Source organism: Cytobacillus sp. Bac17 (genome assembly GCF_024519925.1).
In the GTDB taxonomy this organism is placed as follows: domain Bacteria; phylum Bacillota; class Bacilli; order Bacillales; family Cytobacillaceae; genus Cytobacillus; species Cytobacillus pseudoceanisediminis.
In genome coordinates this window covers 1-43,188 of record NZ_JALJRC010000035.1, presented here as the reverse complement: position 1 = coordinate 43,188, position 43,188 = coordinate 1, and the positions used below count along the sequence as shown (strand labels likewise).

General features: G+C 42.8%; 40 protein-coding genes, 1 pseudogene and 1 riboswitch. Of the genes and pseudogenes, 37 read left to right on the top strand and 4 right to left on the bottom strand.

Features of this window, described 5'->3' with window-relative positions; all coding sequences use genetic code 11:
• The first annotated feature begins 214 nt into the window (after positions 1-214).
• From prfB to NR125_RS25115, 21 genes are all read left to right on the top strand, one after another.
• Positions 215-1,328, top strand: a protein-coding gene (gene prfB / locus NR125_RS25215; protein ID WP_099049186.1) for a peptide chain release factor 2 whose coding sequence is annotated in 2 segments (ribosomal slippage) — positions 215-286 and positions 288-1,328 — 1,113 coding nt in all. Because the reading frame shifts where the segments join, the coding sequence is not laid out codon by codon here.
• A gap of 485 nt (positions 1,329-1,813) precedes the next feature.
• On the top strand, positions 1,814-2,863 hold the full coding sequence (locus tag NR125_RS25210) for a TRAP transporter substrate-binding protein (RefSeq protein WP_009331945.1): 1,050 nt from the start codon (positions 1,814-1,816) through the stop codon (positions 2,861-2,863).
• A 66-nt stretch (positions 2,864-2,929) separates the two neighbouring features.
• Positions 2,930-3,463 carry a TRAP transporter small permease gene (locus NR125_RS25205; RefSeq protein ID WP_009331943.1) on the top strand — a complete coding sequence of 178 codons (534 nt, stop codon included), beginning with the start codon at positions 2,930-2,932 and terminating at the stop codon, positions 3,461-3,463.
• Between the two features lie 22 nt (positions 3,464-3,485).
• Positions 3,486-4,751, top strand: coding sequence for a TRAP transporter large permease (locus tag NR125_RS25200; RefSeq protein ID WP_009331941.1), 1,266 nt, complete (start codon positions 3,486-3,488; stop codon positions 4,749-4,751).
• Positions 4,752-4,904: 153 nt separating this feature from the next.
• A complete protein-coding gene (locus NR125_RS25195) occupies positions 4,905-5,933 on the top strand; it encodes a TRAP transporter substrate-binding protein (RefSeq protein WP_256816352.1) in 1,029 nt (342 codons plus the stop codon).
• 70 nt (positions 5,934-6,003) lie between these two features.
• Positions 6,004-6,555, top strand: a complete 552-nt coding sequence (locus tag NR125_RS25190; protein WP_071156362.1) for a TRAP transporter small permease — start codon at positions 6,004-6,006, stop codon at positions 6,553-6,555.
• Positions 6,556-6,585: 30 nt separating this feature from the next.
• On the top strand, positions 6,586-7,860 hold the full coding sequence (locus tag NR125_RS25185; RefSeq protein ID WP_009331935.1) for a TRAP transporter large permease: 1,275 nt from the start codon (positions 6,586-6,588) through the stop codon (positions 7,858-7,860).
• 16 nt (positions 7,861-7,876) lie between these two features.
• Complete coding sequence (locus NR125_RS25180; protein ID WP_009331934.1) at positions 7,877-9,127, top strand: nickel pincer cofactor-dependent isomerase, group 22; 1,251 nt, start codon at positions 7,877-7,879, stop codon at positions 9,125-9,127.
• A 56-nt stretch (positions 9,128-9,183) separates the two neighbouring features.
• Positions 9,184-11,394, top strand: coding sequence for a dihydroxy-acid dehydratase domain-containing protein (locus tag NR125_RS25175; RefSeq protein ID WP_256816350.1), 2,211 nt, complete (start codon positions 9,184-9,186; stop codon positions 11,392-11,394).
• Positions 11,395-11,457: 63 nt separating this feature from the next.
• Entirely contained in the window at positions 11,458-12,225 is a 768-nt protein-coding gene (locus NR125_RS25170; protein ID WP_009331932.1) for an IclR family transcriptional regulator, read from the top strand.
• A gap of 147 nt (positions 12,226-12,372) precedes the next feature.
• The gene (locus tag NR125_RS25165) at positions 12,373-13,269 is read left to right on the top strand and encodes a fumarylacetoacetate hydrolase family protein (protein WP_009331931.1); all 897 of its coding nucleotides are present in this window, start codon (positions 12,373-12,375) and stop codon (positions 13,267-13,269) included.
• Between the two features lie 4 nt (positions 13,270-13,273).
• Positions 13,274-13,573 (top strand): UxaA family hydrolase, encoded by a 300-nt coding sequence (locus tag NR125_RS25160; RefSeq protein ID WP_009331930.1) that lies wholly within the window; start codon positions 13,274-13,276, stop codon positions 13,571-13,573.
• On the top strand, positions 13,563-14,735 hold the full coding sequence (locus NR125_RS25155; RefSeq protein ID WP_009331929.1) for a UxaA family hydrolase: 1,173 nt from the start codon (positions 13,563-13,565) through the stop codon (positions 14,733-14,735). Before NR125_RS25160 ends, NR125_RS25155 begins: the two co-directional genes overlap by 11 nt.
• A 331-nt stretch (positions 14,736-15,066) precedes the next feature.
• Positions 15,067-16,533 (top strand): alpha-ketoglutaric semialdehyde dehydrogenase GucD, encoded by a 1,467-nt coding sequence (gucD, locus tag NR125_RS25150; RefSeq protein ID WP_009331927.1) that lies wholly within the window; start codon positions 15,067-15,069, stop codon positions 16,531-16,533.
• A gap of 89 nt (positions 16,534-16,622) precedes the next feature.
• Positions 16,623-17,771 (top strand): galactonate dehydratase, encoded by a 1,149-nt coding sequence (dgoD, locus tag NR125_RS25145; RefSeq protein ID WP_071156366.1) that lies wholly within the window; start codon positions 16,623-16,625, stop codon positions 17,769-17,771.
• Positions 17,772-17,787: 16 nt separating this feature from the next.
• On the top strand, positions 17,788-18,699 hold the full coding sequence (locus tag NR125_RS25140; RefSeq protein ID WP_009331923.1) for a dihydrodipicolinate synthase family protein: 912 nt from the start codon (positions 17,788-17,790) through the stop codon (positions 18,697-18,699).
• Positions 18,696-19,643 carry a U32 family peptidase gene (locus tag NR125_RS25135; protein WP_071156370.1) on the top strand — a complete coding sequence of 316 codons (948 nt, stop codon included), beginning with the start codon at positions 18,696-18,698 and terminating at the stop codon, positions 19,641-19,643. The genes NR125_RS25140 and NR125_RS25135 overlap by 4 nt, the downstream gene beginning before the upstream one ends.
• 67 nt (positions 19,644-19,710) lie before the next feature.
• Complete coding sequence (locus NR125_RS25130; RefSeq protein WP_034296086.1) at positions 19,711-20,670, top strand: C-terminal binding protein; 960 nt, start codon at positions 19,711-19,713, stop codon at positions 20,668-20,670.
• Between the two features lie 18 nt (positions 20,671-20,688).
• Positions 20,689-21,573: a fumarylacetoacetate hydrolase family protein gene (locus NR125_RS25125; RefSeq protein WP_071156374.1), complete on the top strand. Its 885-nt coding sequence runs from the start codon at positions 20,689-20,691 to the stop codon at positions 21,571-21,573.
• 5 nt (positions 21,574-21,578) lie between these two features.
• Positions 21,579-22,535, top strand: coding sequence for a sugar kinase (locus NR125_RS25120; protein WP_009331915.1), 957 nt, complete (start codon positions 21,579-21,581; stop codon positions 22,533-22,535).
• Between the two features lie 15 nt (positions 22,536-22,550).
• Entirely contained in the window at positions 22,551-23,180 is a 630-nt protein-coding gene (locus NR125_RS25115; protein ID WP_071156376.1) for a bifunctional 4-hydroxy-2-oxoglutarate aldolase/2-dehydro-3-deoxy-phosphogluconate aldolase, read from the top strand.
• A 98-nt stretch (positions 23,181-23,278) separates the two neighbouring features.
• On the opposite strand, the gene larC2 is transcribed toward NR125_RS25115, so the two are convergent.
• Positions 23,279-23,734 carry a nickel pincer cofactor biosynthesis protein LarC2 gene (larC2, locus tag NR125_RS25110; RefSeq protein ID WP_256816348.1) on the bottom strand — a complete coding sequence of 152 codons (456 nt, stop codon included), beginning with the start codon at positions 23,732-23,734 and terminating at the stop codon, positions 23,279-23,281.
• 61 nt (positions 23,735-23,795) lie between these two features.
• Between larC2 and larB the strand changes: the two genes are divergently transcribed.
• From larB to NR125_RS25085, 5 genes are all read left to right on the top strand, one after another.
• On the top strand, positions 23,796-24,536 hold the full coding sequence (larB, locus tag NR125_RS25105; protein WP_009331910.1) for a nickel pincer cofactor biosynthesis protein LarB: 741 nt from the start codon (positions 23,796-23,798) through the stop codon (positions 24,534-24,536).
• A 27-nt stretch (positions 24,537-24,563) separates the two neighbouring features.
• Positions 24,564-25,286 carry a nickel pincer cofactor biosynthesis protein LarC gene (gene larC / locus NR125_RS25100; protein ID WP_009331908.1) on the top strand — a complete coding sequence of 241 codons (723 nt, stop codon included), beginning with the start codon at positions 24,564-24,566 and terminating at the stop codon, positions 25,284-25,286.
• A gap of 19 nt (positions 25,287-25,305) precedes the next feature.
• Positions 25,306-26,130 (top strand): ATP-dependent sacrificial sulfur transferase LarE, encoded by an 825-nt coding sequence (larE, locus tag NR125_RS25095; RefSeq protein WP_009331907.1) that lies wholly within the window; start codon positions 25,306-25,308, stop codon positions 26,128-26,130.
• A gap of 91 nt (positions 26,131-26,221) precedes the next feature.
• Positions 26,222-26,815 carry an urease accessory protein UreH gene (locus tag NR125_RS25090; protein ID WP_256816347.1) on the top strand — a complete coding sequence of 198 codons (594 nt, stop codon included), beginning with the start codon at positions 26,222-26,224 and terminating at the stop codon, positions 26,813-26,815.
• A gap of 30 nt (positions 26,816-26,845) precedes the next feature.
• On the top strand, positions 26,846-26,992 hold the full coding sequence (locus NR125_RS25085) for a hypothetical protein (protein ID WP_226618535.1): 147 nt from the start codon (positions 26,846-26,848) through the stop codon (positions 26,990-26,992).
• Positions 26,993-27,111: 119 nt separating this feature from the next.
• Here the strand turns inward: NR125_RS25085 and NR125_RS25080 are convergent, their stop codons facing one another.
• Positions 27,112-27,393, bottom strand: coding sequence for a hypothetical protein (locus tag NR125_RS25080; protein WP_071156380.1), 282 nt, complete (start codon positions 27,391-27,393; stop codon positions 27,112-27,114).
• A gap of 292 nt (positions 27,394-27,685) precedes the next feature.
• Here NR125_RS25080 and NR125_RS25075 point away from each other — a divergent pair, with 292 nt between their 5' ends.
• The 5 genes from NR125_RS25075 to NR125_RS25055 all read left to right on the top strand — a co-directional run bounded on the left by NR125_RS25075 (position 27,686) and on the right by NR125_RS25055 (position 32,603).
• The gene (locus tag NR125_RS25075; RefSeq protein WP_009331901.1) at positions 27,686-28,552 is read left to right on the top strand and encodes a YitT family protein; all 867 of its coding nucleotides are present in this window, start codon (positions 27,686-27,688) and stop codon (positions 28,550-28,552) included.
• A gap of 52 nt (positions 28,553-28,604) precedes the next feature.
• Positions 28,605-28,958 (top strand): cytochrome c551, encoded by a 354-nt coding sequence (gene cccB, locus NR125_RS25070; protein ID WP_019383351.1) that lies wholly within the window; start codon positions 28,605-28,607, stop codon positions 28,956-28,958.
• Positions 28,959-29,544: 586 nt separating this feature from the next.
• Positions 29,545-30,231 carry a cell division ATP-binding protein FtsE gene (ftsE, locus tag NR125_RS25065; protein WP_009331896.1) on the top strand — a complete coding sequence of 229 codons (687 nt, stop codon included), beginning with the start codon at positions 29,545-29,547 and terminating at the stop codon, positions 30,229-30,231.
• A complete protein-coding gene (ftsX, locus tag NR125_RS25060; RefSeq protein WP_009331895.1) occupies positions 30,221-31,114 on the top strand; it encodes a permease-like cell division protein FtsX in 894 nt (297 codons plus the stop codon). The genes ftsE and ftsX overlap by 11 nt, the downstream gene beginning before the upstream one ends.
• Positions 31,115-31,271: 157 nt before the next feature.
• Positions 31,272-32,603 (top strand): murein hydrolase activator EnvC family protein, encoded by a 1,332-nt coding sequence (locus tag NR125_RS25055; protein WP_256816344.1) that lies wholly within the window; start codon positions 31,272-31,274, stop codon positions 32,601-32,603.
• A gap of 83 nt (positions 32,604-32,686) precedes the next feature.
• Here NR125_RS25055 and NR125_RS25050 read toward each other — a convergent pair.
• A pseudogene (locus tag NR125_RS25050) lies at positions 32,687-33,491 on the bottom strand (manganese catalase).
• A 200-nt stretch (positions 33,492-33,691) separates the two neighbouring features.
• On the opposite strand from NR125_RS25050, the gene NR125_RS25045 reads away from it, so the two are divergent.
• From NR125_RS25045 to mgtE, 4 genes are all read left to right on the top strand, one after another.
• Positions 33,692-35,143 carry a S41 family peptidase gene (locus NR125_RS25045; RefSeq protein ID WP_217034581.1) on the top strand — a complete coding sequence of 484 codons (1,452 nt, stop codon included), beginning with the start codon at positions 33,692-33,694 and terminating at the stop codon, positions 35,141-35,143.
• 176 nt (positions 35,144-35,319) lie between these two features.
• Positions 35,320-36,513: a PDZ domain-containing protein gene (locus NR125_RS25040; RefSeq protein ID WP_009331888.1), complete on the top strand. Its 1,194-nt coding sequence runs from the start codon at positions 35,320-35,322 to the stop codon at positions 36,511-36,513.
• Between the two features lie 335 nt (positions 36,514-36,848).
• The gene (locus NR125_RS25035; RefSeq protein WP_256816341.1) at positions 36,849-37,448 is read left to right on the top strand and encodes an undecaprenyl-diphosphatase; all 600 of its coding nucleotides are present in this window, start codon (positions 36,849-36,851) and stop codon (positions 37,446-37,448) included.
• Positions 37,449-37,551: 103 nt separating this feature from the next.
• A riboswitch (M-box (ykoK) riboswitch) is annotated at positions 37,552-37,717 on the top strand.
• A gap of 199 nt (positions 37,718-37,916) precedes the next feature.
• Positions 37,917-39,275 (top strand): magnesium transporter, encoded by a 1,359-nt coding sequence (gene mgtE / locus NR125_RS25030; RefSeq protein ID WP_009331886.1) that lies wholly within the window; start codon positions 37,917-37,919, stop codon positions 39,273-39,275.
• 188 nt (positions 39,276-39,463) lie between these two features.
• Here the strand turns inward: mgtE and NR125_RS25025 are convergent, their stop codons facing one another.
• Complete coding sequence (locus tag NR125_RS25025) at positions 39,464-40,702, bottom strand: MFS transporter (RefSeq protein ID WP_256816340.1); 1,239 nt, start codon at positions 40,700-40,702, stop codon at positions 39,464-39,466.
• A gap of 749 nt (positions 40,703-41,451) precedes the next feature.
• On the opposite strand from NR125_RS25025, the gene NR125_RS25020 reads away from it, so the two are divergent.
• Both NR125_RS25020 and NR125_RS25015 read left to right on the top strand, forming a co-directional pair.
• The gene (locus tag NR125_RS25020) at positions 41,452-42,237 is read left to right on the top strand and encodes an alpha/beta fold hydrolase (RefSeq protein WP_192907887.1); all 786 of its coding nucleotides are present in this window, start codon (positions 41,452-41,454) and stop codon (positions 42,235-42,237) included.
• 101 nt (positions 42,238-42,338) lie between these two features.
• Positions 42,339-42,788: a hypothetical protein gene (locus NR125_RS25015; protein ID WP_192907886.1), complete on the top strand. Its 450-nt coding sequence runs from the start codon at positions 42,339-42,341 to the stop codon at positions 42,786-42,788.
• Positions 42,789-43,188 lie beyond the last annotated feature (400 nt).

Here is a 43,188-nt window from a genome sequence, read left to right as displayed (position 1 = left end):
TGGGAGGATTGGCTTGTGACCTCGAGGGGGTAGGCGCTGGAGCTAGACAATTATCGACGTTAAAAGTTTATTTATCACTTAAAATAAACAATTGAGCCGGCAACAGCTTTGCCGGCTTCTCTCTTGGAGAAAATTGAGATAAACCTAATAGGAAACATGGTTTTACAGATAATCAAGCTATAATATGAAAAAAATAATTTTTGAGGTGACGGAAATGGAATTAGCAGATATTCGCAATGAACTTGAAAAAACAGCTAAGATTTTAGCGGACTTTAGGGGGTCTCTTTGACTTAGAAAACAAAGAGGCGCGCATCGCTGAGCTTGATGATGTCATGCTGCAGCCTGGATTTTGGGATGACCAGCAGGCGGCACAGGTCGTTATCAGCGAATCAAACTCACTGAAAGAACAGGTAGTTGAATTCCACGATTTATACGAAACGTTTGAGAATCTGGAATTAACTTACGAGCTAGTAAAAGAAGAGAGCGACGCAGAATTGCAGGCAGATCTTGAGGAAGAACTCAAGGACTTGGTTAAGCGTCTGAACGATTTCGAGCTTCAGCTTCTTTTAAGCGAGGAATACGACAAGAACAATGCCATTCTTGAACTGCATCCGGGTGCAGGCGGAACCGAGTCACAGGACTGGGGCAGCATGCTGCTTCGTATGTATACACGCTGGGCAGAGAAGAAAGGCTTCAAAGTTGAAACACTTGATTACCTGCCAGGAGATGAAGCGGGCATCAAGAGTGTTACCCTTAGCATTAAGGGCCATAACGCATACGGCTACCTAAAGGCGGAAAAAGGTGTACACCGTCTGGTAAGGATATCGCCATTTGATTCATCAGGACGCCGCCATACTTCATTCGTTTCCTGTGAAGTGATGCCGGAATTCAATGATGAAATTGAAATCGACATCCGTACCGAAGATCTGAAAATCGACACATACCGTGCAAGCGGAGCAGGCGGTCAGCATATCAATACGACTGACTCTGCTGTCCGTATCACTCACTTGCCGACCAATGTCGTGGTAACCTGCCAGACAGAGCGTTCCCAGATCAAAAACCGCGAACGTGCCATGAAAATGCTGCAAGCTAAGCTTTATCAAAAGAAAATCGAAGAGCAGGAAGCAGAATTGGCTGAAATCCGCGGTGAGCAAAAAGACATCGGCTGGGGAAGCCAGATCCGCTCATATGTCTTCCATCCGTATTCCATGGTAAAAGACCACCGCACCAACACGGAAGTCGGCAACGTCCAGGGAGTTATGGACGGTGACCTGGATATGTTTATTAACGCATATTTGCGTTCGAAATTGATTTTGCCTCAGGATTAATACTAAAAGACACGAAGCCAATGCCGGCAGAGAGATCGGCATTGGTTTTTTTTGAGTGCAGAGATAAAATTGTATTTATAAAATCTCATGATTCCCCCGCGATCTCCAGATAAGGATTTAAAAGTGAAGAAAATTTTTACTAAAAATGCTTTGTCAGCATATCATTAAATCCTTTTCCCTTTAATACTTCATAGCATCATATACTCTAATCACTTTATTGAAATAACTTTAATTTCACATTCATTTTAGAATATAAAAAATAGTTTGACAAATAAAATAAGCTGACGTTAAAATACAAATATGTTCACCAATACAGAACTGAGTTTTATAATGTAAAACAAAATGGTTTGAAGGAGTGATAAACTTAAAAATTTTTAATGGTTTTTTGAAAGCGTTTTTATAAATTAAATATGTTTTTTGAACTTCCAATGATAGCGCAAACATAGAGTCACTATCATTTTTAGAAATAATGAGGGGGAAGATTGATGAAGAAGTTGTCTATTTTATTTTTGAGCATTCTTATGTTCAGCACGATGGTATTGGCAGCCTGTGGAGGAAATTCAAACTCGACCGGAGCTTCTGAAAAAGGATCCGATAGTGCCAGCGGAGAAGGGGGCAAGCGGACAATCAAAGTTAGTATCGGGGTCAATGACAAGCATCCGGAATATGAGGCATCCTTGAAATTTAAAGAGCTTGTTGAAGCAGAGTCAGATGATTTAACAGTGGAAGTCTATCATTCCGGCCAGATTGCAGATGACCGTTCAGCAATTGAAATGCTTCAGTTCGGTACGCTAGATGTGACCATTCCATCTACTTCACCGCTTGTAAACTTTATACCGGCGTATGGAGTTTTCGATCTTCCGTTCACGGTTCCAAATGAAGAAGTGGCAGATAAGGTATTGGATGGCCCTTTTGGAGATAAGATGCTTGAAATGGTTGACCAGCAGGGATTAGTTGGTTTGGCCTGGTGGGAAAATGGTTTCCGTAACTTAACAAACGATGTAAAACCAGTTGCAGGTATGGAGGATGTTAAAGGATTGAAAATCCGTACCATGGAAAATGAAATCCACTTAGATGCCTGGAAAGCCCTTGGTGCTAACCCAACTCCAATGGCATTCACTGAATTATTCACAGCTATGCAGCAGGGTACGATCGATGGACAGGAAAACCCATATCCAACAATATTGTTAAGTAAGTATCCTGAAGTTCAAAAGCATATTTCGAATACAAATCATGTGTACACACCTTTTATTTTCTTATTCAGCAAAAAGATTTGGGAAGAGCTTTCTGCAGAACAACAGGATATAATCTCGAAGGCAGCAGTAGAAGCAGGTAAGTTTAACCGTGAGCGTACACGTGAAGTAGCAGACGAATCACTTGAAACATTAAAGAAAGAAATGACTTTTACAGAAATCAAAGAGGGAGAATTTGAAAAGTTCCAGGAAGCTGTGAAGCCGGTTATTGATAAATACAAAGATAAAATCGGCGCTGAAATTGTAGATGAGTTCCTTGCTGAGGTTGATAAGGCAAAATAAATTTGAAACGAGCAGCCGGTTGTCGCCCGATGGCCGGCCGCTTTTTGAAGAAGAGAGGCGATCAGTTTGCTAAAAGTACTAAGATGGCTGGACGAAAACTTTGAAAAATACATACTATTCGTTTTATCGTCGATCATGGTTTCTGTCATTTTTATACAGGTGTTCATGCGCTATGTGATGTCAAATTCTCTGTCATGGTCTGAAGAGCTTGCGCGGTACTGCTTCATCTGGCTTATCTATATCGGTATCAGCTATGCTGTCAAGCATCATCGCCATATCAAAGTGGATGCCGCACTCATTCTTTTTAAAGATAAAACGAAAATTTATTTTTCACTCATCTCTAATATCCTCTTTTTAGTATTCTGCGTATATGTAGTGTTCTATGGCTACGGTATTGCATCCCAGCTCTTGATGTTTGGCCAGACGACACCTGCACTTCAAATTCCGACAGGCGTTGTATATCTTGCTCCACCGGTTGGAATGGGACTTGCGGGCATCCGATTGATTCAAAATATCATAGGCAATATTATATCGATTAAAAACTTTGATAAAACTCATGAACTGCCTAAAGATGCTGAACAAAATATAAATGTGATCTAGACTTTAAGGGGGTAGGTTCTGAATGGCAGGGGTATTATTTGGTTCATTTGCCGCATTTCTATTTTTAACTGTTCCAATAGGAATTGCAATCGGGTTAGCCGTATTATTCACCATTTTATATACCGGCAGTATGCCAGTTGAATTTTTAATGAAAGAATTAACCAACTCAGTTGACTCTTTTCCGCTGCTGGCTGTTCCATACTTTATTATCGCCGGCGAAATCATGGGGAAGGGAGGAATATCCAAGCGCCTGTTCAATGTAGCTGATTCGATGGTCGGCAATAAAACGGGCGGGATTGCAATGGCAACTATCATCACTTGTATGTTTTTTGCAGCTATATCCGGTTCCGGTCCGGCAACCGTTGCAGCGATCGGCGGAATTATGATACCGGCCATGGTTCAAAAAGGGTATGATAAACGTTTTGCGACTGCAGTTGTAGCAGCAGCGGGGTCAATTGGCGTCATTATTCCTCCGAGTATTCCAATGGTTATTTACGGTGTTTCCGGCAGTGTTTCAATAGGAGATATGTTTATTGCCGGAATCATTCCAGGGATATTAGTGGGCATTGGACTAATGGTTTATTCTTATATCCATTCTAAAAAAATGGGCTATACGGGATCAAATCAAGAAACAACCTTAAAAAGCATCCTAACAGCTCTTTGGCAAGCTAAATGGGCCCTCATGATTCCGGTTGTTATTTTAGGGGGCATATATGGCGGTATTTTTACACCAACAGAAGCAGCGGTTGTTGCTGTTGTTTTCGGCTTAATCGTCAGTGTGTTCGTATATAAAGAATTAAAGCTTAAAGATTTGCCGCAGATTTTCGTTGATTCTGCCTTAACGACTGCATCAGTATTGGTTATTGTTGGAGCCGCAACAGCATTTGGCCGGTTATTGACACTTGAACAAATACCAAATCAAATTGCTGAAGCCATGATTTCCATTTCGAGCGAGCCGCTTATCATCATGATGCTTATTACCTTATTGCTCTTAATTGTAGGATGTTTCATGGACACGATTGCAGCAATTATCATTTTAACGCCAATCCTCCTGCCGGTTGCCCTTCAAATTGGGTACGATCCGATTCATTTCGGGATTATTATGATCGTAAACCTGGCAATTGGGTTCATAACACCGCCGCTTGGTGTAAACCTGTTTGTAGGTGCGGGGATTTCAGGGTTGTCACTGGAACAGTTATCAAAGGCAATTGTGCCATTTTTCTTTGCAATGGTATTCACACTGCTGATCATTATTGTCATTCCGCAGATTTCACTTTTGTTCTTATAAACGGCCAAATCAGTGCTCTGCGGATATTAAACAGCATTTTTATAAAGAGAATCGCTGTTTCCTTTTTGTGTATATTACAAAACTCGATTTTATATTATAGAACAATGAACAACTTTAGAGATTTGCAGCAAAACTAACGAAGGGGAGATGAAGATGAAAAATAAGAAGTTATTTGGATTGGCAGCCACCGTACTTGCAAGCTTCTTAATCCTCGCCGGCTGTGGCGGGGAGGAAGCAGGAGGCGGAAATGGAGGGGGAAAGAAAAAGGTAATCAAGGTAGCCCATTACTTTGCTGAAGACCATCCCCAAAACGTGGCATTGAAAGAAAAGTTTAAAACAATAGTAGAAGAAGAAACTAACGGCGAGCTGGAAGTTCAGCTTTACCCGAACAGTACATTGGGTGCCGAGAAAGAATTCTATGATGGAGTCCGCAACGGGACAATCGAAATGGGAATTCCTGGTTTGATCATGCAGGCTGACATTCCGAAAATGGCCGCCCCGGAATGGCCATTCTTATTTAAAGATTTTGACCATGCAAAAAAGGTATTGAATGGGCCGATTGGCGATGAATTGACAGAAGACCTTGAATCTGAACATGGTGTAAAGCCCCTTGCCTGGAGTGCAAATGGATTTAGGATGATTTCCTCAAACAAAACGATTGATAGCTTAGAAGATCTTGATGGACTCCGCCTGAGAATGCCGAATATACCAAACTATATTGAGCTGGGAAAATTACTTGGCGCTAATGTAACTCCTCTTCCAATCTCTGAAGTATTCACAGCGATGGAGCAAAAAGTAGTTGATGGCCAGGATAACCCAATTGCTACAGTTAGGGCATCAGGCTGGTATGAGGTCCAAAGCGATATTTTGGAATCAAAGCATATGTTCAGCCCTAACTTGTATATCATCAACAGTAATTTTTGGAACGGTTTGACGGAAGAACAGCAGAAAATTATCGAAAAGGCTTCAAAAGAAGCTGCAGATTATGAATTTGACCTCCTTGAGAAGAGCTATGAAGAAGATAAGAAATTTCTCGAAGACAATGGCTTAAAATTTACAGCTCCATCAGAGGAGTTTTCAGCTGAAATGGAAGAAGCAGCACAGCCTTTGTATGAAGACATTTACAGTGAATTTGATTGGGCGAAGGATTTAGCTGATCGCATCCGTGCGGAAGCAGAGTAGCAGGAAGAAGAAGCCTGGGGGATATAACTCTGTTATTCCTCCGAGCTTAAATTGCAGGGAGGAGAAAGCTGTGCTTAGCAAAATTAACTCTTTTTCTACCAAACTATTAAACATTGCGATTGCCTTTTCACTGGCAGCCATGTCCCTCTCCGTCTTTGGAAATGTTGTTTTGAGATATGTATTCAATTCAGGTCTTACCTGGTCTGAAGAAATGTCCCGCTACTTTTTTGTCTGGATGGTCTTCCTGGGGGCCATTGCTGCATTGAAGGATAAAATGCACCTTGGCGTGGACACCGTTGTCAATGCCTTGCCAAAGGGACTTCAAAAAGTTGCCTTTCTGATCAGTAATGCAATAGTCCTTTACCTGCTATGGCTGATCTTGGAGGGAAGCTGGAAAATGACTCTTCTCAATATGAACAGTACCGGTCCGGCCACAGGCATGCCCCTTTCCTTTTTATATGGGATAGGTGTTCTGTCCAGCATTTGGATGATGATTATCATAATAGCAAGCCTCTTTAAGGCTATCCGGGGAAAATCTGATAACCTGACGATCGTTCAATCCTCTGACGATGTCTTAGCAGAAGTTAACACTGACCAGGAAGAGAAGATCATTGCAAAATAACGGCGTAGGGAAAGGAGGGGAATATTCGCCATGATTGGAGTATTTTTAGGGTCGCTGTTTGGGTCACTGACATTAGGGGTGCCAATTGCATTTGCCCTGCTTGCCAGCGCGGTTATGCTGATGTTTGCCATGGGGACGTTTGATAGCCAGATCGTTGCCCAGAACCTGATCAATGGAGCTAACAACTTCTCATTAATGGCTATCCCGTTTTTTGTTTTAGCTGGAGAACTGATGAATGCAGGAGGAATCTCCAAGCGAATCGTAGACTTTTCCATGGCGCTGGTAGGGCATATTCGTGGCGGCCTTGGTTTTGTAGCCATTATTGCCAGTATTCTTTTTGCAGGATTATCGGGTTCCGCTGTTGCAGATACTGCAGCACTTGGGGCAATTTTAATTCCCATGATGATTGCCAAAGGTTATAACGTAAACACCTCAACAGGCATCATTTGTGCATCAGGTATTATAGCTCCTGTTATACCGCCAAGCATTCCCATGATTTTATTTGGGGTAACCGCGGGGGTATCCATTACAGATCTATTCATGGGCGGCATTATTCCTGGAGTGATGATGGGAGTCGGGCTCATGATTGGCTGGTTCTTTATGTCGCGGAAGGATACAAGTGAGCTTCCCCCGCGAAAATCAGCCAAAGAAATTTGGAAAGCGATTCAGGATGCCAGTTTTGCTTTGATGCTTCCAGTCATCATTATTGGCGGTCTGCGCGGCGGGGTTTTTACACCAACTGAGGCTGCCGTTGTAGCTGCATTTTATGCCTTGTTTGTTGGTTTATTCATTTACCGTGAGCTGAAGATGGAAGAGCTGTACCATGTTTTAATTGCTTCAGCAAAAACAACGAGTGTTGTGATGTTTGTGGCCGCTGCTGCCATGGTATCAGCCTGGCTTATTACGGTCGCAAATGTTCCTGCAGAGATTGCGGGCTACATGGGATCATTAGTTGAAAGTCCTCTGATCTTAATGATGGTCATAATGATTTTCCTGCTGCTGATTGGCCTTGTGATGGATCTGACACCGGCTATTCTTATTTTCACACCAGTTCTGCTGCCGCTTGTTAAGATGGCCGGAATCGATCCAGTCTACTTCGGAATTGTCATGGTGATCAATCTATGTATCGGATTGATTACACCTCCGGTGGGCACTGTTTTATATGTTGGCTGCGGAATCAGCAAAATCAGCCTGGTAGAGTTGACGAAAGGAATTTGGCCATTCCTGGTTGTTCATGTCATTGTGCTTCTTCTATTGATCCTATTCCCGGAAATTATTACAGTGCCGCTTGCATGGCTGAATTAATGAAGGAGAAAAGGTAATGGACATTATTAAAGAAATCTTAAAGGATATTCCTATTCCCAGAATGGTAAAAGTAAGACAGAATTTCCACGCACCCCAGCTGGAAGATGTGGCGGATGCGGTAAGGAAAACCCTGAATGAAACCAATGTGATGGCAAAAATAAGTGAAGGCGATTCCGTTGCTGTTGCAGTCGGAAGCAGAGGTTTGGCTGATCTGCCTGTTCTTGTGCGTGAAACCGTCAGGGAAATTAAACGCGCAGGAGGACACCCGTTTATTGTACCGGCAATGGGGAGCCATGGAGGTGCTACAGCTGAAGGACAGACCGATGTGCTTCACCAATTGGGCGTTACGGAGGGGGCTGTAGAAGCACCGATTAAATCTTCTATGGAAGTTGTCAAAATTGGCGAACTGCCAAATGGGCTTCCAGTCTACATTGACCGAAATGCCAATGAAGCTGACAAAATTGTTGTCATTAACCGGATTAAGCCACATACAGCATTCCGCGGACCGGTTGAAAGCGGCCTTATGAAAATGATTACCATCGGGCTCGGAAAACAAAAAGGGGCGGAAGCCGCTCATGCCTTCAGTTTTAAATATATGGCAGAGCATGTGCCGGAAATGGCGAAAATTTCTTTGTCAAAGGCGCCAATCATTTTCGGCCTGGCATCACTTGAGAATGCTTATGACAAGATTGCAAAAATTATAGCTGTGCCGGCGGAAGACCTGGAAACAGCCGAGCCGGAGCTGTTAATGGAAGCAAAGTCCCTTATGCCCAAAATCCATTTTGATGAGTTTGATGTGCTTATTGTCGATGAGCTTGGAAAGGATATTTCAGGGGATGGGATGGATCCCAATATTACAGGGAATTTCGCTACACCATATGCAGCAGGCGGACCGGATATAAAAAGAACAGTTGTCCTGGGTCTGACCGAAAAAACGCATGGAAACGCAAATGGCATTGGTATGGCAGATATGACAACCAAAGCGGCAGTGGATGAAATTATATGGGAAAAAGGCTATGCAAATGCTCTGACCAGCACCGTGATCGAAGTCATTAAGCTTCCAATGGTGCTTGAAACAAAAGAGCTTGCTGTCAAAGCTGCTATTAAAACCTGCAATGCCTTTGACTTAAACAAGGTAAAAGCTGTTCGAATCAAGAATACATTAGACATCGGAGAAATCTGGATCTCGGAGAGTTTGATTGAAGAAGCGAAACAAAACAGCAATTTAGAAATTATTTCTGATCTCCAGGAATTAGTGCTCGATTAATCCGAAGATTATCTGTAAAAACTATTCTTGCAGATTGATAGATAAGGAGTGTTCATATGACACATTTATACCCGCTTATAGATAATCCTGTAAATCCATACCGTGACAATGTGCAGGGAAAAGCAAATGAACCGATTACGGTAGCTGGACTGCTGGACCGGGCAAAACAGACACTTGGTTCTTCCTATGAAGGAGGAAAGCCGGATTGGACACTCGAGGAAATTTACAACCGCCTTGAAGTAAATGCTCCGCGTATTGCCATTATCGGAGGTTCATCTGACCATCCCGCTCACATCATGGACTATCAGACCTCTGCACGTGCAGCCATCCGCATCTGGCAGAATGGCGGGGTTCCCTTTTACTTTTCCACCCCGGTTATGTGTGATGGCACTGCCCAAAGCAATCAGGGGATGAGCTATTCACTTCAAAGCAGGAACGCTGTTGCCCAAATGGTTGTCAATCAGCTGGAAGCACATAGTTATCATGGTGCATTCGTCATTCAAGGGTGCGATAAACAGCCGCTTGGCGTTGTCAGTGCGCTTGCACATGTTGATCGGGTAAGACGCAGCCGCGGCGAAGCTCCATTTTTTGCAACATTTGCCCCTGCACATGTTCTCGAAGGCGGATCGATTCCGGACGATGTAATCACAGAGCTTGAAGAGCTGGCGAAAAAAGCTGAATTGAATGGTGCGGCTGATGTGGCGGCTGATCTGCGTGACACAATGGCATATATCCTGCAATGTTCATCAAATACAGCCTTCCAGGGTGTGTTCGAGCGTGCATATGAGCGGGGCATCTTAACAAAGGAACAGCATAAGTATTTTGAAATGAGGCTGGCAGTTGCGACATGTGACGGACAGGGAGGGGTTTGTGCCTTTAATGGAACCGGCAATAGTTCCAGACATCTTGTAGCTGGACTGGGCCTTGTTCATCCCGCGGTGGAGCTGCTGACAGATCCGCCGACACAAAGGCAGATCAATTCGGTTCTTGACAGCTTTGCCACTATGATTAATGAAGAAAGGTATGGCGTTTCCAATATTGTGGCTGCCAATATCAAGAATGCGATCCGCATTCATAGTGCATCTGGCGGTTCTACAAACCTGATGATGCATATTGTTGCGGGCATGCTATATGGAGGATACAATTTTAGTCTATGGGATTTGGACCGCATACATCATGAGCATCCGATTCCGGATTTGTTTGACTATAGCCTGACTGAAGGCCGTGATATTTACTCGCTCGCCATGCAGTGCTGCAGCGGAACGAGCAGGGGAATGGAAACGCTGTTTTACGAATTGCTTGAACATGGTGTACCGATGGATCAGGATGCGCCAACAGTTGCAGCCAGAACCTGGAGAGAGCGTCTCGCCATCACAAGAAGCCTCCAGGCATTAAATGTTAAAGAAAATCCTGTTATATTATCTGCTGAAGCACCGCGCAGGGCATTTAGCGGAGTGGATGTTCTCCAGGGCAATTTCTTTGAAAGCGCAGTGGTAAAAATCAGCGGAATGCCGACACCGCAGCTTGATCAATTCGATGATAAGCTGGCATTTGTTCTTTATTTTGAGAATGAAGATGATGCAAACAGAAGCTTGCTTGACTCGAATCTGCTTAACGATATTAAAAAGGATAAGCTTTTTGACCATAACCTGCTGCTTGAAACACTAAAATATAACAACAGAGTGGAATGGGAACTTTTAAAAGAAGAATCATATGAGAAGCTATTTGACGAGATGGCTGAAAAAGGCATATTGAAAATTTCAGTTGTCATTGCCGGTCAGGGTCCGTTAGCCTTTGGAATGCCGGAAATGTTTACACCAATGCAGCATATTAATGCCAACCGGGTCATGAAAAAGGTCGCAACCATTATCAGTGACGGGCGCTATTCCGGCGTTACATACGGTGCTGCAATTGGACATATGACACCGGAAGGATATGAGGGCGGCGGCATTGGCTTCCTTCAGACAGGTGATGTTGTACATCTTCAGCTTCGGGGACGGCGCATTGATTTTGTAGACAAAACCCAGCTTTTTGCAGGGAAGGTTGTCCATGCCTTTACTGACAGCTTAAAAGCAGATCGCCAATCTCTTGTGGAGGAGAGAAAGCAGAGAATGAAGGCTCGCCAGAAGCTGGTTGCAGCAAGCAATCGCATGTATGGCCATACGGATGCTGCAAACGGAGTGGTTCCGCTGGCTGTAGCCGAGGATGCAGATCTGGATTATGAGACAGATGTTTTGCTTCAAGAAGCAGGCACTGTTGCAAATTAAAGAGGCAAGCTCGTCAAAATTCCTGTAAAATTAGGCTAAATAGAACTAGGAGAGTGAGCGGAAATGCCTATTATCCAATCAGTGGAACGTGCATTAAAAATTATGGATTTATTTGACGAGCGGGAAAGGGAATTATCCATTACAGAAATCAGCAAAAGAATGAATCTGCATAAAAGCACGGTTCATTCTCTGCTGAAGACTTTGCAGGAACAGAGATACATCTCCCAAAATGAGGAAAATGGAAAGTATCGTCTGGGGCTTAAGCTTTTCGAACGGGGCAATATGGTTCTGAGTAATCTTGATTTGCGGAAAGTTGCCAGAAAGCATCTTGAAAGGCTATCCGCCATGACGAACTTAACGGTCCACCTGGTCATTCTCGATGGACAGGAAGGTGTTTATATCGATAAGGTTGAAGGAAGCGGAGTTACGGTTCTTTACTCCCGCATCGGACGCCGGGTTCCCGTTCATACAAGCGCAGTAGGCAAATCGCTCATTTCAACGAAAACAGATGCCGAATTGGATCAGTTTCTTGAAAACTATCAGTACACAAGACAAACACCAAAGTCAATCTCTTCGAAAGAAGAATTACTCTCGGAGATTGCTCATGTCCGAGTGGCAGGCTATTCAGTGGATAATGAAGAAAACGAACCGGGCATTGTCTGTTATGCTGTTCCGATCAAAGACTATTCCGGTGAGGTAATAGCAGGGATAAGCATGTCCATGCCTGCTGCTAAAGTAACGGATGAAGTCCGTGAACACCACGTGGGACTCCTGAAAGAGTGCAGCACCAGCATATCGCAGGACCTCGGATATGAGTACCAAAAAATTTAGGTGGGTAAAGTTTATATTCCATGCCGGCCGGGAGCCTGTTCAGAAGGGTTCCCGATGGTTGGCTTAATGCTGAAGGCATAGCTCTAATGCATGCGAAATTAATTAAAAATTTAAAAAATGGCAAATAGTCATTCAGGAGGAGTTAACATGAGAATTATCCGCTATCTAAAAGGAAATGAAAAACAACTGGCAGCTGTAACGAATGAGAATGAAGCAGCCGACCTTCCATTCAGCGATTTTATGTCACTGATTGCTAAAGCACGTGAAGATAACAAAACAGTGTTTGATATTGTAAAACAAATTGTCGGTGAATCAGAAAAACTGCCGCTGGAAAATCTTCAGTTAACCACTCCAATTGATGCTCCAGAAGTTTGGGCTTCAGGCGTAACCTATAAAAAAAGCAGGGAAGCGCGAAACTATGAAGCCACACAAGGAAAGCTTGACAGAGAAACGTTCTATGACAAAGTCTATGATGCGGTGCGTCCGGAAATCTTTTTCAAGTCAACATCTGCAAGAACGGTAGGTCCCGATGATCCTGTATATCTTCGATCCGATTCCAACTGGCAAATCCCGGAGCCGGAGCTGGGGCTTGTCATTGATAAAGATGGCAAGGTGCTTGGCTATACGGCTGGAAATGATATGAGCTGCCGGGATATAGAAGGGGAAAATCCGCTGTACCTGCCGCAGGCAAAGGTTTGGAAGAATTCCTGCTCCATAGGGCCGGCTATTGTATTGGCCGAGACTGTTTCAGATCCTTATGAATTTCAGATTATTTGCCGCATCTACCGGGATGAAGAGCTTGTATTTTATGGAGATGCCCAAGTCAGCCAGCTGAAGCGCACCCTGGATGAGCTGGTCCAATACCTGGTGCTGGATAACCAAATCTTTGACGGAACGGTCCTTCTGACAGGAACCTGCGTAGTGCCGCCAAACGAATTTACTTTAGCGGAAAATGACCGGATTGAAATTGAAATTCCTGGCATTGGCATCCTTAATAACCCGGTTGTCCAAAGCCAGCAAGTAGGGCAGGCAGCTAAGGGGTGAGCTGATGAGTGAATACAAGACACTTTTTTTAAATGAAAAGGATAGTGTAGCTGTAGCTCTTTCCGATATACCTGCGGGAGCAGAAGTGATTGTTAAAACAGAGGGCATCGAAAAAACAGTTAGAATTCTTGAGCCAATCCGCTTTGGCCATAAATTTGCAGTCCGGGCCATTCCCCAGGGAGACGACATTATTAAGTATGGTGAGGTGATTGGGGCGGCAGTCGCCCCGATCGATGCCGGAGAACATGTACATGTTCATAACCTTGAAGGCAAAAGAGGAAGGGGTGACAAAGTTGTTCAATGAGAAGCTTCAGTTTTGGGGTTACCGCCGTCCTGATGGCCGTGTTGGAGTAAGAAACCATGTGCTGATCCTGCCTACCATTACTTGTGCAACGCAAACGGCACAGCGGGTGACAGAGCTTGTAAATGGAACGGTTACATTCATACACCAGCATGGCTGTGCACAGGTTGGAACCGATTATGACCAGACGGCCAGAACATATGCCGGAATGGGAATGAATCCAAATGTTTACGGTGTGATCGTTCTCGGCTTAGGCTGTGAAACCCATCAGGCACACCGTATTGGCGATGAGATTGCCAAATGCGGCAAGCCGGTCGAGACCGTATCGATACAGGAACATGGCGGCACACTTCAAACCATTGCGGAGGTGGCTAAAATTGCGGTGAAAATGGTTCAGGATGCATCTATGGTGCAGCGTGAGCTATGTGAATTCAGCGAATTGATTGTCGGTACAGAATGCGGGGGCTCGGATGCATGCTCCGGCCTATCGGCAAACCCGGCTGTTGGGCGTACAAGCGACATGCTGGTTGAACAGGGCGGCACCGCCATTTTAGCTGAAACAACCGAATTAATCGGTGCAGAGCATTTGCTGGCCAACCGCGCAGCGAATGATTCGGTCGCAAAAAAAGCGTATGCCGTCATTAAAATGATGGAAAACCGCTCTATCCAGATGGGTGTTGATATCCGTACCGGTAATCCAAGCCCGGGCAACATTGAAGGCGGATTGAGCTCTCTTGAAGAAAAGTCGCTTGGAGCTGCAACAAAGTCAGGCACGACACGTTTGGAAGAAGTGATTGACTATGCAGAAAGGCCAACCAAAAAAGGGCTGGTCTGGATGGATACCCCGGGTCATGATATTGAACAGCTAACGGGTATGGTTGCAGGCGGAGCACAAATCGTTCTTTTCACCAGCGGGCGCGGAACACCAACCGGATCGCCGATTGCCCCTGTTATTAAAATCTCGACAAACACACCAATGTTCGAACGCATGAACGAAAACATGGATCTTGATGCCGGAACGATCGTTGACGGCAAAGAAACTGTCGGAGAAGTCGGCGGACGGATTATGAAGGAAATCCAGGCTGTCGCAAATGGCAAATTGACAAAAGCAGAAATATTGAAGCAGCACGACTTCGGAATTTGGCGTATTGGGCCAACTTTTTAATAAAAGGTTCTGCAGTTACCGGCTGAAATTAGAAAAAATCGGCTAAATGAACGAAATTACAAGCTTTTCTGACTCAAATTAGCGGGCAGGGTAACATTTACCGGCCGAAATTAGAAAAATACCGGCCAAACCACCGGATTTACCGGCCAACGGTATTCTGCAGAAACTCAAATTTGGTTCATCTTTGCAGGGTTATTTCAGCATCCAAAGACCCGCAGACCCAAATGCGCCGAACGTCAGACCGCCAACAGTTGGCAGAGCCCATGAAGCAGATATCAGCAGGCAAGTTTATAGGAGTTAAAAAAGCTTATTAAAAAGGAGAGATTATAGCATGAAAACTACAATCGAAACAAAAACATACAGCAACTTCATTAATAACGAATGGAAAGAATCCGCATCCGGAAATGTAATTGAAAGCATTAACCCTGCTACAAAGGAAGCGGTAGGCTATGTGCAAAAATCGACTGAGGAAGAGCTGGATCAGGCTGTAGAGGCGGCATTCAATGCGAAGAAAGCATGGCGCAAGCTTGGCCAGTCGGCGAGAGGACAGCTATTGTTCCAGACAGCAAACATCCTTGAATCAAGGCTGGATGAAATTGCGGATAGCATGACAAGGGAAATGGGAAAGACTCTTCCTGAAGCAAAAGGAGAGACAGCCCGAGGCATCGCCATCCTCCGTTATTATGCAGGAGAAGGAATGCGCAAAGAGGGGGACGTGATTCCATCAACTGATAAAGATGCCCTTATGTTCACAAAGCGTGCTCCCCTTGGAGTTGTAGGGGTTATCACTCCTTGGAACTTCCCGGTTGCGATTCCAATCTGGAAAATCGCGCCTGCACTTGTGTACGGAAATACAGTGGTATTCAAGCCTGCGAGCGAAGCGGCTGTCACTGCTGCTAAGGTGGTCGAGTGCTTTGCAGAGGCCGGTTTCCCTGAAGGTGTCTTAAATTTTGTAACGGGCTCAGGCTCTGAGATCGGCCAGGGATTGATCGATCATCCTAAATTGAATGCCATTACTTTTACAGGATCAGAAAGTGTCGGACAAAGCGTAGCGAAAGCAGCTGCTGCGCGCGGCATCAAATTCCAGCTTGAAATGGGCGGAAAGAACCCTGTTATTGTTGCGAAAAATGCCAATCTTGACCAGGCTGTTGAAGCAGTCATCAGCGGCGGATTCCGCTCATCTGGACAAAAGTGTACGGCTTCAAGCAGGGTCATTGTAGAATCTGATGTTTATAACGAATTTAAGCGGAAGTTAATCGAAGCCTCTGAAAAAATCACTGTTGGCAATGGACTCAAAGAAGGAATCTGGATGGGACCTTGTGCAAGCGAAAGCCAGTTCAACACATTTAACAAGTACATTGAAATCGGAAAAAATGAAGGTGCCAGACTTGTTCATGGCGGCGAAGTGCTGACAGGCGGTGAATATGATAACGGCTTCTTCGTTAAACCGGCGATTTTTGAAGAAGTAACACCTGACATGACGATTGCACAGGAAGAGATCTTTGGGCCGGTCATTGCGCTTATTAGAGCCGTTGACCTGGAAGAAGCAATCGAGGTGGCAAACAATACAAAATATGGATTGAGTGCATCGATCTTTACTTCAGATATCAGCTCGATTCTGGAATTCATCGATGAAATTGAAGCGGGTCTCGTCCGGATCAATGCGGAAAGCGCCGGTGTAGAACTTCAGGCGCCATTTGGCGGAATGAAGGCTTCAAGCACAGGCTCACGTGAACAAGGTGAAGCTGCAAAAGAATTCTATACGGCCATTAAAACAGTTTTCATAAAGGGCTCCTAAACCGCTTATTGAGGAAAACCATTTAAACCTAAAAAGGAGATTTCCAGAATTGAAATCTCCTTTTTATCAAAAAGTTGCGAGGTGCCCATATGAAAATTACGAAACTTTCATTATATAAAGTTCCGCCGCGCTGGCTGTTTTTAAAGATTGAAACAGATGAAGGCATTTCCGGCTGGGGAGAGCCTGTTGTTGAAGGGCGCGCTGAAACCGTGAAGGCTGCTGTCAATGAATTATCAGATTATATCATTGGCCGCAATCCCAATGACATCGAAGATATATGGCAAACGCTGTACCGTGGCGGTTTTTACCGTGGCGGCCCAATATTGATGAGTGCGATCTCCGGGATCGAGCAGGCGCTCTGGGATATTAAAGGCAAGTATTACAATATACCAGTCTATGAAATGCTCGGGGGCAAAGCGCGCCAGAAGATTAAAGTGTATTCCTGGATCGGGGGGGACCGGCCGGCTGAGGTTGCTGCGGAAGCAAAAATAAAGCAGGAACAGGGCTTTCAAGCGATTAAGATGAACGCCTCTGAAGAAATGAACTACATAGACAGCTTTTCAAAAGTGGAAGCGGTTATTGAGCGTGTGGCTTCTATTCGTGAGGCACTCGGCAAGGACTTCGGCATAGGGGTTGATTTTCATGGCCGCGTTCATAAAACCATGGCCAAAACATTGGTGAAAGAGCTGGAGCCATATCGCCCAATGTTCATTGAAGAACCGGTTCTTCCGGAAAACAATGAGGCTCTGCGTGAGATTGCCCTGCATACAACCTGTCCAATTGCCACTGGAGAAAGGATGTATACACGCTGGGGATTCAAGCAGCTTCTGCAGGATGGATATGTAGATATTATCCAGCCTGACCTTTCGCACACAGGCGGTATTCTGGAAGGAAAGAAAATTGCCGCAATGGCTGAGGCGTATGATGTGTCGATTGCACCTCATTGTCCTCTTGGACCAATGACACTGGCATCTTCGGTTCATCTGGATGCTTCTACTCCAAATTTCATCATCCAGGAACAAAGCCTTGGCATTCACTATAACCAGGGAATGGACATTCTCGATTATATTAATAATCCTGAAGTATTCGCCTATAAAGATGGCTATGTAAAAATTCCGGATCAGCCTGGACTCGGTATAGAGATTAACGAGGAAAAAGTCAAGCAGGCAGCAGAAGCCGGACATGATTGGAAAAATCCTATTTGGCGCCATGAAGATGGCAGCATTGCCGAATGGTAAATGAGGAGGAAATCGAATGAGCTTTCATGGAATTATTCCCCCGGTTGTCACTTTATTTGATGAAGCGGGAAATTTGGATTTGGAGCTGAATAGAAGGTATCTTGATAAGCTGATTTCTCAGAATATTCATGGGATATTGCTGATGGGCAGCTCAGGTGAGTTTTCTTCTCTTTCCATCGAAGAGCGGAAGCTTTATGTCAGGGAAATGATTAAACATATCCATGGGCGCGTAAAAGTTATGGTTGGTGTCGGCCATACAGCCCTTAAGGAAGTCCTTGAACTGACTTCTTATGCAGAGGAACAGGGAGCAGATGGTGTGCTTGTTGTCAGTCCTTACTATTGGAAGCTTTCAGATGATCAGCTTTATCGCTTTTATTCAACTGTTGCCAATCATACAGAGCTCTCCGTGTTTATTTACAATATCCCGCAATTAACCGGCCAAAATTTGCCGGTTGAGCTAATCGTCAAATTGGCCAAAGACTATCCGAACATTTCTGGCATAAAAGAAACTGTCGGTAATTTTGGCCATATTCGGCAGGTAATTACAGAAGTGAAAAAGGTCCGTCCTGATTTCCTTGTTTTCTCAGCCTTTGACGAGCATATGCTCCCGGCTCTGATGATTGGCGCCGCTGGCAGCATCAATGGCAGTGCTGTATTTGCTCCAGAAGTCTCAGTGGATTTATATGAATCTTATCAAAGAGGGGATTTAGCTGAAGCCCGGACTAACCACCAGCAAATCTCCAGGCTGATGGATGTTTATACGTATTGCCCGACCTTTTTTACAACGATGAAAGAAGCTGTTCATCAGCGATGGTTTGAAACAGCAGCAGGGCATCGTGCTCCGTTTGATGTATACCCTGCCGATTTACGTGAAAATGTTCAAAATTTATTACAAACTATTGAAACGAAAGAAGGCGTCCAATTATGAAAGAATCCCGCGAATTGCTTGAACAATTAGGCTACCCATCCAGCGATTTTCAAGAATTGCCAACATCTGCAAAGAGATTTCCTGACGGTGCACAATACCGGGTTGAGATTCCAAGCGTTGAAGGGCCTGAAGCGTTAAAAGCCACGCTTGAAGAAATCGATCGCCTTGGCTTGACGATTCACCGTGTCTCACAGGGAAGCGGAATTATGCTTCAGACAGATGAGGAAATCAAAGAAATGTGCGAACTGACAGCAGAACGAGGAATGGAGCTGAGCTTATTTGTAGGTCCAAGAGGCACTTGGGATATCAGTGCTGCTCCGTTTACATCGGGGGGCAAATCACAGGCGCTTCGCCACGAGGGAGCGGATCAGCTTGTTTATGCCATGGAGGATTTAAAGCGCGGTGCTGAACTGGGCTTGAGAGGTGCACTTGTAGCTGATGAAGGACTTCTTTTATTAACAAAAGAAATGAAGAAAAAGGGCCAGCTCCCAGAAGACTTCGTTGTAAAGGTATCTGTGCAAATGGGCTCGGCAAACCCTGTTTCAGTAAAACTGATGCAGGATATAGGAGCAGATACGTATAATGTACCTTCCGCCTTACCGCTTGCAAAGCTTGCTGCCATCCGCCAGGCCATTGATATTCCGATTGATTTGTACGTGGAGGTTCCGGATAATTTCGGCGGTTTCCTGCGCTACTACGAAATCCCGGAAATCATTCGGGTGCTCGCTCCAGTTTATATTAAATTTGGCCTTCGCAATCACCCGGATGTGTATCCTTCCGGAAAGCAATGGGAAAGCACGAATATCTCACTCGTAAAAGAGCGTGTACGCCGTGCTTCTATTGGCATCCAAATGATTGAACGCTACTATCCGGAAGCCGTTACTTCAAAGCTTGGTGCAGAAGGGCTTGGGGTTCCGAAGGCTGAAAAAACGCTAGCTAAATAATTTTCAATCCCTGAGCGGTTCCAATCCGTTCCAGGGATTTCTTACTATTATTCCAGGGGTGAAAAGAATGGCATTTAAAGTACTATTAACAGACTATGAATTTGAAAATCTCAAATATGAGGAAGACGTATTTAAAGAAAGCGGCCTTGATATTGAATTCGTCAAAGCCCAGTGCAAAACGGAAGATGAGGTGGCCGAGCAGGCCAAACATGCTGACGCCATTTTAAATCAATACGCGCCAATCTCCAGACGTGTAATAGAATCCCTTGAAAATGCCAAGGTGATTTCCCGCTATGGTGTTGGTGTGAACACGATTGATATAGATGCAGCCAATGAAAAAGGCATTACCGTAGCTAACGTTCCTGATTATGGGATGGAAGAGGTATCAAACCACGCACTGGCTCTTCTTTTATCATGGGCCCGTAAAGTGACTCTATTAAATAATGAAGTAAAAAGAGGGAATTGGGATTTCAAAGCTTGTGTCCCTATTCACCGTTTTAACAATCAAACAGTAGGAGTTCTTGGGTTCGGGCGCATTCCAAGAAGATTTATTGAAAAGGTAAAGCCACTTGGCTTTAAATTGGCTGCATATGATCCCTTTGTTTCCGCAGAGGATATGGCATCAGCCGGAGTGAAGAAAATGGAGCTGGATGAAATCATAAGGGAAGCCGACTATTTATCGGTACATGTTCCGTTAATTAAGGATACCTACCATTTATTAAATGCAGACCGATTTAGCCAAATGAAGAAAAATGCTGTCATCATTAACACTGCACGAGGTCCGATCATTGATGAAAAGGCCCTGATAGAAGCGCTTGAAAATGGCATTATAGCAGGTGCCGCTCTCGATGTAGCCGAAGAAGAGCCAATTAGCATCGATAGCCCGCTTCTTCATATGGATAATGTCATTATTACTCCGCACAGCGCCTGGTATTCAGAGGAAGCCATGGTGGAGCTAAGACAAAAGGCCGCGAAAAATATCGTACAGGTTTTAAAAGGTGAAAAAACACCTTATGCCCTTACGTAAGAAAGGATAGTGCCGAATATGAAACTAGCTGCTTTCACGATTAATTCTCAACAGCATATTGGTGTTGTCCAGGGAGAGAAAGCCATCAGCTTAACAATACTTGCCGGAAATCAATTTCCTTCGTGCCTGAAAACCTTTATAGAAAGAAGTGAAGAACTGCTGCCGCTTGCTGAAAAGCTTATTAGCCAGGGTACCAATGAGGAGGCTGTTTTTCCAATATCCGATGTGAAAATCCTTCCGCCGGTGCAGGCTCCGGAAAAAATCATTTGTATTGGCTTGAATTATATTGATCATTGCAGAGAAACCGGAATGGAGCCGCCTGCTTCACCGGTGATCTTTTCAAAATATGCGAATGCCATCGTCGGCCATCATGACGCGGTGGAGATTCCTATCAATTCAAGTGAAGTTGATTTTGAGGCAGAGCTTGCTGTTGTCATGGGAAAGGAAGCTAAGCGGGTAACGGAAGAAGAGGCAAACGATTATGTTTTTGGCTACACGATCATGAATGATATTAGCGCGCGTGATTTGCAATTTAAGGACGGACAGTGGTCCCGGGGCAAAACAGCCGACACCTTTGCGCCAACAGGACCAGTGATTGTGACAAAGGATGAAGCAGGGGATCCGCATAGTCTATCAATCTCACTCGAACTCAATGGGGAAATTATGCAAGATTCTAATACAAGCAACCTGATATTTACCATACCGCAGATTATCTCCTTCTTATCGCAGTCTATGACGCTAAGACCGGGTGACTTAATTGCAACAGGAACGCCTCCTGGAGTTGGAATGGGCCGGGATCCAAAGGTGTGGCTGAAAGAAGGCGACAAAATGAGTATTACCATTGAAAACATCGGAACACTATCCAATTACGTAAAAGGTGATTCACAGAAGAAAGAGGGCTGATAGACATGGATGTTGTAACAATCGGGGAAACGATGGCTCTTTTTACACCGAATGAGGAGGGCATGCTTCGCCATGCCCATTCTTTTTCGATGAAATTTGGCGGGGCAGAGTCCAATGTCGCCATCGGATTGAGCCGTCTCGGACATCGTTCGAGATGGATCAGCCGTCTTGGGGAGGATGAATTTGGTGATGCAATGCTGTCATTCATCCGCAGCGAAGGAGTGGATGTTTCCTATGTGACGCGCGATCAAAATGCCCCGACAGGCGTATTTTTTAAAGAGTTCAGGCGCATGAATGACACGCGTGTCTATTATTATAGAAAAGATTCTGCGGCCAGCAGAATGAATGCCGACTGGCTTTTGGATGAGTCCATTTTAGATGCTGAGTACCTTCATCTTACAGGCATTACACCAGGACTCAGCCCTTCATGCCGGGAAATGCTTGAAAAAGCAATCCGGGTAGCAAAAGGAAATGGAACCAAAATTGTTTTTGATCCAAACCTCCGTTTGAAAATTTGGCGTGATGGGACAGAAGCACGCCAATTTTTGAAAAAATATGCCTCTGAAAGTGATATAGTCCTACCGGGTATTTCCGAAGCAGAGTTTCTGTTCGGCGCATTATCACCTGAGGAATATGTGGAGAACTTTCATGAGCTTGGGATTGAAACAGTCATTATGAAATTGGGAAAAGAAGGATCGCTGATATCATCTTCATCGGGTTTGGTGAAGAAAATTCCAGGCTTTATGGTTGAGCGGGTAATTGACCCGGTTGGTGCGGGTGATGCATTCGCTGCAGGTGTCCTTTCAGGACTGCTGGACGGAAAAACGCTTGAAGAAGCAGCACTGCAGGGCAACGCGATGGGAGCAATGGTAACAATGGTGAATGGCGATGCAGAAGGCTTGCCAACTCGATCTGATCTTGTGTCCTTTATGAATGGCAATCTGGAAGATGTTACGAGATAAAAAGGAGGAAAATCAGTGAGCAAGTTAGAAGAGTTAAAGAAGAGCAAGATTGTTGCTGTTATTCGCGGTGCAAGCCAGGATCAGATTTTGCCCATTGCTCATGCGCTGCTGGCCGGCGGTGTCAGCACATTTGAAATAACAGTCGAAACACCAAAGGTTTGTTCGTTAATAGAAAAAGTAAGAGAAGAGTTTGGAAACCAGGCAATCGTAGGGGCAGGGACCGTGCTGGATCCTGAAACAGCGCGTGCAGTCATTATGTCTGGAGCGGAGTTTATATTTTCGCCAATCGTTAATGCGGAAACCATTAAACTGGCAAAACGTTACGGTGTACTCAGTATCCCGGGTGCCCTCACCCCAACTGAAATCCTGACAGCCTATGAAAATGGCGGAGATCTTATTAAGGTGTTCCCAGCCGATGTCATGGGTGTCTCTTATTTCAAGAGCCTGCAGGGGCCGCTTCCGCATATTCCGCTGATGCCAACCGGGGGTATTGATGTCAAAAATATCCGGGAATATTTAAAATCGGGGGCAGTTGCCGCAGGAGTAGGCAGTTCGTTAGTAAATGCAAAAAATCTAAATTCGGATGAGGATTATTTGAAACTGACTGAAAAGGCAAAGAAATTTTCTGAATTAATAAATTTCTAAATCATTGGCAGTTTCGGAAGCTAATTCAAATCAAAAGGACCTGCCATTTGGATAGGTGGAGGTCCTTTTGCCAGATTGCTGGATTAGTTGATTTGGATTTATTTCAGGTGCTTCCAAACCTCTTGAAAAACCAATTTTAATGGTATTCCGTATTGCTCAGATATAGCTTTGCAATCACTGAATTCCGGGGCTTGCTGAACAATTTCACCTTGCATCAGCCCCTCTTTAACAGAGACGTTCCCCCATCGTGTTTCGACCTTTCGAAATTTCCGGCCAAGCCGATTTACAGAAAGCGGGTAGTATCGCACACCCAATGTGGTGGTTTCTCTAAAAATGATATTCATCATCTCGGATTTTTTCTTACTTTCACACAAAACCTGGAGCATGGTACCCGGCCGATTTTTCTTCATGTAAATCGGTATATAAAAGACATCATTGGCCCCGGATTGAAACAATAAGTCCATAACATGTCCCAGCCATTCTCCAGGAATGTCGTCCAGATTTACTTCAATTTTGATCATGTCATGATCAGTTTGCTCTTGGCCATGCTGCATTTTTTACGAGCCTCCTTAAGCTGGTATAAATTTTAGATGAAGAAAAGAAAGGAAGAAATGAATGCAATCTTATACTACACATATTTTAGCACAATTAAAAAATGGCCATCTTTCAATTGAGGAAGCTGAGGAACAATTGAAGGGCTTTACAGATTACGGATTTGCCAAAGTGGACGATGAGCGTGAATTCAGACAAGGATTTCCTGAGGTTATCTTTGGGGCAGGCAAAAACACAGAACAAATTTTACATATATTTAAGCATTTGGTTTATAAGGGGAATACCGTTTTAGCTACAAGGGTTGACCCAAAATCTGCAGAAGAAGTATGCAGGCAGGTGGATGGAGCTGTATATGATTCATCCGGCAGAACACTTTTGTATAAGCCTGAGGATTATGAACTGAAGACGGAGAAGAAAATTGGGGTTATCTGTGCAGGGACTTCTGACATTCCTATGGCCCGGGAGGCAGAAGTGACGATTGAAGCTATGGGACACCATTACGAAAGTTTTTATGATATTGGAGTAGCGGGGATTCATCGTTTATTTGCGCAAATTGACGAGATTAAAAAGTGTGATGTATTGATTGTTGTAGCGGGAATGGAAGGTGCACTTCCCAGTGTAGTCGGGGGATTGGTTTCCACTCCTGTTATAGCGGTTCCGACCAGCATAGGATATGGTGCACACTTAAATGGCATTACATCTTTGTTAAGCATGCTTAACACATGCGCTTCCGGCGTAACGGTGGTGAATATAGACAATGGATTTGGTGCGGGCTACTCAGCTTCTTTGATGCTAAGAGTCTGAACATAAAAACAAAGCGGGGTAAATGTAATGAACATATTATTTATAGATTGCGGTATTTCTGGCATTGCTGGAGATATGTCTCTGGCAGCCTTCACAGAATTGGGCGTTGATTTATCAATTGTAGAAAGAAAGCTTAAATCTGTAATTAAGGAAGAGTTTTCGCTAGGGACAAAAAAGGTTGTAAAGAAGGGGATCTCCAGTACGGAATTAGTCATTCATACAGAAGAAGAAAAACACTCACACCGCCACTATACACACATAAAAAAAGCAATTGAAGAATCTGACCTTGAAGAGGCAGAAAAAGAAACGGCCCTAAAAATGTTTGAAACGATAGGGTCAGCAGAGGCAAAAATACATGACAGCACTCTCGAAAAGGTGCATTTCCACGAAGTTGGAGGTGTAGATTCGATGATTGATATTATAGGGACCGCAATTGCTTACAATACATTAAAAATTGAAAAGGTAGTCTGTACTCCGGTTGCTGCAGGAAATGGATATATCAAAATTGCTCATGGCCTTTATCCTGTGCCAGCCCCGGCAACATTGGAAATTCTAAAAGATATTCCATTGCGGAAAACTGACATTCAAAGTGAATTGACGACACCTACTGGTGCTGCCATTGTCCGTACCCTGGCTAATGAGTTCGGGAACATGCCTTCCATGAAAGTTCAGAAAATCGGATATGGCGCAGGGTCAAAGGATTTCAAATCCCACCCAAATGTTGTCAGGTTTGTGATCGGAGAACAATAACAGGAGGGGAAGTGTCCAAATGAATATACATAACAGTTTAGTCAAAGAACAAAAGCTGAAGGAAATACTTTCAGAGATGGAACGGATTATTATTGCATTTTCAGGAGGGGTAGATAGTACCTACTTATTAAAGGTGGCTTTAGATACATTAGGAAAAGAAAATGTGCTTGCTATTACAGCTGACTCGGAATCTTTTCCTCCTTCCGAGCTGGAAGAAACTATTCGAATTGCCAATACAATTGATGCCCCGCATCAAATTATTAAGATGTCAGAACTCTCCATTCCCGGATATTCGGAAAATGATTCAAACAGATGCTATTACTGTAAAAAGGGACTGTTTGAAAATTTGTATCCAATTATGATTGAAAAAGGTTATCATAACTTGACTTTTGGTCTCATTAAAGATGATTTAGGAGAACATCGTCCTGGTGTAAAGGCTGCTATTGAAAAAAATGTAAGAGGCCCTCTTGCTGAGGCTGATATTACGAAAGAAGATATCAGGATCCGTTCCAAGGAGCTGGGACTTGATACATGGGACAAACCCTCACTCGCATGTTTATCCTCCAGAATAGCATATGGTGAAAAAATCACAATTGAGAAGTTGAGGAAAGTTGATGAGGCCGAGCAGTTTATTAAGGGATTTGGAATCAAGCAGGTCCGTGTCAGAGTTCACAATGAAATTGCAAGAATCGAAGTTGATCCGTCAGATATGAATGAACTCTTAAAGTATCATAAAGAAATCTCTGAGCAATTAAAATTGATTGGATTTAAATATACAGCTATGGACCTGGCTGGGTATAAAAGCGGAAGTATGAATAAATTGCTGGAAGGAACAGCTATATAATGAATGAACTTAACTGTATTGGAGAGGGAAAAACGGAATCTTGCCGCTGGGGGAATTTAGATGCTTGAGAGCGGATTACTTTCTTATATTATTGCTTGGTTTCACATTAGGAATAAAACATTCAACAGAGCCCGATCACATTATCGCGGTTTCAACAATTGCAAGCCAGACAAAGCGCTTGGTTCGCTCTTCGCTCTCAGGTGTTTTCTGGGGGCTGGGCCACACGTTAATGCTCCTGTTATTTGGGGTAACGGTTATAGCACTTAATCAGCATATTCCTGGCCCTCTTGCACTTTCTCTTGAATTGGCAGTGGGCATAATGCTTATATATCTTGGCTTTACTGGCTTTAAGGACAATAAACAGCAAAGGCCGAACACAAAGCATTATCACAAGAAGTCTTTTATCATTGGAGGGATTCATGGTCTGGCTGGCAGTGCAGCTTTAGTTCTATTAACAACTGCACAGGCTCAAACAGAGTTGCAAGCTTTTCTTTTTATCCTCATTTTTGGAGCAGGAACAATTATTGGAATGCTTCTCTTTACTACTGTTCTTGGGTTGCCCTTTTTAATCACTTCTCAAGCTCAAAAGAAAATACACTCAAATCTTATAAGGATCTCTTCAGCAGCAAGTGTACTATATGGGGTTTATTATATTTTTGAGGTTGGCAGTGATTTATTTCTTTAGAAGTTTAGGTCGCAGGGTATTTAGCAAGTGATGAGTAGGTTATTAGTATGTTTAACGATCGAGATTGGGTTCGCCACAGGATTAAATGCAAGAAAGCCTATGCTGGCATATTACCGGCATAGGCTTATTTTTTATGGGATTTTAACTGAGCTAGCCGGTGAATGGGGAGTGCTCTAGGAGTGGATGCGCTTTTTGAGCTGGTTTATTTCCATTTCTTGAACCCCGCTCTTTTCACTGAGGTGAACGATATCAATTTTTGTGCCTTTTATTGCGTCAGAGATGACGTTAAAAGTCTCTTAATGCTGTTCTAACTTCGTTTCAATATGCTTAAAATGACTTCTGGCATTGTTCTCAATCTGTTCAGAAAGTCTTTCAATGCTATTTTCAACAATTCCCAGCTTATTATCAACAGTATCTATACTGTTTTCAACGTTCCCAAGCCTGCTATTAACATCAGAAATATCATGATCAATGGAATCAAATCTCTGATCAATGGAATCGAACTTCTGATCAGCCGAATCAAATCTCTTTGAATGTTCCTTTAAGGTACTTAAAATTTCATTAAGAATCTTCTCCATTTTTCTCACCTCCTTTTCGACATTATACCACATGCCGCTGAATTTCATGCTGCTGAGAAAGCAGTACAAATGGACCCCGGAACAAAGCTTATAAACATTTAATACAAAAATCGGCATGATAAATTGACTGTTTTTGTCACAACATAATGAAAGGCAGAGGTAGGGAACTACAGTCCTTTAATACGGCAGTTTAATGGCATTTACAGGCTCAAGACTCCATGCTATACTCACTGACGGTAAAAATGGAATATGACTTAATTCTGTATAGATCTGGACACCGGAGGGAGAAGAAATGGGCAAGAATAGAAGAGGATATACTTATAGTACAAAAGCGGAGAGATTGCTGGAGTACATATATGTTTTAATAGGATCTGGAATTGTCGCCATTGCATTTAACGTGTTTTTGCTGCCCAATCGAATTGCATCAGGAGGGGTGAGCGGGATCAGTACGATCCTGGATGCGGTTGCTGGCTGGGAGCCCGCATACGTGCAGTGGGCATTTAATATACCGCTTTTTATTGCAGGCGTACTTTTGCTCGGCAAACAATTTGGGGCAAAAACGCTGGCGGGAACAATCTTTCTGCCCTTAGTTGTTTTCCTTACAAAAGAATATGAGCCATGGACATCAGATCCGCTGCTGGCTTCTCTGTTTGGCGGAATTGGCGTTGGCCTGGGTTTAGGCATCGTTTTCCGGGGTAAAGCATCAACAGGAGGGACAGACCTTGCAGCACAGATTATTAACAAGTATACAGGTTTGTCTCTTGGAACCTGTGTTGCGATAATCGATGGATTGATCGTACTGTCGGCTGCGATTATTTTCGACATAGAGCAGGGGCTGTATGCCTTAATTGCTTTATATGTAACAAGCAAAACAATCGATCTCATACAGCTTGGATTCAGCCGGACAAAGATGGCTTTAATCATTACTGAAAAACAAAGTGAAGTTCGTGAAGGAATTCTGAATAAAATTGACCGAGGTGTGACAAAACTATCAGCATACGGTGGTTATACTGACCATGAACGCCCAGTCCTCATGTGTGTGGTGGACCAGACGGAGTTCACAAAATTGAAACAACTGGTTCAAACCATTGATCCTACTGCATTTATCATTGTTACGGATGCTTCCGAGGTGTTGGGCGAGGGTTTCAAACGAGCATAGTGTTGGTATAATATAGCTGTACTTAGTATTTTTTCCTGAGGGGGAATTATAGGTGAAAAAGAAGCTACTAGCATTACTGATGGGTACATCTTTAGTTCTTGCAGCCTGCGGCGGCGGAGACGATGCTGCTGAAGACAAGGACACTGCTACAAACGGCGGCGGTGAAACAACGACTGATACTGCTGATGCTGGTGATGCACAAAAGCTTTATGAACAGAAATGTTCAAGCTGCCACGGTGCAAACCTTGAAGGCGGTGTAGGACCTGCACTAGATAAAATTGGTGCCAGCCTATCACAGGAAGATATTGAAAACACAATTGCTAACGGTAAAGGAGCTATGCCTAAAGGATTGCTTCAGGGAGAAGAAGCTTCTGCAGTAGCATCCTGGCTAGCAGGCAAGAAATAATAGGGTTCTAAATAAAAACGTTCTGTTCAGCAGGGCGTTTTTATTTTTTCTGTTATCGTTAGGTATGCTGTTACTGATTTGATTGGAGCGGAAGGTGCGAGACTCCACGGAGCAGCGGGACAGATGAGACTCCAAGACGAGAAACGCCGAAGATGCTCAGCGCCCGTCCCGCGGAAAGCGAGCATACTGAAGCGCAAATCAACGGACTGCATTAAGGTGCAAAAACAACGAGGCTATTTTCTTTACAGCTTTGCTGAGGAAAGACAATATGTGACAAATATCGAGTGAATGCAATATGCAAAAAGAAGGAAAAATTCTTTGATTGAGTGAATAAAACCCAAGAATATTAATGAAACTCAGGAAAAAAGTAACAATAGTTAAGGGATTGAAAAGAAACTGTAATAATTTTTTCCGTTATTTTGACAACTTATGATGTTATAATGGGTTGTGTGAGAATTTTAGATGGCTAAATAGGCAGTATTTACAAGTATTTTGTCATCCTCTATGTCGAAAGGATGTCGTTTTTTAGCGAAAAAAGCCGTCTGTTATTTAATTCTTAATACACACTAGATGCTAGGTGATATATATGATCGATATGAAAGACGTCTATAAGAGATACCCCAATGGCGTTACAGCAGCCAGCGGGATTGATGTGCATATCAAACAAGGTGAGTTTGTTTATGTAGTAGGACCGAGTGGTGCCGGTAAATCCACTTTTATCAAAATGATGTACCGGGAAGAAAAGCCTTCGAGCGGAACGATAACTATTGACGGAGTAAATCTGGCTACATTAAAGAATGCAAAGGTACCGCTAATGCGACGTAAAATCGGTGTCGTTTTCCAGGACTTTAAGCTACTCCAGACACTGACTGTCTATGAGAATGTTGCTTTTGCTCTTGAGGTTATTGAAGAGCATCCGAAGAATATTAAAAAACAAGTCATGGAAACTTTGGACCTTGTAGGTTTAAAGCATAAGGCAAGAATGCTTCCGACCGAATTATCAGGCGGGGAGCAGCAGCGTGTTTCCATCGCCAGATCCATCGTAAATTCTCCAAAGGTCGTGATTGCGGACGAGCCTACAGGAAACCTTGACCCGGATACTTCATGGGAAATCATGAACATTTTCGATGAAATCAACACGAGAGGAACGACTGTGGTCATGGCAACTCATAATAAAGAAATTGTTAACACGATTAAGCACCGAGTAATTGCCATTGAAGGCGGAAGGATTGTGCGTGACGAGCAAAGAGGTGATTACGGCTATGAAAGCTAGAACATTGGGCCGGCACTTCCGTGAAAGCTTTAAGAGCCTCGGACGAAATGGATGGATGACGTTTGCTTCGGCAAGTGCGGTGACAGTAACGCTCATTTTGGTTGGCGTATTTTTCGTCATTATGATGAATCTCAACAAGGTGGCTACAACCATTGAAGAGGACGTGGAAATCCGCGTTCACATCGATGTTGCTGCAAATGAGCAGGATCAGGAAGTTTTACGGCAAAAAATCGAAGGAATATCAGAAGTTAAAACAGTTGAATATTCAACTAAGGAAAAAGAGCTTGATAGTTTAATAGACAGCCTTGGTGAAGAAGGAGAAGCCTTCAAACTGTTCGAACAGGATAATCCGCTGAACGATGTATTTATCGTAAAGACGAAAAACCCGGCAGATACAATGAAAGCTGCGAAACAGATTGAAAAAATGGAATATGCCGCAAAAGTAAAATATGGCCAGGGCCAGGTTGAGAAGCTATTTAACTTTATCAATGCCGGCCGAAATGTTGGCCTTGTATTGATTATCGGCCTATTATTTACTGCTATGTTCCTGATTTCAAATACGATTAAAATTACGATCATGTCTCGAAGAAAAGAAATTGAGATTATGAGATTGGTAGGAGCAACCAATTCCTTCATTAGATGGCCATTCTTCCTGGAAGGCTTATGGCTTGGATTGCTTGGATCGATTATTCCGATTGCACTTGTTTCGACAGCCTACTATTATGCCTTTGATTATTTGGCGCCAAAGCTTGAAGGACACTTTATCAAGCTGCTGGAATTTAGTCCGTTTGTCTATCAGATCTCCGGACTTATTATCCTGATGGGTGCACTTATTGGTGTATGGGGAAGCTTGATGTCAGTCAGAAAGTTCCTGAAAGTATAAAACCAGCTTAGAAGGCCCTGCGGGGGGAACCTGTCCAGGCGCCTTCAAGCCTCATAATAATAGACGATTCAGCAGTGTTAAATGTTTCAGAGATAGTAAAAAAAATAGAACGATTGACCTGTACATATGGTGTTCATTGAAAGGAGAAATCGGAAAATTGAAGAAATCCATCATCACATTATCATTGGCTGCCATTTTGGGATTTGGCAGCGCAACAGTCGGACTGCCTCTTGAAAAGGCGTCTGCAGAAAATAAACTAAACGATCTAAACAGCCAAAAGGACAAAATTAACCAGCAGCGTTCAGGAGTAGAATCGAAGATTACCGATACAGATAAAAAGATTAACGAAAATCAGGGCGAGCAGCAGTCTGTACAAAGTGAGATTGAGCGCCTTGATAAAGCGATCAGTGATGCTTTAGCAAAGATTGAAGAGAAAAACGGCCAGATTGCAGAAACAAAAAAGGAAATTGAAAAATTAGAAGCCGAAATTGAAGTATTAGTAGAGCGCATCAAAAAGCGAAATGAACTATTAAAAGATCGCGCCCGCAACTATCAGGAAACTGGCGGAATGGTGAGCTATATTGATGTTTTAATGGGTGCGCAAAGCTTTGGAGACTTTGTTGAGCGCGTTGGAGCAGTTGCAACAATCGTAGAAGCTGACCAGGATATTCTTAAAGCGCATCAGGCGGATAAAGACGAGCTGGAGAAAAAACAGGCTCAGGTAAAAGAAGAGCTTGCCTCTTTAGAAAAGATGCGTGCCGAGCTTGAAAGCATGAAAAAGAGCTTAAATGCCCAAAAGGCAGAGAAAGATAAACTGCTTAAATCCCTAAAGCATGAAGAAGAGGAAATGCATGCTCATAAACTTGAATTAGCAGAAGAAAATGAAATTCTTGCAGCTCAGGAAGCAGCAATTCAAAAAGCGATCAAGCTTGAGCAGGAAAGACAAGCTGAGGCAGCAAGACAAGCTGAATTGGCAAAACAGAAAGCTGCTCAGGAAGCGGCTAAAAAGAGCAGCTCTTCATCAGCAGGAAGTTCATCAGCAGGAAGCAGCTCATCAAGCAGCCCGCAGGTTACACCACCTTCAGTATCAAGCGGAGCCTGGACAAAACCGGCTGCAGGAAGACTTTCTTCAGGTTTTGGCGGACGTTCATTAGGTGAGCACTATGGTGTTGATATTGCTGCAGGCGGAACAGTACCGATCGTGGCAGCGGCAGACGGTGTTGTAATCCGTTCATACTACTCCAGCAGTTATGGAAATGCGATATTTATTGCTCATTCTATTGGCGGACAAACTTACACAACTGTATACGCTCATATGAGAAGCCGTTCTGTAGGCTCTGGCCAGACTGTTTCTAAAGGCCAGCAAATCGGCATCATGGGTAATACTGGACAATCTTATGGCCAGCATCTGCACTTTGAACTTCACAGAGGTTCTTGGAATGCAGCAAAATCAAATGCGATTAATCCTGTAGGCATTGTGCCTCTATAAAAAATAGTGAAAGTGGAAGGAGCTAAGCTTCTTCCACTTTTCTTTTACCCGTAAAGCAGGTCTTTAATCCTATTATCAGCGTTTTATTTTACGCTTGGAGGAGTGTCATGAATATATGGAGGAGCCGGCTTCAGCTTAGGTGCTGGAGCAAAAGGCGGAACTTCCTGCTTGTATTGGAAGGTTCCCTGGCCATCCATGTTCCGACCTTGAGCCCAGCGGCCCTGGCTGCTTTCATCTCCTCTTGAAAGGTTCATAAATACATAGGAAAACTCTTCTTTTTCAACCTCCTTCGGGAATGTGCTTGGCACGGTTTTCCCTTCCTGGGCTTCAAGCTCTTTTATCGCAGCAAGCCATTGGTTTTGATGCATGCGGTCACGGGCAATTAAGAAGGCCAGCATGTCCTTGACACCGCGGTCATCAGTCATTTCATACAGACGGACAGCCTGCAGACGTCCCCGGGACTCGGCATTCAGGTTTGCACGAAAATCAGCCAGCAGGTTTCCGCAGGCTTCGATGTAACCACCCTGCCAAGGGACCCCGACACCACTGACAGGCATGGCACCAAGACCGGAAACAATCACATGCTGCGGGTTCATTCCGCCCAAAATCGCAGCAAGAAGCGGATCCTGGGCAGCTTTTTCCTGCTCTTTTTTACAGGAGCGCCATCCATCAGGAGGGCAATCATGGTGGCAAGCATTTCAATATGGGCCAATTCTTCGGTCCACGTATCCATTAATAAATCCCGATATTTACCATACTTTCGTGCACCCCAGCCCTGAAATAAATACTGCATGGCCACAGACATTTCCCCAAATTTTCCGCCAATCGGCTCCTGGAGCTTTTTAGCATACACCAATTATATTGAAGTTCTTTGATGGGATAGAACATTTGCACACACCCTTTATGTGAAAATCCCCTTAATATATTCTTAAATTGAGATATTGTGCATATGCCTAACCTGATTATTGAAAACATAACTTGTCCTGATCCTGCATAGGATGTGATGAGCAAGGTCATATTCCATCATCCACAATGGAAAGTTTCTATAAGGCCTAAGAGACCGCTGCAAAATAGAAAGGGAGATGAAGATGAGCAGAAAATGGATCGCCGTTCTGATGACGGGATCTTTGCTGACAGGAGCTGGCGGTACATATGCAGGTATGCAGTGGCTGGCAAAGGAAGCTCCGCAGACAGGGGCAGGAAATCAATTAATAGATTCTAAGGAAAACGGAACACAAATTGAAAAAGAGAAAATCGAAAAGATGGAAACGGCCTATCAGTTAATCTTAAATAGCTATGTGGAAAAAGTAGAGGAAAAGCAGCTCGTGGAGGGAGCCATCCAGGGCATGCTTGCAACCCTTGAAGATCCTTACTCTGTTTATATGGATGAAGAAACAGCAAAACAATTCAGTGATACACTGGAATCTTCTTTTGAAGGAATCGGGGCAGAAGTCAGCATGGTGGAAGGTAAGATCATCATTGTTGCACCGTTTAAAGATTCACCAGCTGAAAAAGCAGGGCTTAAGCCAAAAGATGAAATTTTAAAAGTGGATGGGGAAAGTGTGGAGGGTCTTGATTTATATAAAGCTACCATGAAGATCCGCGGGAAAAAAGGAACAAAGGTAGAGCTTGAAATTGCGCGCCAGGGACTGAAGGAACCTTTAAAGGTAGAGGTAAAAAGAGATGAGATTCCACAAATTACAGTATACTCGGAAATCAAGAAGCAAAGAGGAAAGAATGTAGGATATCTGGAAATCACCTCCTTTTCCGAAGAGACATCCAAGGAATTTGCCAAACAGCTGAGTGAAATGGAGAAAGAGGGGATTGAGGGCCTTGTAATCGATGTGCGCGGAAATCCCGGAGGCCTCCTGACATCAGTACAGGAAATCCTGAAGGAATTGGTTACGGCTGATAAGCCATATCTGCAGATAGAAAAACGGGATGGAGAAAAAATGAGGTATTTCTCCACGCTTGAAAAGCCTAAAAGCTATCCGATTGCTGTACTTGTTGATAAAGGGAGTGCATCTGCATCGGAGATTCTTGCCGGCGCTTTAAAGGAAGCTCAAGGGTACGCCATAATCGGTGAGAACTCATTTGGGAAGGGCACTGTTCAGCAGCCTGTTCCGATGGGAGATGGCAGCAATATCAAGCTTACTTTGTTTAAATGGCTGACACCTGACGGAAACTGGATCCATAACAAGGGAATCAAGCCAACTCTCGAGGTCAAACAGCCAGACATCTACCAAACACATCCTTTGCAGGTGGAGAAGCCTTTGGCAATCGATATGAATAATGAAATGGTGAAGAATGCACAGGAAATTCTGGCGGGCCTTGGATATGCTCCAGGACGGACAGATGGCTACTTCAATGATTCCACTGCAGCCGCTGTAAAAGCATTTCAGAAGCAAAAAGAGCTTGAAGCATCCGGCCGGATAGACAAGAAAACAGCAGCAGCGCTTGAACAGGCCGCCATCGAGGAAATGAGGAAAGAGCAGAATGATCTTCAGCTGCAAACGGCTCTGAGATATATTGCAAGATAGCCAATTTTGTCGAATGCAAACTTTCATTAGCAGGAGGGATTTTCCTTCTGCTAATTTTGTATTTGAGCCAGATTGTGATAGGTTTTGGAAGGCGCTTTTGGTAGAATATAGAGTAATAGAGTTTTCTGTTTGTTACATAATTCATGAGAATTTATTAATAGAGGCTGGTGGCAAGTTTGATAGAGGAGTGGATTTTTGAGTTTTTAAAAGGAACAGGAAAGCTGCTGCTGAATCCGGTATTTTATTACCTGTTTTTTGTAGCTGCATTTTTGGGGGTTTCCCGTGTAAGGCGTGAGCGCAAAGACTTTTCTGTTCGTGCGGAAAATGCTTATTTTGAGCTGAGGCAGCTTCTGCCTCTGGGTATCCTGGCAGGTCTATCAGTGAGTGTTGTGATGGTTGGAGCAGGACTTGTCGTACCAGTGGAAACGATTGTTCTTACTGCTGCTCTTACGTTCCTGTGGAGCTTTACGGCAAAAGTGAGATGGATGGCGCCTGTTTATACGCTGGGCTTTGCATTTTTCGCAACAATGTTTGCTGCTGAACAGAAATGGCCATTGCCATCTTTCGCCCAGTCGGCAGCGGACCTTGACTCTTCCATCTTTCCGTCCATCGCTGTTCTCCTGGCTCTTCTTGTTATTGCAGAAGGCTTCCTGATTATAAGAAACGGCCGGAAAGGGACATCTCCCAGGCTTGTAAAGAGTAAACGGGGCCAGACGATCGGCATTCATGAATCAAAAAGAATCTGGATGGTGCCTGTGTTTTTGCTTATTCCCGGTCAGGCACTGCAGCTGCCATTTGATTGGTGGCCAGTGATTCCAATCGGCGGGGAAGTGTATTCGCTCATTCTTGTCCCTTTTTCGATAGGCTTTTACCAGCGGATTCAGGGCACGCTTCCTAAAGAGGCAACAGCATTGCTCGGACAAAGAATCTGCGTGTTTGGCGTACTTCTTTTGCTGATTTCATCTGCAGGCTACTGGTATCCGCTTGCTTCTGTGGGTGCAGCCGCACTGGCTATCATCGGGCGTGAATTCATCTCTCTCCGCCAGAGAATGGCAGAGGACCAGGCACCGTCTTACTTTTCCAAGCGCAATCAGGGAATAATGGTGCTTGGAGTAGTTCCGGATTCACCAGCTTATAAAATGTCTCTGCAAGTGGGAGAGGTTGTTACAAAAGTCAATGGTGTGAAGATCCATAATGAAAAGGGCTTCTATGAAGCGCTGCAAAAGAACGGGGCTCACTGCAAACTTGAGGTTCTTGATGTGAATGGCCAGGTGCGGTTCGTCCAGCGCGCTCTTTATGAGGGCGACCATCATGAACTTGGATTGCTTTTTGTGCAGGAAGAGAAGAAATGGGATAGTGAAGCGGTGTAAGTGTTACTTTTCATTAACAGCCGGAATACGTACTTAATCCTCCGGAAAGATTTTCATAACATTTATAGAGACCCTTCATTAATTATATTGAAGGGTCTTTTTTGATTAAAAAATGTGAAGTTTTCTGAAACTCACGGGGCGGTTAGATAAATAACTAGAAGAGACTTTACTCAAAACGTTTTGTTTTGATCATCCCTAAAGTCCAGTTCACTGACTTCAGCAGCTGCATTCATATTACATAATTGTTAGATTAATGTAAGATAAATCGATTTTTAACTAATAAAAGATTGTCTATACTTCTTTCATAGTGATAAAACAGGAAGGGAGTATATATTATGGATTTATCTCAAATGAACGTGGAACTGTTTAGGATCATTAATGACTTTGGTAAAGAACATACATATTTAAACCATACTTTCATATTTTTAGCCGAGTATATGGTATTTGTCCTTGGATTAATGGCTTTAATTTTCTGGTTTACCAGGAGAAAAGAAAACAGGTTTATGATCATCTCGGCTGCTGCCGCCTTTATCATGGCTGAGATTATCGGTGAAATTGCTGGAAAGTTGCATTCAAACAATCAGCCATTTGCAGAATTGTCTAATGTAAACAAATTAATAGAGAAAGCAGTAGATAATTCCTTTCCAAGTGACCATACCATTTTATTCTTTGCATTTTGTACGACTTTTTTCATCTATCAAAAAAGATGGGGATACCTTTGGATCATCATTGCCCTTTTGGTTGGCGTTTCCCGTATATGGGTGGGGGTACACTATCCTGCAGATGTCTTGGCTGGAGCGCTAATAAGCATTGTTTCGGCAATAATCGTTTCTTACATTGTCCCCCGTCTCAACTTTATAAAAAAGTTTCTATTGCTTTATGAAAAAGGGGAAAAATATATTTTTCCTGGCAGGGATAGGTCCAGAGAATTATAAAAGAATGCTATGATACGCTCAATTAGAAAGAATTAGAAACAGATAATTTTATAAAAAGTGTTTACTTTTAATGAAAAATCCATTAGATTGAATTTTGTAAACTGAATATCCTCGTTAGGTGAGGCTCCTGTGTTGGAGATATGCTGCTGCCCAAAAATGTCGAAAGACGCCAATGGGTCAACAGAAACCATCGACTTAAGGTGGTTTTTAATGTAGCTGGCTTTGTCCTATGCCACACAGTGCTAAAGCTCTACGAATGGAGGAACAGAATAACCAGGTTTGTTATTCTTATTTTTGTCATCTATAAACCTGCACCTTCATTCGAAAATGAAGGTGTTTTTTTATCTTTCCGGAGGTGAGGAGTAATGGAAAATGACCCCTGCTCAAAACATCATGAAAATAGAATGCATCTAACAGAATATGATAAGGGACATGATCCCTTGTTCCTTACAGAAGGAGTGACAAAAAATGAAGATAAATATGCCAGCAGATCAAATAACTCTTCAAATCATAAAGTCTTTAAAAGAAGGAAAAAAGGAAGAATTTCATGGAATCTTAGAAGAACTCCAGCCTTATGATATTGCAAGAGTATTCGAGGGACTCCCAGAAAAACATCACACACGCTTCCTGTTATTGCTTTCTCCTAAACAAATCGCTGACTTAATACAGGAGCTGGAAAAACCATATCAGCTGGAGATTCTCACTAAATTAGGATTAGAAAAGTCAGGGCACGTCATGGACTTAATGGAAAATGATGATTTGGCTTCTTTACTTGAAGACTTATCCCCTGACAAATTAGAGGAACTCCTTTCAGGTATGAAGGAGGAAGAGTCCCAAATTGTTCAAAACATCATGAACTATCCTCCTGAAACGGCAGGGCGATTGATGACTAACCGTTTTGTCTGGATACCTCAGCATTTCACTGTTAGAGAAACAGTAGACAAACTTAAAGTGTTTGCTGAATACTCAGAAACCATAAATTACTTATATGTCATTGATTACGATAAGAAGCTTGTTGGAGTTGTATCCTATCGGGATTTAATCCTGGCAGATGAAAAGGAAAAAATTCACGATATTATGTATAGCCGAGTCATTTCTGTTTCAGCGGATTCTGACCAGGAAGAAGTAGCCCGCATGATTGAGCGATATGATTTCTTGGCAATTCCTGTTGTGGAAAGTAATAACCAGCTGGTAGGGATTGTGACAGTAGACGATATTATTGATGTGGTTATAAGAGAGGCAAATGAAGATATTGAGAAGCTTTCAGCATCAGGTAAAGCCATTGATTTTGAGACGAAGGCATTTGTTGCTGCCTATCGCCGTCTTCCCTGGCTCATTTTACTTTTATTTATTGGTATAGTTTCCGGAACAATAATTAGCGGTTTTGAAGAAACGCTGTCAAAAGCGGTGGCTTTAGCATTCTTTATGCCCATGATAGCAGGTATGACAGGAAATACAGGCACCCAATCTTTAGCTGTTGTCGTAAGAGGGCTGGTTTCCCGTGATATTGACAAAGGGGTGGTTTTCAGGCTTATTTTTAGAGAGTTAAAAGTCGGTCTGATCATTGGATTTACTTGCGGAATATTAATATCCATCATTGCCCTCGTTTGGCAAGGAAATGCCGTTTTAGGGGTAGTGGTTGGAAGCTCTTTGGTTATGACACTGATCATTGGAACTTTAGCTGGCACTATCATACCAATCATTCTTTATAAATTAAATATTGACCCTGCCGTGGCTTCAGGTCCATTGATTACAACACTAAATGACATACTCTCATTACTCATTTACTTTGGAATTGCCACAATGTTTATATCAAAATTGATGTAGGTAAATGCATTGTCAATTCAAGATCAGCTGCCGAAACAGGTAGCTTTTTCTTATTCTATAAAAGGGGCAGGTTAGCGAAAAAATCAAAAGCCAATAATGAATAAGTTACGAATAAAAACTTGTTTATATTAACCGATGTTTTATATTTTTATTATGTAGTCAGTCAAATCTTCTTATTTTAATGCATTTTAGACTTCGTCATCTTCTATTCGAGCATTTCGCATCGATGAAAGACTGAACCACAGTCCGCATAAAGCTAGTCCAGCTATTGAAATCCATAAAGCCGTTATGAAACCTAGTCCGTCAGCGAGGGTACCTCCTAGTGGAGCGCCGATAACGACTGCACTACGATTGATGGATCGAAGTGTGGCATTCATACGACCTTGCAGGTGAGATGGCGTGACATACTGTCGATATCCCATTTCAAGAGGACCTTCGATTCCCATGGCAAAGCCGTAAAAGAACTGCCCAACAATCACAAAAATGAGAGCTATGTACTGCGAGTCGGAGTTGTTAGTTGCTGGAGCTAGAGCCATCAAGATAACTGCTGGAGCATAGAGAATTCGAGAAAAAGCAATTGCACGTCCGACGCCAAAGCGCACGCCGGCTTGAGGAGATAAAGAGGTTCCTGCGACAGCACCAACACCTGCAGCGGCGAGGACATACCCAAGGAGTGAGGCATCGAAGCCAAGCTCAATTAAAAAAATGGATACTAGGGTCGTCATGGTCATGCTATGAAAGAGAAACCAGGCGTGCGTGTTTAAAGCGAGTGTACGAAGGTATTGGTGTTGATAGACCCATCGCAAACCTTCCTTGATTTGCTGACCAAGTGGTCCAGTCTTCACTTTTTTTGAGGGCTGGTGTTTAATCGATGCCATTAATACACCTGAAAACAAATACGATAAGGCATCAAAAAGAAGGGCAAATGGTGCACCGATCAATGAGACGAGTCCACCTCCAATGGCTGGACCGCTCGTTTCCGCGACAGCTGAGCTTTGTTCTAACCGTGCATTTGCACGTGTTAATAAATGACGAGGGACGATTTGTGGCACAAAGGACTGGTAGGCAGTATCATTAAAAAGAGACAAAGCACCAAAGAGCACCAGCAGGAACATTAGCCAGCCAATACTGATTACTCCTGTGATAGACATTAAGCAAATGAAGGCAAGTATAATGCTGCGCCCCATATCTGTTACCGCCAATACAGTCTTTCGGTGAAAGCGATCAACCAAAACCCCCGCTATTAATCCCAACAGTACATACGGAAGCCATCTAGATGCTGAAACCCAGCCAACATCAACAGCACTGCCTCCCATATTACCAACTACTAATACCTGAAGAACCAGAGTTGTAATATATGTGCCAAAGCTTGAAGTTGTTGAGGCAATCCAAAAACGAACAAAGCTACTGTGCTCCCTTAATTTCATCGGGCTTCACCTCTTTTGCCAATTTATACAACTTATAAATATAGTAACTATACTGATTTTCAAAAAAGTGTAAACATAGAGTTTTATATGGGACAGACCTTGGGGGAGTAGTGGAAGGCTAACATTGGTTATTTATAAAAAAATCTTAACAAAGAGATGAAAAGAACAAAATCGAAATGGTCAATGACATGAAGGGAAAATTAGGAGTCAAGGTTCTTAAATTTTTTCTATAAGAAGGGTAATTCTCTATTTATCACAAAAATCCTTTATAAGGCTGCCATTCTCTAAGTCAGCTTTCTTCATGTCAAACGGGGCAGTTTAGCAGAAGAATAATGTTATAATTTGGATGTAAAATATGTGTCTACTTAAACAAACAGAGCATTAGTGAATCCAAATGAATGGACTATTGCTACTCACTGAAGGTGTATAAAAAGGAGTTGCTGGGTCTTGATAATTTATGCAGAAATTTAACGTGCAATTTCCATTGTAATACTTATTATTAGTTCTTCTATCTACCTTCGGCTTTTGGAAAAACCAAAAAACAAAGGAAACTTTCATCCTATGAACTTACAATGTATACCATCATCCAGATAGCATATATCTTCTTTGCAATTAGTTTATTGATTCCTATATTAGTGTAATTGAGAAGTGGGCTTATGTTCAAGATCAGCTGCTAATCGAGCAGCTTTTTTCTTCTTCAAATTAAGAGAGCAGGATGAGCAATATTCATTTAGAGAGGTGGATACGTTTTGAGTCTATATTATCACGAGTATGGAGATAAAAATGCCTCATTAATGGTCTTTTTGCATGGAGGTGGTGTAAGTAGTTGGATGTGGAATAAACAGATTAAACACTTTAGTCATTATCATTGTCTTGCAATAGACTTACCAGAACAAGGGAAAAGCAACGATGATAATATAGGGAATTTTACAATTAAATATAGTGCTGAGAGGGTTATTGAAATAATAGAAAAAAAGGCTTTTGAAAAAGAGGTAATTGTCATCGGATTCTCTTTGGGAGCACAAGTTATAGTTCAGATGCTGAGTATGAAACCCAATATGGTTAATTATGCAATCATAAATAGTGCGTTAGTTAGGCCTTCTCCATATATAAAAACAATGATTGCTCCTTCAATTAAATTAACATTTCCACTCATTAAGAATAAATTATTTTCAAAACTTCAAGCTAAAGCACTTTATCTCGATGAAGAATATTTTGAAACCTATTATAAAGAAAGTTCTTTAATGAAATCAGGTACACTTATTAGGATATTGGAAGAGAACATGTCTTTTGAGATACCAAGAGGCTTCGAAAAAGCGGAGTGTAAAATATTAGTGACTGTTGGTGAAAGAGAAAAGGCAATAATGAAAAAATCAGCAGCAGACATTGTTTTACATAATTCTAATTGTGAAGGAATAATCATACCTAATGCTGGTCACGGAATCTCATTAGCTAATCCTGATTACTTCAATGGAATAATTGAAAATTGGATTCAGGATGGCGTTCTGCCACTAGATGTAATGCCAATTAAGTGAAGATTATATATTGAATTATTTTGTGAAATACTGCTTTTTAACAAAATGGGCAGGTTTGTTGAATAATCTAAAAATAATTCTCTAACGGTGGGGGAGAAAACTTGCTTGATAAAATAAGACAGTTTTTTAAGATAAACAAACAAGAAGCGGAAGACGGAAGGTACGTAAATGTTCCAGAAGTTAGGGTAAATGAGGAGTTAAAAAGAAGCGTAATCGAACTAGAAAGATTAGCAGAACAATGGGGTAAAGCTCTTCAAAGAAAATATGCAAATTCATATGAAAACCAAGGAAAACAAAACCTAAGAATCTGGGTGTGCCGAGACATTGATGGAGATGAATTAAAAGAATTGAGTTCCGAAAAGTGTCTGGAAAAAGAATATCGTTCTCAAATCGTAATAGATTTTGATGATGACACAGTAGAAGATGATGAATATGCAGACATCATTCAGTTGTGGTATTACTATGGCGGGGGTGCTGGAACTATATATGATATTACAAAAAACAATTTAGTAAATGACATAGAAGTAGTCTTAAAAACTCTGCTTAAATAAATGTACAACAAACAAACCGCTTAATTAACAATCGGGGCAATTTAATACTAGAGGGAATTGAAAGTGGTGGCAATTTGTTTAAGAAAAGCATTAGATATCCGTTACTATTTTTTGTAGCAACAATAATTTGGCAGTTAATTGTCAACAAAGAGGTTAAGTGGGTTGATAATATAGGGATATCTTTTATGATATTTTTATTCGCTCTTTTATATAATTGGTCAAGTAAACCCTATAAATGGAAGAAAGACAGATGTAAATGAATACTTTTTAAAACTATTTTTTATTACTAACGATTGTAGTGATCGTAAGAAGATAAACGCTTTTATTCTTGAATTTCTTATTAGCTAAAGACCTGCGGTAATATGTCAACTCCAAAAGTTTAAAGATGTTTAGTTTTCAA

Excerpts from the sequence above, each read along its gene's own strand:
- NR125_RS25170 (WP_009331932.1), top strand. The coding sequence starts at position 11,458 with ATGCCTATTATCCAATCAGTGGAACGTGCATTAAAAATTATGGATTTA.
- larC (WP_009331908.1), top strand. The coding sequence starts at position 24,564 with ATGAACATATTATTTATAGATTGCGGTATTTCTGGCATTGCTGGAGAT.
- NR125_RS25045 (WP_217034581.1), top strand. The coding sequence starts at position 33,692 with ATGAGCAGAAAATGGATCGCCGTTCTGATGACGGGATCTTTGCTGACA.
- larB (WP_009331910.1), top strand. The coding sequence starts at position 23,796 with ATGCAATCTTATACTACACATATTTTAGCACAATTAAAAAATGGCCAT.
- NR125_RS25160 (WP_009331930.1), top strand. The coding sequence starts at position 13,274 with ATGAGTGAATACAAGACACTTTTTTTAAATGAAAAGGATAGTGTAGCT.
- NR125_RS25195 (WP_256816352.1), top strand. The coding sequence starts at position 4,905 with ATGAAAAATAAGAAGTTATTTGGATTGGCAGCCACCGTACTTGCAAGC.
- NR125_RS25185 (WP_009331935.1), top strand. The coding sequence starts at position 6,586 with ATGATTGGAGTATTTTTAGGGTCGCTGTTTGGGTCACTGACATTAGGG.
- NR125_RS25120 (WP_009331915.1), top strand. The coding sequence starts at position 21,579 with ATGGATGTTGTAACAATCGGGGAAACGATGGCTCTTTTTACACCGAAT.
- ftsX (WP_009331895.1), top strand. The coding sequence starts at position 30,221 with ATGAAAGCTAGAACATTGGGCCGGCACTTCCGTGAAAGCTTTAAGAGC.
- gucD (WP_009331927.1), top strand. The coding sequence starts at position 15,067 with ATGAAAACTACAATCGAAACAAAAACATACAGCAACTTCATTAATAAC.
- larE (WP_009331907.1), top strand. The coding sequence starts at position 25,306 with ATGAATATACATAACAGTTTAGTCAAAGAACAAAAGCTGAAGGAAATA.
- NR125_RS25135 (WP_071156370.1), top strand. The coding sequence starts at position 18,696 with ATGAAAGAATCCCGCGAATTGCTTGAACAATTAGGCTACCCATCCAGC.
- NR125_RS25085 (WP_226618535.1), top strand. The coding sequence starts at position 26,846 with ATGAGTAGGTTATTAGTATGTTTAACGATCGAGATTGGGTTCGCCACA.
- dgoD (WP_071156366.1), top strand. The coding sequence starts at position 16,623 with ATGAAAATTACGAAACTTTCATTATATAAAGTTCCGCCGCGCTGGCTG.
- NR125_RS25130 (WP_034296086.1), top strand. The coding sequence starts at position 19,711 with ATGGCATTTAAAGTACTATTAACAGACTATGAATTTGAAAATCTCAAA.
- NR125_RS25210 (WP_009331945.1), top strand. The coding sequence starts at position 1,814 with ATGAAGAAGTTGTCTATTTTATTTTTGAGCATTCTTATGTTCAGCACG.
- NR125_RS25025 (WP_256816340.1), bottom strand. The coding sequence starts at position 40,702 with ATGAAATTAAGGGAGCACAGTAGCTTTGTTCGTTTTTGGATTGCCTCA.
- NR125_RS25200 (WP_009331941.1), top strand. The coding sequence starts at position 3,486 with ATGGCAGGGGTATTATTTGGTTCATTTGCCGCATTTCTATTTTTAACT.
- NR125_RS25035 (WP_256816341.1), top strand. The coding sequence starts at position 36,849 with ATGGATTTATCTCAAATGAACGTGGAACTGTTTAGGATCATTAATGAC.
- NR125_RS25075 (WP_009331901.1), top strand. The coding sequence starts at position 27,686 with ATGGGCAAGAATAGAAGAGGATATACTTATAGTACAAAAGCGGAGAGA.
- NR125_RS25165 (WP_009331931.1), top strand. The coding sequence starts at position 12,373 with ATGAGAATTATCCGCTATCTAAAAGGAAATGAAAAACAACTGGCAGCT.
- ftsE (WP_009331896.1), top strand. The coding sequence starts at position 29,545 with ATGATCGATATGAAAGACGTCTATAAGAGATACCCCAATGGCGTTACA.
- mgtE (WP_009331886.1), top strand. The coding sequence starts at position 37,917 with ATGAAGATAAATATGCCAGCAGATCAAATAACTCTTCAAATCATAAAG.
- NR125_RS25125 (WP_071156374.1), top strand. The coding sequence starts at position 20,689 with ATGAAACTAGCTGCTTTCACGATTAATTCTCAACAGCATATTGGTGTT.
- NR125_RS25140 (WP_009331923.1), top strand. The coding sequence starts at position 17,788 with ATGAGCTTTCATGGAATTATTCCCCCGGTTGTCACTTTATTTGATGAA.
- NR125_RS25080 (WP_071156380.1), bottom strand. The coding sequence starts at position 27,393 with ATGGAGAAGATTCTTAATGAAATTTTAAGTACCTTAAAGGAACATTCA.
- NR125_RS25175 (WP_256816350.1), top strand. The coding sequence starts at position 9,184 with ATGACACATTTATACCCGCTTATAGATAATCCTGTAAATCCATACCGT.
- NR125_RS25180 (WP_009331934.1), top strand. The coding sequence starts at position 7,877 with ATGGACATTATTAAAGAAATCTTAAAGGATATTCCTATTCCCAGAATG.
- larC2 (WP_256816348.1), bottom strand. The coding sequence starts at position 23,734 with ATGCAGCATGGCCAAGAGCAAACTGATCATGACATGATCAAAATTGAA.